We start from the raw sequence: 57,671 nt of genomic DNA, 5'->3' as shown, positions 1-57,671 counted from the left end.
AATAAAATCGTTATAGTGAGTTAGGCTTCAATAATCGATTTACAACTGTGGAGTATGCGATGGCTAAATTACCAATGGGTCTTTTGAAAAAAGTTTTTTTTGTTAGTCTTTTCTCTTTATTGTTAAGCTCCTGCGCTGGCCCTACCATTGAACAATACGCGAACGAAAAACCTAATTTAGCGTTATCAGACTACTTCAATGGCAAAGTCAAAGGCTACGGTATCTTTACAGACCGGAGTGGCAAAGTAGTCAAACGCTTTACAGTCGACATTTTATGCGACTGGAAAGACATCAATGGTGTAAAAACCGGTACATTAGATGAATCCTTTCTTTATTCCGATGGCACCACTCAAAAGCGTATTTGGACCATTCAACAAAGCGCTAATAATGCCTTCATTGGCACTGCTGCGGATGTAAAGGGTAGTGCTTTGGGTCAGTCCGCAGGTAATGCCTTAAACTGGTCCTACACCCTATTACTGCCTGTTGAGGGCAAAGAAATTGAAGTGCAGTTTAACGATTGGATGTACTTAATTGATTCAAAGGTGATGCTCAATAAAGCTCAAATGAGTAAATTTGGAATCTATCTTGGCGAAGTTACTTTATCCTTTCAGAAAGAATAAGGCTTCCTTTGTTAAAAACGATTCTTAGTATTGTTGGCTTTCAAATCGTCTGGTTTGCATGTGCCTATGGCGCTGCAAGTGAAATTTGGTACTTGCCTTGTATTGCGGGCTTGCTTTATGTGAGCTGCATTTATATTTGGAGTCAAGATAAAAAAGGACTTACCTTGTTTATTTTGGCTTGCTTACTCCTCGGGTTTTTAGTCGACACGATCTTATTACAGCATTCGTTTGTTGTATTTAAAAACCTCAACTCTTACCCCTTTAATCTTTACCAACCTTGGTGGATGACAATTCTGTGGGCAGCGTTTGCCAGTTCCTTTGGTGCTTCTTTTTCTTGGCTAAAGAAGAAATATCTGTTAGCAGCTGTTCTTGGTGGTATTTTTGGACCCATCGCATATTATTCTGGTTCACAATTCGGCGCAATCGAACCCATAACTAGTCTTGGCTTATTTTTAGTAGGTATATTGTGGTTAATCTCAATGCCCATAATGTTAAAGTTATCATTTCGTTTTAACTCTTTTCATCAACCCGAAACAATACTTCCTCACTGAATACGCTCTGCGTAGGCATTCAATGATTCCGTATTGCTTCCCTAAATTGGAGCTCTTATGTTGAAGAAGCTTTTTGTAGCAACCATTGGTCTTCTCTGTTCTATGCTGTACGTGCAATCTTTTGCCCAAGAGTGGCCTGCCAAGAAAACTGTTCGCCTCATTGCCGTTTTTCCACCTGGGGGCTCTGTGGATGCTGTTGCACGTGTCATTGCTCCTGCCCTACAAGAACAACTGAAGCAAAATGTGATTGTTGAAAATATTGGAGGCGCTTCAGGTGTTATCGGTACAGCTGCTGTGAGTAATGCAGAACCCGATGGTTATACTTTTGGCGTGGTCTTTGACACACACGGTGTCAATCAAGCATTAAAAGAAAAACTACCTTATGACACCAAAAAAGATCTCGCACATGTAACCTTAATTGGTACCTCTCCAATGTTGATTGCTGCTAGTAAAGCATCTGGAATCACTACTTTTAAACAATTAGTCGATGACTCAAAAGCCGGTAAACCATCCAATTACGGCTCTATCGGTACCGGCAGTCTTGGTCACTTAGCCATGGCTAGTCTTGCTCAAAAGTCAAAATTTGAATGGACCCATGTTCCTTATCGCGGCGGTGGTCCAATGATGGCTGATGCTCTAGCTGGTCATGTGCAACTTGCAGTAGGTTCCTTGTATTTAATTAAACCGCATGTTGACTCCAATCGAGTCGTACCTCTTGCGGTCACAAGCCCTAAACGAACACCAGAGTTACCAAACGTACCCACTATTGCTGAAAGTGGCTTCCCAGGCTTTGATGCTCCAGCTTGGTGGGGTGTTATTGCTCCAGCCAAAATACCAAAGGATATTGTACAAAAAATGAATGCTGCGATGGTTGCTGTTTTAAAACGTCCGGACATTGCTAAAAAACTAGACGATCAAGGTATTGATATCGTTGCCGGCGGTCCAGAAGTATTTAACCCCTTCTTAGATAAGCAAATGGATACTTGGGGTAAGTTTATTATCGACAATAAAATCAAAGAAACAAATTAGTCCTACAATTTTTTTAATAAGTCTGAACACCATCCCCGCCCCATGAGGCGGGGATTTTTTTGCCTCCCAAAAAGCATTATCTATCTAACAACACCCTCTGCATTTTCTGAGCTGAAGCCACTTTTAAACTGCGCAGAGACTCTCGGTATCTACACTACCAAAAAAGATTGATGTCTTGCAATGCGCTTGGGTAATTTCTGATTAAACTCTTTTTCGTTCACTCTTTCTAATAGTGAATTTGAAATACTCCATAAATTTATTGATTGTCATGATGAAATTAATTCTCAACAAGCTGTCCTTTTTTTTAAATAAAGCAGATGTTTATCTTACAAACGATTTTTATATAGCAACTTTTTATTAACCAACTTATTGATATTTTTAAAGCATCTCTTTTGTGCTTTAACGGGTAAGACTTTGAAGAATCTGAAATATTTATCAAGGACAGGATCGATTTTCTCGCCTACCAAAAATAGACTGATTTTAATTAGGGATTGATGTTTCCTAGAATGGTTATTCGAACTGAAGTCAGTAATCCAGTTCGTAACAAGTAGTAATTTGTATATCTGTGTCATAGCTCTTGACTGATCCTACTAATCCGATTTGATCAAAGGAGATCTATTGAGGCAGATTATTTTTTTAATTAATTTAAGGAATTTTTAATGCGAATGAATATCAACCATCCATATCCAAATAGCATCGAAAGGAGCAAATTTGTTAAGCAGTTTTTTATTAATGTATCTAGCCGTTTCGACCGTCGAGACAATTATTTCTCATACCAGTTTAGAGAACCAATTTCGTCACTTTGTCAGAGAAAAAATAGATGATCTATCTCACCTCATTAGTTTATTTGCACAAAAGTCAATCCTACTTTTAGAGCGACTTGCCGATATTCTTAAAGAGGATCGATATTATTTTTACTTTGATGGTCAGCAATTTATTCCTTCCCCGGAATTCACTTTTTCAATTAACTCACACTTCATAGAGCGTATTACCCACTCAAATCTTGTCGAACTATTGTCATTAAATTGGCTAGTTTGATTTTTTATTAACTTAGATAGGCGCAAGCCACTGGAGTAATTATGTCTGTAACTTTTTTTAATCGTCTTATCGTTTCACCTGGAAAACAACATCGTGTTATTACTAATTTTATTATTGATGAGTTAGGTCTTGATCCTCATGATATTTGTAAAGTAGGTGACCATCTACGTTTTGAGTTCCTCATCGAGAATCGCTCTGCCATGCAAGAGCTCAGCGAGTTATCAAATAAATTTCCCAGCTATAACTTTGACCTAATTTGGTTTGTTGAAAAATGTACTTATGCAAAAGCGGTTCGGTACAAAAATCAACGTTTTTATCCAAGTTCCTATATTGGCTGGGGAATTCAAGATTATCTGATCAAAGATATCCCCCGCAATCGCGAAATAAACCATGTAGATATAGACTGGTCCAATCTTGAATATGATTTATTATTAGCCTCTGAACGCGGTGGCTTTTTAGAAAATACCAAAATCATTCCAGAACTGCTTCCATCAGATGTGCTTGAGGTTTTAACTTCACAGCACTTTTTACCTAGCTCACCGTCAGCCCAAGCACTCGTCCTATTTTTCCTCAGTGAGGATGGAGCAATCCAAGATATTCCAGGACATTATTTGACTCCTGAAATATATGCCGCTGGATTTCAGATGCAAATGATCCCCTTTGATTTAATACCAGACTCGATTAAATCAGATACATTTTTGGAAGATGCATGCCAAATAAGTGGTAAGGAGATTTACCAAAAAATTGACCCCAAACTATTAACCGAAGATATCTGTCTTGCCTCACTTACAACTGACGCGAATGCTATTTCTTTAAAAGATATCCCGACGGCCCTTCGAACTTTAATCATTTGTGAATTTGCACTGCAACTAGATATTAATCAATTTAGATACATCCCCAAAAAAATTCTAAGCCAGGATTTTTGTAATCAATATCCAGCGGCTTTGCAATTTATCCCCAGCGATTTCAAAACACTCGAGTTATGTAAAGAAGCTCTTAGTCTGAACGAAAGTCTTCTTGCGTTTGTCCCTAAGCATTTTATTAATAAATCTTTAGTGAATAAAGTAATTAAACAATCGAATACACCAAATCCATTTTTGGAGTTTGTGCCAAATGAATTGATTACTGAGCGTTTAATTAAAACTTTTATTAAAAAAAATCCTAGTGAATTTAAATACATTCCAGATGAATTTAAATCCTTCGACATCTGTAAGCGCTTTATTCTTAGGCATATAGAAAACTTACGATTTTCACCAATCGAGCTGATTGATGAGCTTTTAAAACATCGTACTATCAGAAATTCATACCTAAAACATCCACAAACATTAACGTTGCTGCCTAAATCCTTTTTAACTAAAGAGTTAGTTTTTGATGGATTTAAAGCTAATGGCATTCAATTAGATGAAATTCCGAACCATTTCATCTCACAAGATTTGATTATTCTGGCGATACGTCGTTTAAAAAATTTACAAGTAAAAAGTGGTTCTTCTTCGATCAATTACCATTCGATCGCAATCCAAAGTTCTAAACCTAAAATTTGGAATTTTGTCCCTGATAAAGTAAAAGATTATGAATTTTGTAAGATTGCGATTATCAATGCCCATCCCTCAATTGAATCCAATATCCTTATTTCTTTACTGCACAATACCCCACGAGAATTAGATGCATTCAATGAATCAGTCCATTGGTTATATTATTTTATTGAGAACAAGTTAAGTGTTTCCTTCAGGAACCAATATTTACATCGTTTAGAATTTTCAGACTATCTTGAAAAAATGATGGATGGCAGTGATGAAGGTGAGAATGAGTTAAAAACTTTTGTCACTCAACTTATAAAGGAAATCCCTCATACACGAAAACAGTTTGAAGCATACCGTGAAATTAGTGCAGCAGCCTGGTCATTATGGTTGGAGTTATGTGCTAATTTGTATCCCTCAGCGCTGGACTCTATTGAAAATACTGAACAAGTTTCTCAAGTTCCTCAATTTTTACATTACACCAAGCAGGTCAAGATATTGAATTTGTATTTACAACTTGGGGAGCAAGTAACAATTTTGAATGCTCCACCAATACAAGAATCCTTTGAAATATCTGAATCAGCTGGATAAAATGTTTCTTTAATTAAATTCTTGACTTGATTTTTGATTAGTATTTTTCAATGATTGAACCAAGGGAAGTGGTGGCCTGCTCTCCACTTCCTTATGGTTTTTAGGAAATCCTCTTGGTCAATCAACCAACAAGGTATATAAAGCCCAACCTACCGCTCCAATTCCAGTAGTAAACCATTTATTTTTACCTGTTAGTGGTTTTAAGTCTAATAACTGATGAATGGCAGGTCTACTTTTTGAGTTTTTATAAGAGGGCTGATTACTTTGATTTTGAGTGTAAATTTTCAAATAATCACTCACTACCTCATCCAATAAAGCATACAAAGGAAGATTTCTTTCTTTTGCCACATCTTTTAAACGGGATAATAGATGGGCACTAATTTGAGCTGTTGTTCTTCGGGTTGGCATAGGTTTTAACATTTCGTTCCAAAAATATCAATCTACCTAATATTCATCCTACAGAGGTCTGATTATTTGTCAGACTTCTCCTACTTTTTAATTAAACCGTCACCGCACCGCTTTTAAAGAACAAGTGTGGTGGCTATAGACGCTTGAAAATATCCTTAAGGGCTTTACAGGCTGCTTCATTTTTAGTCAAAAATAAATACACAAAAAATTGAATGTGAATTAACTTCAATTACTACGGCTAAATTTACAAATTCATCAAATTATTTTTTTTTAGATTTAAGGTAATTAATGAATAAAGTATTTTTTTTAGTATTTATTCGACCTGATGATCCTCAAAAAACTCTTTATTAATATAGGATATCAAGCAAAGAAGTAATTTCTAATTGAGGAATCCTTCATATTGGATATTGATTTTAGAAGTAAATCATTTTTTACAATTGAGGAAATCCCTTACCTCAAAAATATAACTTCAAAAGTTGAATATAAAATTTATTTATATTGTAATTTCGCAGATATGATGATTAAAAGAACATTAATATCTTATGCCTAATCAATACTACATAAATTTACATACTAAAACTCTTATTGAATCTATTCGGATTTTTCACCAAACTTTTCCAGTCAGTTCATCAGTTTCAAGTATAGAAATACTTATGCATATCATCTTACTCACTTCAAAAGATGAAGTGATCACATTAAAAAAAATCTACAACTCAGTCCCTTACGCAGAAAATACTGTAAGAACTTATTTACGTGAACTTTTTAAGTCTGGTTGGATTACTTTCATTGATGGCCATGATGATAATCGCGTGGTTTGCTTAGAAATCACCCCCAAATTTTATCGAACCTTGATCCAACTCAGTGATTTAACCATGCCAAAGCCAAGTCCATAAATTATTTAACGATAATTTATTATTCAATATTTAAGCGATATTTCACTAAATAACCAGCACAAGATACTGAATTATTCTTTCAAACCCATATAAATAAAGGGTCTTGCAGTGATGCAAGACCCTTTAAGTTGATGGTGCGGCTGGCAGGAATCGAACCCACGACCCCTTGGTTCGTAGCCAAGTACTCTATCCAGCTGAGCTACAGCCGCGTAGCCTGCTATTATGCCATAGATGGAAACAAAAAACTACATTACACCGCTTGGATACGAAAAAATTCGTGAAGAATTACTTCATTTGCTGAATATAGAAAGACCTGAAATTGTAAAAATTGTTCATTGGGCTGCTAGTAATGGGGATCGCTCTGAAAATGGGGATTACCAATACGGGAAAAAACGCCTTAGAGAAATTGACAAAAGAATTCGATTTTTAAATAAACGGCTAGAATTTGCTGAAGTTGTAGATCCCGCTATTCGGGAAAGTACTGATCAAATCTTTTTTGGAGCCACGATTACTTATTGCAATATTGAAGATGGCCAGGAAAAAACCATTCGCATCGTTGGTGTTGATGAAATCAATATCGAAAAAGGCTTAATTAGTTGGATTTCTCCCATCGCTCGGGCAATGATAAAAAAACGGATCGGTGACGAAATCGTTTTAGAAACCCCTGATGGTCAGCAGACTTTAGAGATTCTAGATGTGGTTTACGTAGAGATTATGTACTAATGGCTTTTTGTTCTGGCCACTCGCACCACATCTAAGTTATGCCTTAGAGTACGGATGACTCGGGCTAAATGGACTCGGTCCTTGATTTGTACTCCAAATTTGATGGTTGCTGAAGACTCTGAAAAGCTATCATCCATACTAACGTGATTAATATTGGCATCTGCAGTAGTAATGCTATTAGCGACTTTAGCTAAGACGCCTTTTCGATTAGTCACATCGACTCTGAGAGGCACTTCAAACTCTCGATGGACTTCAGGCGCCCAGTTAATTTCAATCCAATTATCAGGGTCTTTGCGATGCGCTTTTCTAAAATAACTACAGTCATCCGTATGAATATGTAGACCTTCACCTTTACCCAAATAACCAATAATCGTATCCCCTGGAATTGGGTGGCAACAAGTAGAATATGCCACAGACATTCCTTCAGATCCGTCCACTACGAGCACTGGATGATTTTGCTTGGCACTTAGCTCTTTCTCATCCCAGTCTTGCTTGTCTAAGCGTAATTGTTGGTGATTACCGACCTCTTCTTCGACGAATAACTCAATCCGCTTGGCCAGCACTGGTGCAGATCTTCTACCAAGGGCGATATCACTCAAAATTTCGTGACGATTACGGGCACCCGTCCAGTGGAGAATTTTTTCCCAAATTAATGCAGAAATGAGACCAAGATCGACCTCCTGATGTCGCAAACTTTGTAAAAGTAGTCTTTCACCCAATTGAATTGACTCACCAAGGCTCTTCGTCTTTAATGCATGACGAATTGCAGCGCGGGCACGGCCAGTCCTTACAAAAGTCAACCAAGTCGGATTAGGGTGTGAATAAGGGGCAGTAATGACTTCAATGATGTCCCCATTTTTAATTTCCGTACGCAAAGGTAATTGATTTCCATTCACCTTGACAGCTACGCAATTATTGCCTAAATCACTATGCACAGAATATGCAAAATCAAGAGCAGTGGAACCCCTTGGTAATCCTCGAATATGACCTTTGGGGGTAAATACATAAACAGAGTCAGGGAAGAGATCAATCTTCACATGCTCTAAAAACTCTTGAGAGTCGTGACTCGCATCTTCTAAATCAATTAACGATTGAAGCCATTGATGAGCGCGCTTTTGGACTTCAGACATTTCTTCTTTGCCGTCTTTATAAACCCAATGTGCAGCAACACCCGCATTTGCGACTTGGTTCATAATTTTGGTACGGATTTGAAACTCAATTGGCATACCAAAGGGTCCGACCATCGTCGAATGTAGAGACTGATAACCATTCAGTTTTGGAATTGCAATGTAATCCTTAAACTTACCGGGCATGGGCTTAAACATGGCATGCAAAATACCTAGCGCACGATAACATTCATCGTTCGTCGCAACGATTACCCGAAATCCATAAACATCTAAAACATCTTGAAAACTCAAATGCTTTGATTTCATCTTATGATAAATACTGGCAAGACTTTTTTCACGTCCATAAATATCGATTTGAAGACCAGCTTTATCAAACCATTTACGCACATCTTCCAAAATCTTGTTCACGGTCTCTTTACGATTGCCACGTGCCTTTTTAACTGCCTTTTTGAGTACCTCAGAGCGCATTGGCCAAGCATTGTGAAAACTCAATTCCTCAAGTTCTCGGTAAATCATATTTAGCCCCAAGCGATGCGCAATAGGAGCATAAATTTCACTTGTTTCAATTGCTATCCGGTGTCTTTTAGACTGAGACATGAACCCTAAAGTTCGCATATTATGAGTTCTATCAGCGAGTTTAACGAGGATTACTCGGATATCTTTGGCCATCGCCATAAACATCTTACGAAAGCTTTCAGCCTGGGCTTCAGCATGACTTTGAAATTCAAGTTTATCTAATTTGGTTAGGCCGTCTACTAGTTCAGCAACTTTAGGACCGAAGATTTCGATTAACTCTGCATGGGTTCGACCCGTGTCTTCAATCACATCATGAAGTAATGCAGAAACGATGGAATGAACATCTAACTTCCATTCTGCGCAAAGTTCGGCGACCGCTAATGGATGCGTAATATAAGGCTCACCACTTTGACGGTACTGACCTAAATGGGCTTCATCAGAAAAATGAAATGCTTTTTTAACCAGCTTTAACTCAGCAGCAGTCAAATAATTGAGTTTCGCAGTTAAATCCGCGATGCTGATTACTTGAAGTTTGGGGGGTTGAAGGGGTGCAGAAGTCGGTCCAAATAAATGCCTACTAGACTTCTCCAACATTGCAGCAATAATCCCGTTGGAATCAGGGATATTTAGCAATGTATCTTTCATCATAGTGGATGACGGACTTGCCCCCACGAGAGCACTCCTTATAGAGGTACTTTAGAGAGCATATCCCGATCTGTCATACCAGCGGCAATTTCACGCAAGGCGATCACAGTAGGCTTGTCCTTCGATACAACGCGCGGTGTATGACCTTGTGCCAATTGACGAGCACGATAGGTTGCTGCAAGTACCAAATCAAAACGATTTGGAATGCTTTTTAAACAATCTTCAACAGTAATTCTTGCCATGATATGAATCCTAATTCTTAATTGACCCTCATCTTTAAATAGAATAAAGGGTGTGATAACTTACATTCTACTCTAAACAGCGCTAAATTGAGCTAGAACCTTATTAACCTTGAAGTTCACTTACCAAATGAGCGAGCTTACTGACTTGTTGGTGAGTTCTTAACCTGCTTGCACAAACTATATGGCGTAATTCCAAAAGTGCGTTATCAAACACTTCATTGACGACTAAATAATCTGCCTCTTCTAAATGACTAAGCTCTGCATGGGCTGCAGCTAATCTCTTCTCGATCGTTTTCTCATCATCTTGACCCCGTCTACGTAAACGATCTTCGAGAACTGCAATGGATGGCGGTAATATAAAAACCCAAGTAGCTTGTGGCACGATGCGTTGAATTTGTTGAGCGCCCTGCCAGTCAATTTCAAGAATCACATCTTGACCAAGTTGCATTTTCTCTAAAATCCAGGACTTCGATGTTCCGTAATAATTACCATGTACGAGAGCCCACTCTAGAAAATCGCCACTATCTTTACGTTGTAAAAATTCTGTTTCAGAAATAAAGTAATAACTCTCACCATTTGTCTCACCGGGTCTAGGTTTTCTAGTAGTAAAAGAAATTGACAAAGTCAGGGCAGGATCTGTGGCCATCAAAGCTGCCACTAGGGATGATTTACCTGCACCTGAGGGGGCTACGACCATAATCATACTGCCACTGTAACTCATATTATTCGCTCCTCACTGGATCATTCCAAGTTTTGCACTTGTTCACGAATTTGTTCAACGAGTAATTTTAATTCCATCGAGGCATTACTCGTTTCTTGATGAACTGATTTTGAACCGAGGGTATTACTTTCTCTTTGTAATTCCTGCATCAGGAAGTCTAATTTTTTTCCAACTGGCCCGCCTTTATCCAGAGTATTTCTAACGGCATGGAAATGAGTCTTCAAGCGAGCAATTTCTTCTTCAACATCAATCCGAACGCCGTATAAGACGACTTCTTGACGAATTCGGTCTGATAAGTCTTCGTGATTAAAACTACGTCCTTGTTGGTCGATGCCGTTCAATACCGCCAATACTTTTTCGCATAATTTCTGCTGATAAGTTTGAATGATTTTAGGCAGTAAAGGTTCAATCTCCAGAATCATCGCATCCATCTGATCCACTTTGTTTAAAATTACATTTTTTAAAGCGTTTCCTTCTATCGCCCGGCTTTGCATAAAAAGCTTTAAGACCTCGTCTAGTCCTAACAGCACAACTTCTAATAGCGCGTCCTGATCTAATTCCTCTTGAATCATGACACCAGGCCATAGCAAAACATCTTTAACGGATAAAGGTTTTGAGCCGGGTAATTCTTTTAAAATCAAAGATTCTGTTGCTTTTAAGCTTTGAATGAGTTGGGTATTTAATTTTTGCTCTTGGGATTTACTATTTGTATCTTGCCCAGATGAATCAGCTTCTTTTTGGATATAAATCTTAATTTCAACCTTACCTCGATTGAGTTTTTTACCAATCATCTCTCGAATAGCCTGCTCAGCGAAACGCAGTTCATCCGGCATTCTAAAAGTAATGTCTAAAAAACGAGAATTCACAGACCGCAGTTCAAAATGAACTTGTCCGTGATTCTTGGCTCTCAAAATTAAGGGGTGACGGTAAGCCCCAAATCCCGTCATGCTATTAATCATTGGATTATTGTAAAGTGTTGTGTGTCCAATGGTATTAAAATCAATAAAATTGTGCAAGGCACACTACAATCACTCCTTTTAATTACTGAAATAACCATGACAACTTCAAATAGACCTAGCAAAAGACTGAATAATGAACTACGAAAAGTACAAATCCAGCGTGGCTTTACGAAACATGCTGAAGGTTCAGTATTAATCTCGTTTGGAGATACGCAAGTTTTATGCACTGCCAGTGTTCTAGAAAAGGTTCCACCTCACCAAAAAGGTAAAGGGGAAGGCTGGGTTACTGCTGAATACGGTATGTTGCCAAGATCAACACACACCCGTAATGATCGGGAAGCGGCTCGTGGCAAACAATCTGGTCGTACTCAAGAAATCCAACGTTTAATTGGTAGATCTTTAAGAAGTGTCTTTGATTTAAAACTATTGGGCGAAAGAACAATCCATATTGACTGTGACGTAATTCAAGCTGACGGTGGCACTAGAACTGCCTCTATTACTGGTGGTTTCGTTGCAGCCAGGGATGCGGTGAATCAACTTCTTGAAAAAGGTCTGATTGCCAAAGACCCTATCCTCGATCATATTGCCGCCATTTCAGTTGGTATCTATCAAGGAGTGCCTGTCACCGATTTAGATTACGCCGAGGATTCAGCCTGTGATACAGATATGAATATCGTCATGACGGGTAAAGGTGGTATTGTTGAAATTCAAGGTACTGCAGAGGGATATCCTTTCTCACAAGCAGAACTCTTACAACTTTTAGAGTTAGGCTCAAACAGTATTGGACGTTTAGTAGAAATTCAAAAGGAAGCCTTCAATACGAAGTAACTTATGCAAACAGAACTAGACAAGCATTTGATGACCCAATTTTTAGGGTCAGATCAATTAGTTTTAGCAAGTAATAATCAAGGCAAAGTTACTGAGTTTTCTCGACTTTTAAATCCATTAGGACTTACGGTTCTTCCCCAAGGTGATTTACAAATCCCCCCTGCTGAGGAACCTTTTGCGACTTTTTTCGAAAATGCACTGACCAAAGCAAGGCACGCAAGCCTTGCTAGTGGATTGCCAGCATTAGCTGATGACTCGGGTATTTGTGTAACAGCGTTAAATGATGCGCCCGGCATTTTCTCAGCCAGGTATGCTGGAATTGGGGCAACTGATCAAGAAAATAACCAATTATTAATTCAGAATTTACAAGGCGTGACGAACCGAAATGCGCATTATGTTTGTGCACTTGTACTGGTTAGAAATCCAAATGACCCTGAACCAATTATTGTGAGTGCGCAGTGGCGTGGAGAGGTCATCGATGAAGCGCGTGGCACAGGTGGTTTTGGCTACGACTGTCACTTTTATCTCCCTCCGTTTGAAAAAACAGCAGCAGAGATTTCACTCGAATTAAAAAATATCATGAGCCATCGTGCCTTAGCAACTGAACTGCTTATTCAAGCTCTGATTGATCGATCAACTTCATGAATCTCATTCCTGAACAACCTGTCGTTTGGCTAAAAAAAGCACAGACTAAGTCCTCAGTTACTCAGCTAACCTCCCTGCCCCCTTTGGCGATCTACATTCATTTTCCTTGGTGTGAAAAAAAATGTCCTTATTGCGACTTTAATTCCCATAATGCGCCGGCACAAGATCAGTTTGCTGAGGCGCAAAAACTTTATATTGAAGCTTTAATTTTAGATTTAGAAAATTCCTTACCTCTCGTATGGGGCCGAAGAATTCGTTCCATCTTCATTGGTGGGGGGACTCCGAGTCTTATTTCTGGACCCAACCTTGATTATCTGCTAGCGGCTATCAGAGCGCGCATTCCCATGGATGCAGATATCGAAATTACTTTAGAAGCGAACCCAGGTTCCGTTGAGTCCGCTAATTTTGCTTCTTACGCTGCTAGTGGTGTCAATCGTATTTCCCTAGGTATTCAGAGTTTTAATGATGAACATTTGAGTCGTCTAGGCAGAATTCATCGGGCTGAAGAGGCCAGAGAAGCGATTAAGCTTGCGAAACACTATTTTCCAAAAGTGAATATCGATTTAATGTACGCTCTGCCAGGGCAAACTCCTTCGCAAGCACTATCTGATTTACAAGAAGCCTTGAGTTATGACACAGGGCATCTTTCCTTGTACCACTTAACGATTGAACCCAATACCTATTTTGCAAAATTCCCGCCCACGATTCCGGATGAAGATACCGCTTACGATATGCAAGACCAACTTCTGGAAGAATTAAATAAGGGTGGCTATGCTCGCTATGAAATTTCAGCTTTTGCCAAACCGAATGCCCGCTGTCAACATAATGTGAATTATTGGGCTTTCGGCGATTACTTAGGGATCGGGGCTGGAGCCCATGGCAAAATTTCTTCTGCGAATCAGATTTTAAGAACTGTCAAAGAGCGGCACCCAGAAACCTATTTAAAAAATATTTACTCCCCCAGTAAAGCCCTGATTGAAGAGAGGGTCGTGCAAGGGTCAGAACTACCTTTTGAATTTATGCTCAATGCACTGCGCTTAATTGATGGTGTACCAAGTCATTATTTTGCCGATCGAACTGGAGTTGAAATCACGCAAATTTTGCCCCAGATGAATCTGGCTATCGAAAAAGGCTTATTAGAAAACAACCTTCAACAGTTGCAAGCGACAGCCTTAGGCTTACAATTTTTAAATGATTTACAAGAAATTTTTTTAGATGAACCGGATCTTGGCGATTAACTGCGAAGAGGTGAAGAAATGATTGCAATTCTCGGCGCAGGAGCAGTTGGCTGTTATTACGGTGGCCTTATCGCAGCTAGCGGCCAGGAAGTGGTGCTGATAACTAAAGCTCAGCGGGCCAAAATCATCAAAGAGCAAGGCTTACGGATTAAGTGGCCTACCTATACACAACATATTCAAATAAATGTAAGGGATGAGTCTCAAGTCATTCAAAATGCTAAAGTAGTTTTTATCTGCGTTAAAGCAAATCAAACTAAGGTGGTCGCAAAACAAATTCAACCTTATTTAGCAAAGAACACCATCGTTCTGAGCATGCAAAATGGCTTACAAAATGCTGCTAGGCTTTCTGAGATTTTAGGTCGCCCTATCGATGTTGCGATGATTTACGCAGCCCTGTCTATGAGTGCTGAAAATGAAGTGTCTTACCAAGGGGGTGGCAAGCTCGTTCTGGGCAGGCCAATTGACTCAGATAATACAGATCATGACTTAAATCAATTAGCTGGAATTTTTCAACGGGCTTCTTGTCAGGTCAGTATTTCATCCAATATTAATCATGACTTATGGAGTAAGTGGATTATTAATTGTGCTTTTAACGCCCTCTCCGCAATAGGCAAAATTAATTATCAAGACCTAGTCCAGCAAGCTAATATCCCCGAGATGATCGATGCAATCGTGCAAGAGTGTTTTGCGCTCGCTAAAGCGGAAAAAGTCTCCTTAGATGAGCAATTTATCCTCAATCAAATTCAAAATGTAGCGATTCAGTGGCCTCTACAAAAATCCTCTATGGCGCAAGATTTAATGGCAAAACGGCCCACTGAAATTGCCGAGCTGAACGGCTTAGCGCAAGAAAAAGGGGCTTTACTCAATGTGCCAACGCCATTGAATACTTTGCTAACTACCCTAGTTAAAATGCAAGAGCGACTTTACTGAAAGTGCTGATCTAAAAAGGCACCTAAATCATCAATTGCTTTACTGGCCTCGGGCATCATGCCAGCGAGTAATTGCCAGACATGCCACATCTTCGGCCACACCTGAATTTGCGCTTCTAGTCCAGCCTCAAGGGCGCGACGATGGAGCACCAAAGCATCATCTAACAGGGCTTCATAATCTCCCACTTGAATCAGCATGGGTGGCAGGTTTTTTAAATTCGCAAACTGCGCAGAGATTAACGGGTCTGTCAGTGGATGTTCCCCTGCATAGGTTTTAGCAGCATTGATTAAGCGCTGAGGATCCGCAAAAAAGGGATCGAAAGCACGCTTGGTTTGATGCGATGCATTACTGCTGGTTAAATCCGTCCAAGGCGATAACAAACCCAACGATACTGGCATGACATCGTTAGCATCTCTTAGGACGAGAGAAGCGCCAATGGCTAAGCCTGCACCAGCGGAGTCGCCTGCCAAGGCAATCGGTCGATCCACAAATTCGTGTTGAATATGCCGGTAAAGTCCAACGGTGTCATAGAGGGCAGCAGGATAAGGTCTTTCGGGGGCTAAAGGGTAGTCAAACACAAATACATCAGCACCACTAGCCTTTGCTAAATGCGTGCCAATAGCTCGGTGAGATAATGCTGAGCCCAGTGCATAAACACCGCCGTGTAAATAGATGATAATGCCGCGATTTTTATGCTGAAGGGGTTGAATATAGTCCCCTGCATGAATACCAAAGTTCCTTCTCTCAAGAGTCGTCTCTTTTGCAAAATTACCCCGGTCCAAAGCGAGTTGATCATAAGCTAAACGACGCTGCTCAAAACTCAAAGACTTCATTTGAGCAAGTAGACGCTTAACCTGATAGTAGTAATACCTGGATCGTAAACTCTGCATAATTTAAAACTTTCTAAGATTTTGGCTTTAATTTTTTTCTACAACCTTCGACATCCTATCCAAGGCTTCTTTTAACAGCGCTTGATTGGTGCCGAAATTTAATCGAAAAAAATCATTCGAACCAAATTGCTGACCCGGAGAAATGGCAACCCCTGCGCTCAAAAAATCTTGGTTCAATTGTTTATTATTTAATAGGGTAGCATCAATCCACGCTAAATATGTCGCATCTAAATGAGCCATCTGTAAACCTGAATGAGAATCAACCCAATTTTTTACGATTTGTCGATTTTGACGAAGATAATTTAAAAGCTCGACATGCCAAGCCTCACCGCCTTGCATTGCAGCTAAACTTACCTCAAAAGCGAGGGCATTAGGTCCTGGTACTAAGGTATGTAAATCTTTAGCAAATTGATTTCTTAAATTTGCATTCGGAATCACCGCCCAACCTAAACCAATACCCGGAAAATTAAACGTTTTATTGAGTGACATCAGACTCATCGTCAACTGATGAGGATCAACCTCTTTACCAATCGGAATATGTTGCAGATCTGGATCAAGAATTAAATCAGCGTGGATTTCATCAGAACAGATGATCAGCTGATGTTCTTGCGCTAAGGCATTAATTTGTGCAATTTCAGTAGTGCTCAATACGGTGCCGCCAGGATTATGAGGGTTGCACAACATCAATAGACGCGTATTGGGTAAGATCAATTTTCTCATAGCGTCTAAATCGATCACCCAGCGATTATTCTGCAACCTATAGGAGTAAGTGCTATAAGCATTCTGAGAGCCCTCTAGAGCCATGTGAAAGTGATGATATGCAGGAGATGGTATTAATGCGTGCTCACTAGGTTTCAATAGATTTCTAGCGGTCATATGCAGGCCACTAACTACACTAGGAATAAAAACTAACCAGTCTTTCTCAATCGCGTATTGATACCTTTTTAACAAATAGTCTTGGATCGCCTCTTTGAATTCTTCCGAGGCATGTGTATACCCATAAATAGGGTGTTGTATTCTTCGCTCAAGGGCTTCGGTGATGCAATCAGCCACAGCAAAATCCATATCTGCTACCCATAAAGGAATCACATCTTTGGCATACTTATCCCACCTTACTGAGTTGGTATTTTGGCGAGAAATAACTTGATCAAAACGATTCATCTTCCTAGTTCTTCAAAAAAAAACCTGCAAGGACTCCCTGCAGGCTCATAGTTAAAATTACAAGCAGATTGTAATTAATGCTTTTTATATTGAGTAGCACCAAATAACATTTCCTTAGCTTTATCGTCATGCGTGGGGGCTCTTAAGCTTTGCAAAACTTCTACTCCACGCATCACTGCAGGACGCTCACTAATCTGCGTAAACCACTTATATAAATGTGGATAATCCGTAATCTCAACGCCTTGATTTTTCCAAGAGCGCAACCATGGGAAAATGGCGATGTCAGCGATAGAGTATTCCTTACCAGCAATAAAAGGATTTTGTGATAACTGCTTTTCAATCACCCCATAAATACGTTTAGATTCATTTGTATAACGATTGATCGCATATTCAATTTTTTCAGGGGCATAAATTCTAAAATGGTGAGTTTGGCCTAGCATCGGACCAACACCCCCCATTTGGAACATTAACCATTCCAATACCTTAAAACGATCATGATCATTTTTAGGCATGAATTTCCCTGTTTTCGCGGCCAAGTACATCAAAATAGCACCAGACTCAAACAAGCTAATGGGTTGATTACCAGGACCAGCATTATCAACCATTGCAGGTATTTTATTATTAGGGCTAATCTTTAGAAACTCAGGCGTAAACTGCGCACCCTTACCAATATCGATTGCATGCACATCCCAGTCACGACCCAGTTGTAGACCACACTCTTCAAGCATGATATGAACCTTATGGCCGTTCGGGGTCGCCCATGAGTAAAGCTGAATCGGCGCAGGTTGTTTGTTAGTATCAGTCATAATCATTCACAATCTAAAAGTTACGTGCGGGTTATCGCAGTAAGGAAATTTCCTTAAGCGTTTGCTATTGGGTTACTCAGGATACCAATCTTTTCAATCTCAATTTCACAAACGTCTCCCTCTTTCATGAAGATAGGAGGCTTTCTGGCATATCCAACTCCTGCTGGCGTTCCAGTGATAATCACATCACCTGGCTCAAGCGTCATGACTTCAGAGAGAATCACTAAAACTTGAGAGACAGAGAATAAAAAGTCAGCGGTATTACCGTCTTGTAAAACTTGTCCGTTTAAGCGAGCTTGGATTTTTAAACCATCTCCACCAGCTGGCAATTCATCTTTCGTTACCAACCATGGACCAAAACTACCAGTCTTATCAAAGTTTTTACCTAAAGTCCACTGAGTTCCCTTACGTTGAAAGTCCCTAACAGAACCGTCGTTATAGCAAGAATAGCCAGCAACACAATCCAAAGCATTATCGGCAGTTAAGTGACGTGCTGTTTTGCCAATAATGACTGCTAGTTCAGCTTCATAATCAAAGCGCTCTGAAGACTGCTTCGGCACTAGCATTGGTTGCTGATGGGCAACTTGGGATGAGTTCACACGAATGAAAAAGCTTGGGTGATCTGGAGTAGCGTGACCACCTTCTTTTGCGTGATCCGCATAATTAAGACCAACGCAGATAATCTTGCTTGGATTCGCAATTAGAATATCGTACTTTAAACCCGCAATGGATGCTACAGCTGACGCTGGAGCATTCTTCAAAATTTCTGCTAACTTTACTTCCCAGTCGGCTTGAGATAGTAAATCAACCATATTATTGGCGTGCGCATAACCTGCTAACTCTAGATCGATATATTCTTGTTCGTTCTTCAACAGTCCTAAAGTGGCTTTACCTGCTTTTTCAAATGTAAAAATTCTCATGTTGCTCTCTTAAAAAAAGACTCTTTAGTTCCTAAAGAGTCTGTGCGTCAAAATAATATTACTTAATCTGCTTAAACTGAATATGCTTTTTAAGCTTCGTCGATTACTGGGTTACTTAAAATGCCCATACCTTCTACTTCGACTTCGCATACATCTCCAGCCTTCATAAATACTGGCGGCTTTCTGGCAAAACCAACGCCAGCAGGAGTACCAGTAATAATCATGTCGCCAGGGTGTAATTCCATCCCCTCAGAACAAGCAACTACTAAAGTAGCTACGTCAAAAATCATATCGCGCGTATTAGCTTTTTGCATTACTTGCCCATTTAAACGCGTAGTAATGTCCAAACCAACTACACCTAAAGGCAATTCATCAGCAGTAATAAACTCTGGACCGAAACCGCCACTGCGATCGAAATTCTTACCCCACATCCATTGGCTTGAACGGAATTGGAAATCACGAATTGAGCCATCATTAAATAAGCTATAGCCTGCTACGTGATCAAGGGCATTCTCCTTAGAAATATACTTACCACCTTTACCAATAATGGCAACAATCTCGCCCTCATAATCAAACTCGATAGAAGCTTTTGGACGCTCGATGGCAACACCATGTGCCACCCATGAAGTAGGATAGCGATGGAATAAAACGGGTTGTGTTGGCGGTGTGAAATTTCCTTCATGGGCATGGTCAACGTAATTCAGACCAATAGCAAATGCTTTATGCGGATGATGTAATGGCGCCATTAACTGAACGCTAGATAAAGGCAGACGAGTTGTCGCTTTTTCTAATGCAGCTTTAGCAGAAGCCATACCAGCAGCGCCGAGACGTAATAATTCATCTAAAGTTCCAGGTAAACCTAATTTGGTTAAATTAATTACTTCATCACCAACTCTAGCGCCAAGTGCAGGATGACCATCAGGGGTCTTAAAGCGTACAAATCTCATCGTTTTTCCTTAAAAAAATTAAAAAATCTAAAAATGAAGCAACTAATTACTTAAGCTTTCTTTAATAAAGCTAGAGCATTACGGTATTTTATCTGCTCAAGCAACTCTTTACTAAAGCCTTGCTGATTCAATGCCTCAACTTGAGTAGCAATGGGGACATAAGGGTAGTCGCTACCATACGTTATTTGGGTGGGCGGAATCAATTTTAACAATGCGGCCATGCTAGATGGATGTGTTGCATTCGCGGTATCGTAATAAAGTCTCTTTAACTCCGCTTCAATCCCGTTGGGTGCAAATTTTGCAGTCGATTCCTTATTTCCGTGAAAATAATTAATTCGTCCCGCAAGCATCGGAATCGTTCCACCAGCATGCGAAAACAACCACTTAATATCCCTAAACTTGAGTAAAGAACCTGTTAAGAGTAAATTCACTACAGCTCTAGTCGTATCATGCGGCACTTCAATGACGGATCCATAAGTACCAGTATCAAGCCTGCCGCAACAGGTTGCAGTCAAAGGATGAAAATAGACGACGGCTTTGCGTCGATTCAACTCTTCAAAAATAGGTGCAAAGGAAGGATGACCTGGCCACTTATCACCATAATTCGTTTGAATACCAACCCCGTCTGCCTTGAGCACGTCAAATGCGTAATTAATTTCCCGTAATGAACTTTCTACATCGACCATCGGAATAGCAGCAAAGAGTCCAAAGCGACCAGGATATTTCTTTACCATCCCAGCACCGTATTCATTCACTTCTCTGACGATATCGATGATGCGGGGCAATTCGAAATTAAACCAAACACCAGGTGTAGAAGCTAGGGATAAAATCGATTTTTTTACCCCACCAGCGTCCATGGCTTCAACTGCTTTGTCTTGCGTCCAAGCCACTTGAGTGGGGAAGTGAGGAATATTGTATTTATCATCCCAGTCCAACCATGCTTTTTGATAGGATGGTGAATAAAAGTGATGGTGGGTATCAATTACTTCTGAATCAGCAGCAAATGCTGAATTTAGATTGAATGCACCAGCTCCGCCAATCACCGCTCCGGCACCCAAACCACCCAATTGTTGAATAAAACTTCTGCGGCTTGATTGACCCTCTTGACCATTATGTAACTTTAATCCATTACAACCGCAACTGAATTGCCGGCATTGCTGAGACGTATTTATCATGAGTTAACCCTTGGTTATAAGCTAGGTGGAAAACCAACTTTTTGCGGCCACAAATTTTCAAATGGATAAACACTCACCGTCGCGTATACCCCAGCTTTTGTAAACGGCTCGTTACGAATCCATTCATTGGCAGCGGCGCGATCCGGAAAATCAATCACTAGCAAGCTGCCTACCATCTCTTGATCATCATCCGACTTCAACGGTCCGGCAAAAGCAACCTTATCGGCCATTTTTGCTAAATAATCTTTATGGATTGGGCGCAGCTCTAGTCGCATCGCGGTTGCATTGGGTTTGTCAATTAAATGAAACGCAAAAATCATTACTATCTCCTTAGGATTTTTTCTTATCTTTAAATAATTTTTAAGATGATTAATTAGTTGGTGTACGATTCGTTACAAACTCTTGACCACTAGCTTCGTAATTTAAACCAAAGTCTGGTTTCACATCGGGTCCCCAAGCATATAAAGAGTCATCTGGTGGATGATTTGCTGCGGGCCAATCGATGGTGTGGGGGACAAAATCAATATCAAAACTGTATTCACAAAAGCCGCCCCATGGATCTTGAATATAGCGGAAATAATTAGAGCCTAATACGTGACGCCCCACTCCCCAACCTTCTTTAAAGCCAGCAGCTGCCATTTGCATGGAACCTAAGCCGACTTCATCAATTGAATCAACAGCCCAACTAGCATGATGAAAGCCATAATCGTCCGATTTTAAGAACGCCAATAAATGGTGATCACTGCCATGTGGAGAGTGTACAAAAGCGATTAAATCGTCACCGGCAGAATCCGACATTCTTAGCCCTAAGACGTCCTCATAAAAAGCTAAGGAAGCTTTCACTGATTTAGTGAATAACAGAACATGCGATAAATATCTAGGATGAACCTTTTGAACCTTCGATTTATTGGGTGATCTACCAGCACCATTCGATTCGGGCGCAAAGACTCTATTTGGAGGCATTGATGGAGAGGATTTTTCGCAGACCTTTATTTGAATTGGAAAACCATCTGGCGCATTTATCCACAATCCCTCGGAACTAGATGGATCCATTGAAGCTATTGTTGGGATACCTTTAGCCTTAAAGTGATTCTTGAATGCTTCAAAATCCTCGGCATAAACGCCCATAGTTAGCCATTGCAAACGTTTTTTTGGCCCTAAAATCACACGTCCATAGCGGTGCGCACTACTATAGGTATATAGTCCTAGTGCATCTCCCTCACGCTCAACGCGAAGTCCGAACAAAGAATAAAACTCTTCGGCAACTTCTAAATTAGGTACTGCAATCACAAACTCATCGACTGAATGGACGGCTAAGACTCCAAGTCTTTTTGTTTGTGCCATCGTTAAAGGCTTATTCATTCCTATTCCCCTTTATATTTAATCTATATTTTCTCTATTTTAGTAGTTGTTATACTTTACTCCAAAATAAATGCTATTCTCGAATAAAGTAAAAAAAACCGCTATTTGCTTAGCGGTTTTCAAAAGCTCAATTTTCGTTTTAAATCAATCCACAAAACGGTCGGGTACGTACATTTCTGCTGGAATCGGTCCGCGAATATAATCCGGGTTATGCACTCGCTCTGGCAACTCTATATGTGGATGATCTACTTCGCCATAGGGAATTTGCGACAAGAGGTGGCTAATACAATTAATACGCGCTTTTTTCTTGTCATTGGCTGCAACAATCCACCAAGGTGATGACGGAGTGTGCGTTTTTTCAAGCATTGTTTCTTTGGCTTTCGTATAAATTTCCCATCTCGCGCGAGACTCTAAATCCATTGGTGAAAGTTTCCATTGTTTGAGCGGATCATTAATTCTCATAGTGAATCTAAGATATTGCTCATCATCAGAGATAGAGAACCAATATTTAATCAAAATAATTCCAGAACGAATCAACATGTTTTCAAACTCTGGAACGTCGTTAAAAAATTGGTCGTATTGCTCGTCAGAACAAAATCCCATTACTTTTTCAACACCAGCACGGTTGTACCAGCTACGGTCAAATAGAACGATTTCACCACCAGCAGGTAAATGGGATACATAACGCTGAAAATACCATTGTGTTCTCTCACGCTCATTGGGTGCTGGCAATGCAGCCACTCTACAAACACGTGGATTTAATCGTTGGGTAATACGTTTGATTGCCCCACCTTTACCAGCAGAGTCACGTCCCTCAAAAAGAACCACTACTTTTAATTTTTTGTGGACAACCCAGTCTTGTAGCTTTACCAATTCTCCTTGAAGTCTCAATAATTCTTTAAAATACATGAGCCTTTTATCACGGGAATCACCACCCTCAGAATTCCCAAGCCGATCATCATCTAATTCCATTTCAAGCTCTTCATCAAGACTATCGAGCATTTCTTCATGCATGCGTAAAGTGAAATCAGAATTTGTCATAGCATTCCTTCGGTTAATTGATTTTTTCAGTTTCTCAATTATTTATTACATTTTGGTGAATCTTAACGAAAAAACCCTCCCACAAGACATTTCTCAAGTCTCGGCCAATTGGATTTTGTTATGATGAAATCAATAAAAAAACAATACAGTTTTTTAAAGTTGCTTGGTCAATATAAATAACTACTCATCTTTGTAAAAAGGAATATGTATGTCAAATCTTAAAACAGTTTTAGTCACAGGATCAACAAGCGGTATTGGCGAGGGAATCGCTAAACACTTTGCTGCTTTAGGTCACAATATTATTTTAAATGGCTTTGGCGATACGAATACGATTGAACAACTGCGCAGCGATATTGCTAAACAATTTGGGGTAAAAGTACGTTATTACGGCGCTGATATGTCAAAAGTTGCTGAAATTGAGGGGATGATTCAGCAGGTGGAAGCAGAATTTGGATCAATCGATATATTAGTGAACAATGCTGGGATTCAACAAGTTTCCCCTGTTGAAAACTTTCCAGTAGAAAAGTGGGACGCTATTTTGGCCATCAATTTATCAGCTAGTTTTCATACGATTCGGTGCTCGCTCCCTAAAATGAAAGAAAAAGGCTGGGGAAGAATTCTCAATATTGCATCAGCGCATGCTTTAGTTGCCTCCCCTTACAAATCAGCATATGTCGCAGCAAAACACGGTATAGCTGGTCTAACTAAAACTGTTGCTCTCGAAACTGCTACGTTTGGCATTACGATGAATGCTATCTGCCCAGGCTATGTTTGGACGCCCCTTGTCCAAAAGCAAATTCCTGAAACCGCTAAAACGCGAGGTATCACTGAAGATCAAGTCATTAACGATGTGATGCTACTTGCACAACCCACCAAAAAATTTGTTACGATTGAACAAGTTGCTGCCTTAGCAGGATTTCTAGCTTCTGACATTGCCGCTTCTATTACTGGCTCGATAATTCCTATCGACGGTGGTTGGACAGCACAATAGAATGTGTAAAAATTAATTTAAGCTTTTGGGGTTTACTTATTAGACTTATTAGAGAGTTCAAATGGGGGAAATTCAGCTCCCTTTTTTTTAATAAAAACTGATGTAAATGCTTAAATGTCTAACTTGGAGAAATAAGAATTTAAACAAAATGGTTAAAAATGCATTGAAATTAAAAAATTTGCGTAAAACAACGTTTTTTTGTTCGAAATAAGTATTAATATTAGTACTAATACTAATAAACATTCTTATTTATTTAATTAAAATGACTTATAGATAGTATTTTTTATTTGTTGGAATGGATACTATTTGTAATTAATTTTTTTAACCAATGTTTTTTTGAGAAACCAAGATCAACCAAAAATTTTATGGCTTTTTTTGGAATCATTTGTTTTAAAATATTATAATTATCTATATACTTAAACATTATAAGAATGTACCAAACGCAGGGTTCGGTACTTACTTGAAAGTTTTACTTATATAGCTGTGAATTAAATGCTAACTGAAGAAAACATATATGCAAAATATAAGTGAACAACGTCGAGACCTAGAATTACGTAATTCCGTAGATACCTACTTGGAATGGATTAAAACTCACTTTAAAGAAAGTTTATATTCTTCTGGAACTTGGGATGATCAAAAGGTTAGTCAATACTGTGATGGTGTTGCTATCTCGAGTAGAGACAAGTTTCTACAGGTGGTTGTTGGTAAGAATAAAACTCATATTTTCATTGCGAAAAGTAACAGTAATAGCAATGGAAAAGTATTAAAGCGTGGTGACCTTATCAAGAAAACCTTGCTAGGCAGTCCTAATCCAAAAGTTGTCATCGGCAATATTCTAGAAGATAAATACGCTTTTAACTAAAAAACCAATACTAAAAGACTCGCGAAAATAAAATCCTATAAGTCAAGTCTTTATCAATTTGGATCTTCTATAAATTTCTTTCAATTTTGAATCTTAATTTCTGAGTTTTTGACATCACTTGTTCGTTTTCTGTGAACTAACTCTGATATACCTTCTAAATACATCTCGGTAAGTTCGTCCCCAAAAATTATAAAACTCTTGACACTATGATGCGTCTGGTTGAGCGCTCGGCTTTGCTAATTGGAATTCAGGTAACTGTAAACAGTGCTGATTGATTTTTGAAATAATAGGCCAAGTTGAGAGATCTACGTTAAAGCGCATAGCAGTTTCAACCTGCGCAATCAAATAAACATCCGCAATCGTCGGTGAATCGCCACAGCAAAAATCACCATAATAAGCATGTCTACTTAATTGCGACTCAAACGCGTTGAATCCATCAATAATCCAAGTTTGACACCACTCATTAATGGCTTTCTCGTCTTGACCCATTTCTTTGCGAAGTCGCTCTAATACTCTGCGATTACTTAGAGGATGCATATCACAGGCAATAATTGCTGCTAAGGTTCTGACATAGATCCTTTGTTTACTATCCGCTGGAATTAAGGCTGGCGTTGGATAGGTTTCTTCTAACCATTCAATAATTGCAGGTGTTTGAGTTAAAACTTCATCACCCACGATTAAAGCCGGTACAAAGCCTTGAGGATTAATTTTCCTAAACTCTTCACTAAAGTGCGCTTCTTTACGAAGATCAACCGGTAAATATTGCGTTTCTAAACCTTTTAAGTTCAATGCGATTCTTAAACGGTGAGAAGTTCCACTTCTAAAAAAACTATATAGCTGCATACCTTGCTTTCAATATTTATTTACTACGATTTTCAAATACACCAAGTTTTTTGTGCAATGGAGTTTCATCGGCGATAAAAATGAAACAAGGATCAGTACTGGAAGTATTCTTAATCTGAACCGGTGTATAACCTGGGGCGCAGCAAGTATCGGCCTTAATTAATTGAAAAGATTGCTCTGAGATAGTGATTTCAGAGGATCCTTCAATCATATGAAACACCATGGCTGGTGATCTCACTGGCAAAGAAACTTGTTGTCCTGGACGAACCATCATGGCATAGAAACCTAGAATATTTTCAGCATCAAGACCTGTTTCAGGATTGATGTAAGTAACTTGCAAGAAATCCATTTCTGGAAAATCTTCACCCATCGTCACTAAGGTTTGTCGCACATCCGCCCATGGGTAGCGATACATAGCGTAGGGTTTGTTTGAACGATCAAACATGGGAGTAGGCACGACCCCGCCAAAACGGTACTTTGAGCCATCCGAATTTTTGGTCAGCTCTTGCTTACCACTTTCTTCATGATAAGAAGCTTCAATGTAGTAAACAATCGGGAGATCCAATACATCTAACCAAATGACAGGGTCTGTGCCATCGTGACCGTGTTCGTGCCACATACCTGTTGGTGTCAAAATTAAATCACCACGGCTCATTGGACACTTTTCACCTTCAACAGTTGTATATGCGCCCTCACCTTCCACAATCATCCGAATAGCGTTGGGCGTATGCCGATGAGCTGGCGCCCACTCACCAGGCAACAGTAATTGCATCCCTAAATAGATGGCCGAACTAGCCTGCATTTTCTCTAAAGTATGCCCAGGGTTAGCCAAGACTAAAACTCTGCGCTCCGCTTTTTCGATCGGCGTTAATTCACCAGCCTCAATTAATAACGGTTTTATATTGGCATATCGCCAAACCGTCGCTTGCGTCCTAGGAGATGGCTTATGAGGAGGCATGACACCTCTTAAACTTGGCCATAACGGTACTAAATTTTGTTCTGTCAACGCATCACGATACTCTTGCGGTAAATCTTCTAATTTGCCTAAGTCTCTCAAACTTTTCTCCTAAAAGAATTAATTCTTCACTAAACAGTTGTCCACTTTCCAACCATATAACCAATCACATGCGTGATAAAATTCCTGCTGCGTACGACCAGCCCATAATGAATTTCTCACCAGGCGCTCTACTCCACTAGCATGGTAAATTCTACCCATTTCTCTAGACATTAAAACAATCCTTGCAGTTCTCGTTATTCGAGAGCGTTGATAGAGGTCAAAGGTTTTTGCGAAATCCAAATTATTCAAGGTATCACAAACTTTAAGTGCTTCACCTAGAGTAACAGCGTCCTCAATCGCCATACAAGCACCTTGCGCAAGATATTGCAGGGTGGCATGGGCAGCGTCTCCTAATAAAGTCACGTTACCAAAGGTCCATTGACCAATCGGATCACGATCTGCTGTAGCCCACCGCTTCCAAGACTTCGGTAGTTCAATCAACTGACGCGCTTTAGGGCTAATGTCCTGAAAGTAAGTTTCGACCTCTGCATAACTACCTTCCGTCACACTCCACACTTCAGTATTACGGCTATGAAAAGTCACAACCACGTTAAACTGCTCACCTCCTCGCAGGGGGTAATGGACTAAGTGACAGTTAGGACCAACCCAAATACTGGCAGAATTCCATGCTAAATCAGCTGGAAAATCCTTCTTATCGACCACTGCTCGGTAAACAACGTGACCTGAAACTCTTGGCTGATCGCCTACATATTGTTCCCTTATTGCTGATTTAACACCATCAGCACCAATGGCTGCTAAGCCTTCGTAGCGATTTCCTTGTGAATCAATTACAGTGACGCCGTGCTCATTTTGCTCTACACGCGCAACGGTTATAGAAGTTTTAACCTCAATTCGGTCAGTCTCTAAGGCCCCTTCCAACAGGGATAAATGCACATCGGCACGATGACAAACAGCATAAGGGTTACCAAAATAATCAATGAACTCTTGGCCCGTTTTGATTTCGCCGACGAGTGACTCATCCACGGCATCATACATCAGCATATTGTCGGTATAAACCGCCCTTGCACGTCCTCGCTCGCCCACTCCTAATGCGTCTAAAGCTGCAAAGGCGTTAGGACCAAATTGAACCCCAGCACCAATTTCTCCAAGCTGTGCCGCCTGCTCAAGCACTAACACTGCAAAACCTTGCTTAGTCAAGGCAAGTGCTGCAGCAAGTCCTCCGATACCACCTCCACAAACAATCACCGGTTTTGATAATGCATTTGCCATCTCAATGTTTTCCTTAAAAATGAGGTAGTTTTGAATTCAACAATTTTAGTCTAATCGAAGGCTTTGCACACGACGATGAAGTATTGTTATTCTAAAGATGAAGAAAAGGATAGATCAGAACGAATACCTTCCAATCTATCCTATTCAAAAAGGCTTAGCTTTGATGCGCTACTTGACGGTTTTTTCGAATGATTTGTAAAGCAATCACAAGCACAAAGCCAACGATCCCAATAATGTCTGCTTCGATGGAGGGATAGGCTAAAGCCACTCCAGACAGTATCAGAACCCAACGCTCAAAAAAGTTATCTTTAACAATAAACCAGCCTTGTAAACCGCCAGCTAAAGCAATCACACCAACCACCGCCGTGGCAAAAGATTCAAAAATAAGGAGCCAATTGGCACTTGCTAAGGCTGTGGTTGAGCCCATTAACAATAAACTCACGCCAGACTTATCGAGCACAAACATAAAGGGGACCAAAATTGCAGGGGCCACGTACTTCCAGGTTTGCAAGGTGGTTTTGTAGGGATCGCCCTTACAAATAGCCGCTGCCGCAAAAGGCGATAAAGCGGTTGGCGGCGAAACCTCAGATAGTACCGCGTAGTAAAAGATAAACATGTGGGCAGCAAATGCAGGTACCCCTAAATTAATCAGGGCAGGGGCTGCAATCACGGCACAAATAATATAAGAGGCAGTTACTGGCACAGCTAAGCCAACAATCCAAACAATCAAGGCGGTAAAGATCGTAGTTAACAATAAAGAGCCGCCAGAATATTGAATGACAATACTACTAAATTTCAGACCCAAGCCTGTTAAGGTCACCGTACCCACGATTAAACCCGCGCCAGCACAGGTCACCGCAATCGCCAAAACACCCGTAGAGCCACTTGCTAGAGCTTTAACCAAATTAGATTGATAAAGTCCTTTAAAAAACGGTTGCTTCCCTTTGAGAAAGTCCCAAGACAAAATTGCAGTATCAGCGCGGATCATACTAGAAATAGCTGAAGTAACCGTTGCCCAAAAGACCGCCATCACCGGTGAAAACCCAACTAGCATGAATACCACAATAGAAATGAGAGAAAAAAAGTGATACCAATATTTTTTGGTCAAGTTCCAAGCAGTATCAACAGCATCTATTTGTTGTAAATGGAGTGAGTATTTACGAACGTCGATTTCGACCATAACAAAGAGACCTAGATAAAATAGGATCGTTGGAATCGTTGCCATTAACAAAACATCTAAGTAAGATATTTTTAGAAAATCTGCAATGAGGAAGGCTGCGGCGCCGAGTACTGGAGGAGAGATAATTGCACCTAAACCACCCGCAGCAAGTAAGCCACCCGCAGCATTTTTATCGTAGCCGATTTTATTCAACATACTTGCCGCAACTGAGCCAACAGTAACAGTAGTTGCTACGCCAGAACCAGAAGGACCACCCAGCAAAAAAGAAGACATTACAATCGTGCGCCCTACCCCGGAGCTTTTACCACCCATGGCTGCAAATGAGAAATCGATAAAGAATTTTCCAGCCCCTGTGAATTGTAAGAAAGCACCGAAGATAGTAAACAGAATAATCAGTGTTGAAGAAACATCAATCGCGGTACTAAAAATTCCCTCTAAGGTCATATACATATAACCTACCAAACGCGAAATATCGTAGCCTTTATGCGTCCAAGGCGCTGGTAAGTAATTACCAAACAGGGCATAGGCCAAAAAACCTAAAGTAACACTGAGTAAAATCAGCCCGTTGGTGCGTCTCAGCGCTTCTAAAATCAAAAAGATAAAGCCGAGGCCAACATACAAATCAAGGGGATCTGGACTAGTATTGCGATCCATAAAATCATCGCCACCTATCAACACATAGTAAACAACTCCAATAGAGGCGAATGCCATGATGACATCCCACCACATCAATCTATTTTTAAATTTTGAGGCAATCGGAAAACTTAAGTACACCAAAAATAAAACAATCCCTACGTGAACTGTTCTGAGAACTTGGGTCGGCACAATCGAGTAAGCCGCGTATAAATGAAACAAAGACATACCCACAGCCACGAGGGTGATCAGAATACCAATCCAACCCCTGTAATCATTGGCATCACCTTCTTCTTGTTTAATAAAAGAGTCCAGTTGTGCTTGCGTTAAGTCATCAATTTCGGATTGGCTAGAGTTTGGTGTCGTCATAGTAATATTTTTAAAACCTATTGAAGGAATGCTGAATCAAGAAAGAAATCATGCGACTTAATCGACCTTTACGCCTTTTTCTTTAAAGTATTGCAAAGCACCTGGATGAAAAGGCACCACGGCAGCATTCGATTTTTGTGCTTCGAGCTTAATATTTTTGTACTCTGCATGCACATTAATTAACTCAGGCAATTTGTCGAAAACTGTTTTTACAATGTTGTAAGCATCTTTATCTGACATCGTTGCATTCACAAACAAGATGTTTGCGACAGAAGCGATTTGGTTATCTTTTTGCATGCCTGAGTACATCGTTTTAGGAATGACGTCTTTGAAATAAATGTTGCCGTATTTCTGATTCATTTTGGCGACAGTGTCATCGTGATCAATCATGGCAATTTTCATACCTGGAGAATTAGCGAGATCAGTGACGGCGGCGGTTGGTAAACCACCTACCCAAAAGAAAGCGTCAATTTTGCGATCTTTGATTGCATTGACAGACTCAGCAGCCCCTAAGCGCTCTCTTTTAATATCTTTATCTTTGTCTAAACCTGCGGCTTCTAGTAAGCGAAATGCCATCACTTCGGTGGCACTACCAGGACTGCCGGTACTCACGTGCTTTCCTTTTAGATCTGCCGTAGTTTTAATCCCTGTACTCTCAACACTGACTAGGTGCATACGGTTTGGATAAAGGACTAAAAGAGCACGAATATTTTGTTTCTTATTAACAAATTTACCTTGGCCACTAAAAGCATCTTGAGCCGCGTCTGTCATCCCAAAGCCAATATAAGGCTTACCTGAACCGACTAAATTAATGTTATCAACCGTACCGCCAGTTACCTCTGCAGTTGCTTGCATATTCGGTAAATATTTCGATAAAACAGCGGCGAGTCCACCGCCCATTGGATAATAAACACCGCCAGTACCGCCGGTGGCAATTGAAACATTTTCTGCCTGTACGGCACACGTGAAAACCGTAAGTGCAAGGGTCATTGCTTTGAGTGTTTTAATCATTCTGTATTTCATGTAAGCTCCCAATCAAAAGTATAGGTATGAAGTTGAAATTAAAGTCCTGGCATATCAAATTGAATCGCATCTAAATCTGTAAATAGTTTTTCCTCTACATCCTTGGTTAAGGTCAGAAGTGGTGGGCAGAGTTTTAACCATTCATGATTACCTGAATATCTAGCACAAGCCGCCTTCATCGCTGGAATCATGGGGTATTTAGCAAAAGTTGTTCTGACCACATCTAAACCAGCTTGCAACTCATCAGCATTTGTCTCTTGCCAGTGGGCAGCTAAATGGGCAATTGCTGCTGGATTGACATTGGCGGTAGCAGAAATACAACCAGCCCCACCCCCTCTTAGAGTGCGGAGTAAAAAGCTCTCACTACCAGCGTAGACTCGAAAACCCTTGGGACTCAACGCCTCTAAACAAGCTTTGGTGTATTCCCAATCACCGGAACTATCTTTCATACCAACTACGGTATTAGGATAAGCCGCAACCAGACGCTCTAACAAGCTAACTGGAATGCCGAATTTGACGACGGGCGGAATATTGTAAATGTAGATTTTTAACTGATCACTACCTACCTTCTCAATGATTTGAGAGTAATAAGCAAATAGGCCATCTTCAGCCGGATCTTTATAGTAAAAAGGCGGCAACATGAGTGCGCCAGAACAGCCCAGCTCCAGCGTAGCCTTTGTCATGGTCACTGCGTCATCGACCGCGCAAGCACCTGTGCCGGGCATCATTTGATTGGCTGCCAAGCCGTGACTAACTAGATACTCCAGCGCATTGATTTTTTGCGCAGCAGAAAACGAATTACCCTCTGAGTTAGTACCAAAAACGGCTAAGCCAACATTATTTTTTTGTAACCAGCCACATTGCTTAGCAAACAGTTCTAATGAAATTTCGCCGTCCGCTCGAACTGGGGTTAATACGGGTGAAAGGACTGCAGGTAAAGTACTTGGGTGAAGTGCCACGTCAATCTCCAATTTGATATTTTTTAATAAGATTACACTAGTTTATTTGAACTTTTGAGTTATTTAAGATAAAAGACATTCATTCTTTGAGTTATCTTTTAAATTGAACTTCACAATTAAGAAAGACGATATTTAATTTTCAGGTTTAATATTCGCTTGCTTCACAATTTTGGCCCAATTATTCGTCATACTCACGACTTCACTCGTCCAAGATTGTGAGCTCCCGCCCACTGGAAAAAATCCTAACTCCAACAATCGTTGCTTCATTTCTGGGGATTGCAAGGTCGCATTCAAAGCGTTATTTAATTTTTGTACATTTTCTTTAGGTACGCCTGCCGGTAAAAATATCCCCCAAACAATATTAGCATTTACTTCTGGATATCCTTGTTCAGCAAAAGTTGGTACTTGAGACAAGGCGTCTGATCGTTTGTCACTAGTGATACCTAGTCCTAATATCTGACCTGACTCTACATAAGGCTTTGCTGCCCCAACGGTGGTAAATAAAATACTGACATGACCACCTAAGGTATCTGTCATAGCAGGACCGGCGCCTTTATAGGGCACATGAACTAAATCGATACCGGCTACTACCTTGAGCATTTCGCTCGCCATATGACCGCCAGTGCCAAACCCTGCAGAGGCATAACTGAGCTTTCCGGGAGATGACTTAGCAAGCGCAACAAATTCTTTGAGGTTTTTAAATGGCATCTTCGTTGATGCCAACATGATCGAAGGAGTTGAGACTAATTGAATGACTGGAATAAAATCTTTTTGACTATCGTAAGGTAACTTTTTAAAGAGACTAGGGTTCACTAAAAACGCCATATCCACAATTAAGGCAGTGTAGCCATCAGGGGTACTTTTAGCCACAAAATCAGTACCTAAAATAGTACTGGCCCCAGGCTTATTTTCGACAATAATGGATTGACCTAAATTTTCAGCTAATTTATTCTGCATCGCACGAATAATGATGTCTGATCCACCACCCGGACCATAAGGTACGATGACTTTTACAGGGCGAACTGGGTATGGATTCGAAGCAGATTCTGCGGCGATTACAAATGAACTCAAGCTGCTCGCTAGAACAATTGAACTAAATAGTAATAAAAACCTATATTTCATGTCATCTCCAATTTTTTATTTAAACAAGTATGCTTTAAGTTCGGATTGAAGTCTCTTCAGAGTTTCCCTAAGCAAAGAGTTGGTAAACTCTTTCTCGTTTAGAATGAAATCAAATATTCTTAGAACTCGAGACAACCTCATGCTTAAAAGCTCAATCTTGATCAAATTCCAATTCCTCGCATTACTTTGTTTATTGATCCCATCACTTAGTTATGGAGAGACGAATTATCCGAATCATTCAGTAAAGCTGGTGATACCCTTTGCCACAGGTGGAAGTAATGATATTGTTGGTCGTTTTATCGCCGATCAGCTCTCGAAACGTTTGGGTGAACCCTTTGTTGTGGATAACCGTGGTGGCGCGGGTGGCACGATTGGTGCTGATTCAGTCGCAAAATCAAAGCCAGATGGATACACCTTATTATTAATATCCACTCCACATACCGCCAATACTTCGCTGTATAAAAAACTCCCCTACAACCCAATCAAAGATTTTGCAACCATTGCACGAATTGGTACGGCCCCTCAAGTAATTAGTGTTTACCCAGGCCTACCAGTTAAGACCTTACCCGAACTCATTGCCTATGTGAAAGCTAGGCCAGGTCAGGTGAATTTTGTCTCATCAGGCATTGGTAGCTCCCAACATTTAGTGACTGAGATGTTTGCAAGCCAAGCAGATCTTCAATTGGTTCATGTTCCTTACAAAGGAGCAGGAGCTGCCCTAGCTGATGTGGCAGCAGGCCATGCACAAATTTCGGTAGGAACGGTTTTACAAGGCTTATCTTTGATCAAAGGTGATCGCCTTCGACCTCTTGCAGTGAGCGGTAATAAACGTCAGGCAGTTTTACCCGATGTTCCGACCGCAAGCGAAATGGGTTTAAAAGGTTATGACGCAGATAACTGGTGGGGAATCTTAGCACCTGCAGGAACTCCTCCTGAAGTGATTCAAAAATTATCAGCAACAATGGCAGAGATCTTATCAAAACCTGAAACGATTAAAAAACTTGCTGAAGAAAGCGCTACTGTTGCCTATCTTGGCCCCGATGAATTTGCTAAGTTTATGGAAGTAGAATCGCAAAAATGGGCACAGTTGATTAAAAAATTGAATATCAAACCTGAATAAATCATCTAGAAAATCATGAGCAACCAACACCCCTTACTAAACGCAAAAATTATTCAGATTGAAACGATTCCTTTGCGAGTCAAAATGGAGCGTGTTGCAACCGGCTCTACCTTAAAACTATCCCACCGTTGTACGATACTCACACGGATTCATACCGATGCTGGAGTGATTGGGGAATGTTTTAATGGCAATGATGATGCTCTACAAGCATCGGTGATCAATATGATTAATGAAGAAATGACCCCATTACTCATTGGTCAGTCCGTAGCATCGATTGAAGATATTTGGTCCCTTACCCGCAAATCAACAGAACCTTTTTTACGCGACCGTCGGGTTGCTCTAAGGGCCCAGTCTTGTATTGATAGCGCCTTGCATGATGCTATTGGTAAATTAGTTGGTTTACCTATTAATGTCCTATGGGGCGGCGCAAAAAAAGATATTCGTGTCTTTGCTTTAGGAGGCTATTACCGCGAAAAAAATGACTTGGAAGGACTCGCGCAAGAAGTGGAGGACCTCAAAGCATTTGGTATCTATGGTCTTAAATTAAAGCTAGGCGGTAAATCTCCTAGTGAAGATGCCAAGCGCGCTGAAGTCGTTCGAAAAGCAGCTGGAGACGATTTTATTTTAGGTTGTGATGCGAATCAAGGTTGGACCCTACAGCAGGCGCTTGAATTTACAAACATCACAAAAGATTTAAATTTGGATTGGCTTGAAGAGCCTTGTAAGTGGGATAACGACAGAGCTGAGTTACCTCTAGTACGCTCTATTTCGGGCGTGCCCATTACCGCTGGTCAAAGTGAGTTAACGCGTTTTGGTTGTCGTGATTTAATGCAAGCAAAAGCTATCGATATTTGTAATTTTGATGGGAGTTGGGGTGGTGGCCCGACGGAGTGGCGTCGGGTGGCGATGTTAGCTAACTCCTTTGGCGTAAAAGTTATGCAGCATCTAGAACCACAGTTTGGCTTGATGATGTCTGCTGGCGTCTCCAATGGTTTTTATGGGGAAGTGATGTTGCCCTGGCGCGATCCATTTTTCTATCGCTTGATTGCAAACCAGCCTGATCACCCTTTTAAAGATGGTATTTATACCTTACCGACAGAACCTGGTTGGGGAATGGTCATTGATGAGGATTATTTGCAATCCGTGAGAATCGATTAATTTTCTAAAAATGCTTTGTGAAGCGAGCTTGCATAAAATTAGCGTGGAGGGAGTCTTTTGCGAGTGGCATCCACGTATATTGGAGCGTTAAAACTCCGCCAATAGACGGAAATGGTACAACAACTGAGGGGGTTAATGCAGTATAGGATGTCTGCTGGCCCCCATCAATCGGTACCGTAGTTCCTAACAATGCGCTAGTACCGCCAGGGTTCTGAGTTGTGCTCGTCGTAGTAACGGGTCCGGTATAAGTATCTGCAGTAATTTGATTTAACTGCGTTATATTAAGACCGAAGTTAGCCAATTCCGGCACCTTATAAGAGCCAAATAACTCAAACGCCACAAAGTCACCACTTTTGTAACTCGTGTTGCTATTGGAAGTGTTATATCCATAAGAGGTCCGCCCCGCAAAAGTCCAATTATTTTCTTGATAAAAAGCGGCCACACTTGGCAAGAAAGTGAAATAACCAAAGCCCACGTTGAGAGGAGAGTTTTGATCAAAAGAGCCCGTTGGCGCAATGATCGTTAATCCTGCAAGATATTTTGTGTTATGTCCATTAAAGTAAGACCATGTCCCAATCAGATTGGTATCGCCAATACCTTGAGTGTTCGCAGTTTTACTGGCAGCAACACTTGCAGCTTGAGATTTAAATGAGCTAATCATTTGATTAATGGTTGGTGCACTTGCAGGGTTTGCACTAGCGTAGGCTTGTAATTGACTAATTTGGGTTGGATCTACAGTAGCGCTAATTTGACGGCTGATGGTGACATAAGGAACGCTCACGGCTCCAATAAACTTGCCACCCCAATAATTTTCTGAGGTAACGTAACCACCGATGAAATTAACTTGCCTTTGGGTCTGACTAAAAGTTTGATTCACATTAAGAGTTTTTGAACCTGTGGCATTTTGATACAGTGTCGAAAAAGCAGGCGGACTGTTCACATAAAGACTTTGATTTGCCGCATTATTTCCATTTGCGTCATTAATCTGATCCATACTAATCAACGAACCACTAATCGTGCCAAAAAATCCTGGACGATCTTCTAAAATGATGGCAGTTTCTCCGGTTATTAATCCAGTAGGAGAATAGTGAGTGCGAAAACCTTCCTCAGCGGCTGCGTTAAAGATCGTGAAAAGAGAAATTAGGCCTATAACAAGGCGAGATGCCTTCAATTGGTGTTTTTTTATTTGAATTAGCAGAAAATGAATTTGATTCTAAACAGTAATGCAAGTTTAAAAGAATGAAACCCCAAAATAATGCTCTATTATGGTGCATATTTGATCTGAGAGCAATTGTCTTATTTGCTTATTTTCAAGCCTTAATGAGGTGTCAAGTTCTAAGGGTTGGTAACACTTAAACCTGTTAGCATCAAAGCCATTTGTCGCAGGGATGGTAGCAATGTAAACATCCATTGTGACTTTCGCTATCTGAGAGGACCGAGCGCGCGAACACAATAATTGTCAAAGGCAGGTTCAATCGAAACGCATCGGTTCGCTTGGTGTGCTGTCACATTCGATATTAATATTAAAACCGCCTACATCATGGCTAATTTTTGCAAGATAAGTCCCTAGTTTAATTCGGTTCTCTGGTAGAACCGCGACTTCGAGGATAGCTCGGATTTCAGCCTCAGTACTTCTACCGTGCATAGCTGCACGGACCTGTAAGGCATGGTAAAGCTCATCAGACAGGTTATGGACAGTGAGAGATGCCATCTTTTTCACCTCTAAAATTTGATCTCAATAATAGCTTTTTAGACCATGATCATCACTTGGAACTGAAAGTTTAATCAAAATGATTCATTAAACTTTATGTGGTTGGAATGGAGTAATTAATCGTGTTTGATAAATAAAGGTCCATCCCCCGAAACGGGGGACAAAGGTATTTATTAAACTAGTTTTTTCGACGAACTTTTTTAATAGAGGTAATACCAATGTCCCATCTAGATTCTATCCTAGGTCTGCCTGATCTTTCCATCGAACAAGTAAAACGCGGTCAAATTGTTGAAGTTTGGTGTAAACCAAAGGTCCGACCAGCTTGTATTTATTGTCAACATGACTTTGTTCGGATTAAATCTACCCATCATCGCTTGTTAAAACACACCCGCCAAGGGAACCAACTTATGATCCTACATTTAGCGCTTCCAAAGTACCATTGCCCCAACTGTAATCGCTATTTTCGACATCACTTACGAGGTATTCGTCCTCGCTTACGAGCTACTGAATCCTATCGACTTGAAGTCTTTGAAGCCCATGATGGTGGGGTCAGTCAGCGTAAGCTGACTGTCACCCACAAGATTGGAAGTGCGACGGTAGAACGCTGGTATCAACCGCAGATTAAGAACCGAGTAGCCGAGTTATCCTCCCGTCATTGCCCTAGAATATTAGGGATTGATGAACACTTCTTTAGTCGCAAAAAAGGCTTTGCGACTACTTTCGTGGATCTTAAAAATCATAAGGTGTTTGATGTGGTACTGGGTCGCTCAGAAGCCAGCCTACGCCGATATCTAAGCCATTTAACTGGTCGAGATCGAGTGAAGTTTGTGGTCATGGATCTCTCGGAAACTTATCGCAAAATTGTCCAACAATACTTCCCGAATGCCAAAATTGTGGCTGACCGGTTCCATGTCATTCGCCTCGTCAATCAACATTTTTTACAGGTCTGGAACCAGCAAGACCCCTTGGGACGTAAAAATCGTGGACTACTCAGTCTCATGCGCAGGCACCATTGGAATTTAACACCTGAGCAGCAACAAAACCTGTCTCAGTATCTAGAGAAGTTCCCGATCCTCCAGGCTCTTTATCAAGCCAAGCAGAAGCTCAACTCATTCCTTCTTCTTAAAAAAGTACCAGCAAAAAAAGCGAAGAAATATATTCCAGAATTTCTACAATTACTCGATCAATTTGAAGAAAGTCCAGCCAAAATCATTGCACAGACGATTCGTTCTTGGTTAGAACCAATTATTCGAATGTGGCGGTTTTCAAAATCCAACGGAATTACGGAAGGTTTCCATACTAAAATGGAAATGATTTCTAGAAGAGCTTTTGGTTTTAGGAATTTCCAAAACTACCGACTCAGAGTCTTGGCTCTGTGCGGTTGGAATGGAGTAATTAATCGTGTTTGTTAAATGCTCATCCCCCGATTACGGTTAAGAGCCCTAAATTTGATGGCGGAAGCTGTGAGATTCGAACTCACGGAGGACGTTAATCCTCGTCAGTTTTCAAGACTGATGCATTCAACCGCTCTGCCAAGCTTCCCGCGTAGAATAATCATTAAGTAAATTGATGATTGGTTTGCACTACACAATTCTATTATAGCGATAAAAAGAAATAAATTGTTTTAAATTAGTAAATACACTGACTACTCCCCATAGCTAAAGCAAGGGGGTTCTTTAAAACCTTCTTGTTTTAGCTTAGAGGCTCCTACTACTAGCGTATCTAGTCCGATACGGAGAATGTTCTTGCTGGCATTGATGTCTCTATCGTGGATCACTCCACAACAGTCGCAAGTCCATTGTCTTATTCCAAGTCCTGCGATACCTTTCGGCCTCGACGGTGGTTTTTCACCACACGAAGAACAGGTTTGGGTGGTATTGCTCTCATTAACCTCTAAAAAGACAACACCGGCCTCATGGCACTTGTATTCCAACATTGTCTTAAATTGACTCCAGCCAGCATCATACACAGACTTAGCCATCTTGGTTTTAATGAGTTTGCTACTTGGGATATTTCCTACAAAGATCGCACCATACTTATTGGCTAAAAGCCGTGAGAACTGGTGTTGATCATTGCTGCGACGATTTTTGATCTTGGCGCTAATCGTTTTGGCGAGCTTATTTTTGTTGGCTCTTTGAGCCACGGCTAATTTCTTTTCCAACTCTCGATAACGCTGCGAAACCATTTGAATCCCATCGCTAGTGACGGCGGTGGTCTTTAAACCTAAGTCAATGCCAACGGCACGAGGGCTGCTATTGTTTGTGCAAATTTGTACCTCAACAGTTAAATTAACATACCAACGTCCACGAGCATCTTGACTAAAAGATCCACACTTAATGACTTTGTCTTGAAGATCATAAGACTTAAAAATGCTAATCGGCTTCTTTTGAAAAAAGATTTGACCGTTGCGATAATGAATTGAGTCCTTCTTAAATGGTATCCAACCGAGAGAGCGCTTGCTACCGCCACTCTTACGCCAGGCTAAGCGGCGCTTCTTAAACTGCTTACGGCGAGTGCAGTATTCAGAACTAATCGCTTGAACCGTTGATGCGGGAATATTTAATCCCTCTTTAGTAGCACCAGCGGTGTACCTGTCCATCGTGTAGCTGGAAATAAACTGCCCAGTGCGCTCAGTGTGCTTAGAAGATAGTTCATTGCAATAGTTCCAAACAAGGTTCACATCTTTCGACAGGTTATTAAGGAGCGTGCAATGTTTGTCTTTTACCCGTTCACGCAGTACTCGAATATTAGTTTGTTGCGTCTTCTTCATGCTGTTATTTTATACAGTTGCCAATGATTTTTCAAGTGTTGCAGCTTATATCCTCATAGATAAATCAAGGGGCTTTACGCTGCTTTTGGTAAATATTTACTACATTTTGTTTTGCAACTGCACCAATTAATCTTTACAATTCAACTACTAGCAACATTCAATTGTTAGAATAAACCTCATGATTAATACTGAAAATAATTTTAATTCCCCCCTTTATGTAGATACCCTTTATCAAGGTATCAACAGTTTTCAATGGCAAGAGTTATTTGATATCGTTGAAAAAAAAGGCTTTTCTGCAAAAAGGCATGCTCTTTTTACTGGCCAGAAAATCAACCAATCTGAAAACCGCGCAGTTCTGCATACCGCTTTACGTAATTTAAGTGGTAGTCCAGTTTTAGTTGACGATCAAGATATCATGCCAGCAATACAGTCTGTCTGGCGTCAAATTGAACAGTGTTGTAATAAATTTGTCGGCATTACTGACATCATTCATATTGGTATTGGTGGTTCAGATTTCGGACCTAGATTGGTTTGCGATGCATTGTGGACGGATGATTCCTTGACTAAAACACCAGTTAATGTTCATTTTTTATCGAATATTGATAGTGCTGACTTAGCAAGAACCCTTGCTCGTGCCAAACCCCAAAGTACCAGAGTCATTATTGTTTCCAAGACCTTTACGACCCTTGAAACAATGCAAAATGCCCAGTCAGTCATCAAATGGTTGACTGAGGCTAAACTTACTAAAACGCAAATTTCAAACCTACTTTATGCCGTAACAGCCAATACGAGCGAAGCCCTAACCTTTGGAGTTAAGGATGAAAATATATTGCCCTTTTGGGATTGGGTTGGTGGTAGGTTTTCCGTCTGGTCAGCTGTAGGACTACCAATCGCTTTAAAGTTCGGATTTGAGGCCTTCAAAAAGTTCTTGGCTGGTGCCCATGCGATGGATCAGCATTTTTTAAATGCTCCCATTGAACAAAATCAACCAATAGCTTTAGCACTCACTTTATTTCGTAATCAACTGAAGCGTGGTTCTAAAGCACAGGCTATTATTCCTTACGCACAGTCTCTCAATTTATTTCCGACTTGGCTTCAACAATTAGAGATGGAAAGTAATGGCAAGACCCACGGCCTAGATCAAAAACCAGTTGAAATTAGCTCAGTTTGCATTTTTGGCTCAGCAGGAACGAATTCTCAACACTCTTACTTTCAGATGTTGCACCAAGGGACTCAAGTAGTACCCGTTGATTTTATTGCTGTGAAAGCACCTCTCAGTGATTTACCTTGTGCGCAAGAACACCACCGTCAATTAATTGCTAATTGCTTGGCTCAGTCTCAGGCTCTAGCCAAAGGCTTTCAGCATCCAACGGATCAAAACCAAAGTTATTCTGGTCATCGACCGAATACTTTGATTTGGCTGGACAAATTAGATGCCTACAACTTAGGTGCCTTAATGGCTTTATATGAGCACCGTACTTTCTGTCTTGGTGTTTTATACGGCGTGAACTCCTTTGATCAGCCTGGAGTTGAGTTGGGTAAAAAACTAGCCAAACCCATTGATCAGGCTCTCGCTAATCCTGCAGATGCAGAACTTCTTGAAGTATTTGACGACATTACTAAATCCCGTATTCAGTGGTTTAATCAACCATAACTCATTAATCTATTTTTAGGAAATTTATGCTCCCACTCTCACCTTCGATTTTTAAAGCCTACGATATCAGGGGCATTATCGATAAAACATTAGATCGTAACGTTGCGATGCAAATCGGCCAAGCCTTTGGCTCTTGCATGGTGGAAATGGGAGAAACAACCGTTGTTGTCGGTCGAGATGGTCGCTTATCAGGCTCAGATCTGATGTCAGGCTTAACAGAAGGACTAATGTCCGTTGGCTTGAGAGTCATTGATTTAGGTGTTGTCGCCACACCCATGGTTTACTTTGGAACTAATGTACCGATTCGTGGAGTCCAAGCAAAATCAGGAATTATGATTACAGGTAGTCATAATCCGCCAGACTATAACGGCTTTAAAATGGTTCTAGGTGGTCAAGCGATTTACGGTGAACAAATTAAAGCACTTTATCAACGAATTGTTGATCAGAAAATTGCAGCAAAAGCTTCTGGTAGTAGAGAAGATTATGATATTTTCCCGACTTATTTGGAAAGAATTACCAGTGATGTAAAACTCAAGCGTCCAATGAAAATTGTGGTTGATTGCGGTAATGGAGTTGGTGGAGATTTTGCTGGTAAATTATTCCGTGCCTTAGGGTGTGAGGTGACTGAATTATTTTGTGAAGTAGATGGCAACTTCCCGAATCATCATCCAGATCCAGCCCATTTAGAAAATTTGCAAGATTTAATGGTTGAATTAACCAAATCGGATGCTGAACTTGGTTTAGCTTTTGACGGCGATGCTGATCGTTTAGGTGTGGTTACAAAAGATGGCTCTGTCATCTTCCCAGATCGTCAAATGATGCTTTTTGCGAAAGATGTTTTATCTCGCAATCCTGGTGCAGAGATTATCTATGATGTGAAATGTACTCGAAATTTAGGTCTTTGGGTGGAGCAACTCGGCGGCAAACCAACGATGTGGAAAACGGGACATTCTCTGGTTAAGGCGAAGCTAAAAGAAACGGGCGCTCCACTAGCCGGGGAAATGAGCGGTCATATCTTCTTTAAAGATCGTTGGTACGGTTTTGATGATGGTCTATACACTGGTGCGCGCTTACTAGAAATCTTATCTCAAGAAGAAGATCCGAATGCTACGTTAAATAACTTACCTAATGCGATTTGTACACCAGAGTTGCAGATTCCTTGTGCGGAAGGTGAACCGTTTACTTTATTAGAAACCATCAAGGCAAATGCTAAATTTGAAGGTGCTTTGACGATTAATACGATTGACGGTGTACGGGTTGAATATGCGGACGGCTTTGGCTTAGCGAGACCCTCTAACACTACCCCGGTAGTTGTTATGCGCTTTGAAGCAGATACAGAAGTTGCGATTGCACGCATTCAAGCGGATTTTAAAAAGGCGGTGCTTGCAGCTAAACCAGATGCGAAATTACCGTTCTAAAATAAATCGAAGTTGTGAAGTCGTGAGAAAATAAGATTTGATCGATTTTCCTATATAAAATCAAAGTTCTTATGACTTCAATTTCAACCTTGCAACCTGTTAGCTACGATTTTTCACTTCCTAGCGTTGATGGTCCAACTTGTATTTCTAGTGCTTGGGCCAAGACCCCTGCACCCCTGAGTGCAGCTGATAAAGCCATTACTAAAGAAAAAATAAAGCGTCTTTTAAAAGAACAAAACGCGGTAATCGTTGCGCACTATTATGTGGATGGTGATATTCAGGATTTAGCACTTGAGACCGGTGGGTGTGTCGCTGATTCACTTGAAATGGCTCGGTTTGGTAAAGATCATCCTGCGCAAAAATTAATCGTAGCGGGGGTTCGCTTTATGGGTGAGACTTCTAAGATCTTGTCTCCCCAAAAACATGTTTACATGCCAGATCTCGATGCCACCTGCTCACTAGACCTAGGCTGTCCCACCGATGCATTTAACCAATTTTGTGACGCCCACCCTGACAGAACGGTCGTCGTCTATGCTAATACTAGTGCTGCAGTAAAGGCTAGAGCGGACTGGATGGTTACTAGCTCTTGTGCTCTTGCAATTGTTTATGAGCTAAAAAAACAAAATAAGAAAATCTTATGGGCACCGGATCGTCATCTTGGTAAGTATATTCAAGAACAAACTGGCGCAGATATGATCCTTTGGGACGGTGCGTGCATCGTGCACGACGAATTCAAGGCAGAAGAGCTGCAGTTATTAAAAGAACTACACCCACATGCGCAGGTCTTGGTTCACCCTGAATCCCCCGCTGGTGTTGTTGCCATCGCGGATGTAGTCGGTTCAACTGCTGCCATGCTTAAAGCAGTGGTTGAAGGAACTGCGACTGAATATATTGTGGCGACAGACCAGGGTATTTTGCACAGAATGCGTCAGCTAGCTCCTAATAAAGTCCTTATCGAAGCTCCAACAGCAGGTCAAAGTGCAACTTGCAAAAGTTGTGCCAATTGCCCTTGGATGGCAATGAATGGTCTAGCTAATTTATTGAGCTGCTTAGAAAATGGTGCTGGTGAAATCACCGTTGAAGAAGCTATCCGTGTAAAAGCGCAAGCTTGTATTGAACGGATGCTGGACTTCACAAAAAACAATCCTGAGTTGCTAGCTCGCGCTCAACATGGTTTCGTCAAGAACATCGGCGCTGCTTAATTTCATTATTTTTTAAAGATCAATTATGTTTTCTTATAACGAAACTCTCGAACAAGCCATTGAGCGAAATGTACATGACGCTCTATTAGAAGATGTAGGGGTCTGTGATTGGACCGCCATGCTAGCACCGAGCAATGAAACCGTCAAAGCACACGTTATCGTTAAACAAGAAAACGCCGTTCTATGTGGCAGACCTTGGTTTGACCGGTGTATTTTAAAACTAGATCCTCAGGCAAAAATTGAATGGAACTTTGCCGAAGGTGAGGTCATGCCGAATCAAGCCGTGGTCTGTTCTATCACGAGCAATGGCCGATCAATCCTCTCCGCAGAACGCCCAGCCCTGAATTTCTTGCAAACCCTATCTTATACAGCGACGGTGACGCATTCTTACATGCAAGCTATCGCTGACATTCATGTAAATCCCAAGGGATGCAAGATGTTAGATACTAGAAAAACCTTACCTGGTTTACGTCAAGCACAAAAATACGCAGTCAGAATTGGCGGCGGGCAAAATCACCGTATGGCGCTTTGGGACGGTATCTTAATTAAAGAAAATCACATTATGGCGGCGGGTAGTATTACTGCTGCTGTTAAAGCAGCCATGGCCTTAAACGCAAAGGTAAGTATTCAAATCGAAGTTGAATCCATCGCAGAAATGGAAGAAGCCCTTGCAGCTGGAGCACACAGTATATTGATTGATGATTTTAGCTTGGAGCAAATGCAACAAGCCGTCAACATTAATCAAGGACGCGCGCTCTTAGAAGTTTCTGGTGGAGTGGATATAGAGCAATTAAGAAAAATTGCCATGACAGGAGTTGACCGAATTTCGAGTGGGAAACTAACCAAAAATGTGGAAGCAATTGATTACTCAATGCGAGTATTAGCTCGCATTGAGAGTAATAACTAAATCTCTTCCGCTACTTTAATACCATCTTTTTTCCGAATCGGAGTTAGGATCGTTGGGTAAGATACTGCAAAGGTATCAGGATAATCTCTGGTGTAATGCAAGCCACGACTTTCTTTTCTAGAAAGTGCTGAACGAACGATTAGTTCAGCACAAACCAACAAGTTTCGAAGTTCAATTAAATCTCGGTTGACCTTAAAGTTAGAGTAATACTCATTCACTTCGGTCTCTAAAAAGTTGATACGATGTAAAGCACGCTCAAGTCTTCGAGTCGTTCTAACGATGCCGACATAATTCCACATCAAAGACCTTAACTCATCCCAGTTATGCGAAATCACCACCATTTCGTCAGCATCCTCTACTTGACTGTCATCCCACTGCTTCACTTGAGGAATAGTCGATTCAGGCTCCTCTAAGATTTTTTTAGCGGTGGATTTGCCGATCACGACACACTCCAATAAAGAGTTACTCGCCAGTCGATTGGCGCCGTGTAGTCCAGTGCAAGTAGCCTCACCAACTGAATACAAGTGCGGCAAATCTGTTTGGCCATTCAAATCAGTCACCACGCCGCCACAGGTATAGTGAGCGGCCGGCACAACTGGGATTCCTTGTTTAGTAATGTCGATGCCAACTGACAAACATTTGGCATAAATCGTTGGGAAGTGCTCTTTAATGAATTCCGCCCCTAAATGGGTAGCATCTAATAAAACATACTCTAAGCCGTGTTTTTTTATTTCAAAATCGATGGCTCGAGCCACAATATCTCTTGGTGCTAGCTCCATTCTTTCATCATGATCAGCCATAAAACGCGTGCCATCCGGCAGCTTTAATTGACCGCCCTCACCTCGCATCGCTTCAGTAATCAGAAAGCTTCTTTCTTCTGGGTGATATAAACAGGTCGGATGAAATTGCATAAATTCCATATTGCCGACACGACACCCAGCTCGCCAGGCCATCGCAATACCGTCTCCAGTAGAAGTATCGGGATTGGTCGTATATTTATAGACTTTGCCGACGCCGCCAGTCGCCAATACGACCGCATCAGCAATTAAAGTCTTCACCTTATTTTCTTTAATATCTAATGCATAAACCCCAAGACATTGGTCTTTCTGAATCGATTTTTTGTAATCTTTGTTCGGCTTTTGAACTAGGTGACGATTCGTAATTAAATCGATTGCAATCCAGTGTTCTAGCAGATCAATATTAGGATGCGCTTTCACTTTTTCCAGTAATACGTCATGAATAGCCTTACCCGTAGCATCCGCGACGTGAGCAATCCGACGATGGGTGTGCCCACCCTCTCTGGTTAAATGCAAACCTAATGGACCTTCTGGATCAGGCGTAAACTCAACCCCCTGCTCAACTAACCACTCAACTGCATCTGAGCTATTTTCAGCGATATACCGAGCTGTTGATTCCGAAACGATTCCGGCACCAGCTTCCAGAGTGTCGCCAATGTGAGATTCAAAGCTATCTTTTTTATCCAGCACACCAACAATACCACCCTGCGCCCAAGCAGTAGCTGCCTCAGTTAGCTGACGTTTAGCTAAAATCGCAATTTTTTTGTGAGCAGCAACTTCTAATGCAACAGTTAAACCAGCCAAACCTGCGCCGACCACGATTAAATCATAATGATCATTATGTTGGTTCTCTGGCACCTGATTTTTATCTTTCAAACTCTTCACCCTAAGTGGTTCAGCAAAATAACTATAAATAATTTAACAACATTTTAATTTGTTACTAAATTTCATGAGAACTCTAGGATAAACCATTCCTGCAAGAAGGATTTTTGATTGCATCAAAGTTATAGCTTAACTGCTGAAATTTGTACCATATTAGGTGATTCTTTCCCTAAAAAGACATTCGCCTAGGCTTTATGGACTTTTAAGCAAGTTTTCGAGCAACTACGCCGACAAGACTCGACATACCAGCATGCCCTGTTCCCTCGCTAATGGTAGCCACATAAGTTTTAAGTTCTAAAAATTCAAAATGAGGCAATAAATCCCTCATTAAAGACTCGTCGTATAAGTGATCTAATTCACCTGGACCACCTGTTTTGTAGAGTAGTTGATCTTTGCCATATCCTTGGATGATTAATAAACCACCAACTTTTAGAGTTTGAATCATCTTTTGAAAGAGTTTTAAACGCTTCTCAGGATTCGCAAACTGGAAAAAAATTCCTACAACATAGTCGTACTTCTTAGCTTCCCACGAAAAATCCTGCCAGGATGAACAGGTGAAGTTAACGCTTACTTGATTTTTTTGAGCGAGGTTGTTTGCCTTTTGAATTGCTGCTTTAGAAAAATCAAAGGCATCTACCTCTAAGCCTAATTTCGCCAACCAAACGCTGTTTCGTCCTTCACCATCTGCAATCGATAGAGCATGACCATTTTGGAAATATTCTTTTTGATCTTTCAAAAATTGATTCGGCTCCTCACCGAATAAATAGTTGTCAGTCGAAAATCTCGATTCCCAACGCTCTAAAGGATTGGTAAATTCAGCCATCGTTACTTGATTCCCAAAAATGTAGGTACTTTTTTAGTTTTTTTCAATATTGACTTTTGAAGGAAAAGAGGATGAAGCGTACCGAACTACTAAATTTGCTAGTGCTAGCACTAATATTGTTCCACCTAAAATCATTACTTCAATTGTTGCCTCATGTTTTACGTTGACAATATCAATAATTAATCTGGTGACTGCAGTGATAGCGAGATAGATTAAAAAACGCACTGGCATATGATTTGTTTTAAAGTAAATGCCGACCATCGCCCCAATTTCTAAATAAATAAAGAGTAATAATAGGTCTTCAATCGAAGCGTGTGACTTCTTAAGCATCTCAAGGGCGGCGTAAGAAGCTGACCAAACAGTCGCAATCCCAATCACAAATAAAGCAATATGGTGAAAGACTGAAACTAAGACGTTGCCAAATATTTTGACCCAATAATCTAGCTTACGCTCAAATTTCTTGACAGAGGTGGAAGTTGTTTTTTCTAAATCGTTGTCCATGTTATATTCCGAGATAGTCGATTACTCAATCATAATTGAAAATTAGGTTAAGATTCAACTATTCGGAGAAGTGGCAGAGTGGTCGAATGTACTTGACTCGAAATCAAGCAAGGGTGTAAATCCTTCGTGGGTTCAAATCCCACCTTCTCCGCCATTTTTTCTCATCCCTATATCCAGGTGGGGGTATTTATAAAACACTCTTGATTTCTCTCATTCAGTTCATTCAGCCACCATTTTAAGTGGGTGAATTTGAGAATTAACGGCCAATGGCCTACTAGATTATCTTTGATAGGGATATCCTTTTAAATGAGCTTTGTGATCAGATTGTTTGACCACTCTCCTCAAGGGTTAAATCAAGAAATTCTACGAGTTTGTGATAATCAATCTCATTAATTTCTCGGTTTTTTACTCGAAAAAATTTTGCTCCCTCCAATGTGGCTAAAGCTCGACTTAATGACTCAACGGTAATACCTAAATAGCTTTTTAAATCCCCCCTGTTCATAGGTAGATGGAGATAGTTCTGCTCGGATTTAAATCTTCCCTCCTTTTGGAGTAACTCAAGAATAAAGTAAACTAGTTTTTCTTCAACAGAGTGAGATCCAAGTGAAAAAAGATGTTCCTGGGCTCTATTTAATTCATTACTCAAGGCGCGTTCAATAGACTTTTGAATCATTGGCTCTTTTTGAATTAATGACTGCAAACGAACATAGTTAAGACTACAAATAACACCATCAGTAAGTGCATACGCATCTAAATGATGCCTGCCATCGGCAATGCCATCTAATCCAACCAGATCGCCATTAGATGCAAATCGCGTTACTTGATGCTGACCATTGGATAAACTAAATTCAAGCTTTAGGAAACCAGTACTGACGTTATAAATAGATTGAATTGGATCACCCTGATGAAAAATTGCATCTCCAACTTTTACTTTAAATTGATGGGTATATTCAGTCGTTAATCTTTCTCTGCGATCAATGTCAAGATTACTATTTAAGCAAGCTGATTTGCTGATGCACTTTACACAGGAGCTAGTGCTAGACTGAGCTCTGAATCCTTCAACAAATTGTGGGGTATCGCGCTGAAACGTTCTCATATGAATAATCTCCATGAACCTAATAAATTTCTTAGATAAAAGTTGATTGATATTAATCAATCTTTTCGAACTTGAATGTACGATAACGAACCAGCAAGTAATTAACGTTTAGGCTTAACTTGCTTAAACCTAGAAAACAAAAATATGTCTTTTCAAGGTAAAGTAGGCTTAAGGGATAATAGGGTTTCCCTATATAGAATAGGGCTAAATAATGATTTTGGGAGTAGTACAATGTTTTAAATATATTAAAAAAATTTATAAATGAAATCTTTATCTGTAGCATCACTATTTTTTACTTATGCCTTACTTCATGGCTTTTTGGGGCTGCTCTTAGTTGCCTTTTTAAGAAAAAACAAAAATACTTCTCTAAAGTTTCTAGCTTATGCTTGTTTCGTCCAAGCCGCTCTTTACTCCACCCTAGTTCTTAGGCCCGTTATCCCAGAATGGATTGGAATAACCGTGCCTAATTTCCTCTCAGTTGCTCAAATATATTTATTATTCAAAGCGATCAATACCCAAGCTTTAAATAAGACCAACCTCAAAGCTTTGTTTTTAGTTTTAGCTGCATTGTATGCAGGCGCTACCAGTATTCTTAGTGACTCACCTTTCAAGGAGTTCACCCCTTTACTAGTAGGCGCTTTTTTAGGGGCTGGGAATTTATTCATCGCCAAAGAACTGAAACTAATTCAAAAAAATAGCTCAAGTTTATTTATTAAAATTCCTTTTATCTTAAGCGTATTAATTGCGGTTCTTTGGGTAGCAAGAGGGCTAGTAAGTTACAAGTTAGAAATAGTTTTAGCGCAGGACCAAAATATTTTTAATATTGTATTTTTTGCAGTAATCCTTATGTTTGTTTTTATTCGTAAGATCTCTTGGGTTGGGTTTTATCTTGATAATTCAATTCATTACCAAAAACGTCTAGAAAAATATAATAGCGATTTACTGGCGCTAGTTGAAGAAGTAAACGAAGTTGAAGGTGTTGCTCAAAGTTTAGAAAATGGTATGCTCAATGTATTAAACCAGCTTGCAAAAGAGCGTGACAACGAAACAGGAAACCATATCCTACGAACACAGCTTTTTGTCAGACTTATTGCAAGTCATTTAGACGATATTGGGAAGTCTGAAGTCAATTACACTAAAGAAACTCTTAATATTCTTTTTAAAGCAGCTCCGCTGCATGATATCGGTAAGGTGGGTATTCCAGATGCAGTCTTATTAAAACCAGGCAAATTAAATCCCGCTGAGTGGGAAATCATGAAAACGCATGCCGTAATTGGGGAGCGGATCCTATCTTCAATGAATGTTGATGGTGAAATAAATTCAAAAATCATCAAAGTAGCTATTGAAATAGCTGGTTCACACCATGAAAACTGGGACGGCACTGGGTACCCAAGGGGCTTAAGTGGTAAAGATATTCCTCAATCAGCTAGAATCATGGCCTTAGCCGATGTTTATGATGCTTTGCTCTCCTCAAGACCCTATAAAAAAGCGTGGACCTATAAAGCAACATCTGAGTACATCAATTCTTTGAGAGGAACTAAATTTGATCCCGACATCGTCGATGCCTTTAATTATTTAGAAGCTCAGTTTAGATTGATACGTAGACAGTTTAAGGAGGACTAGTCAATTACAAACAGTTCTACGTCAACCTAAATCCTAGAGTGCTTTTGGGGACTGCCCCCGATAATCCTCTATCTAGGTGCAAAAACACTCAAAACCTATGGCAAACCCTTAGATGGAAAGTTTGGAGTAATATATTTTCATTGTTTTTAAAATAAAAATATATCTGGGGCCAATCATTATGCGCATTTTTGTTGCTGTCATTTTTCTAATGTTTTTTTCTGGCTTTAGTCACTGTCAAAACCTGAAAGTGGTCGAAAAAAATGCTGCTCCTACTATCGAATTAAAGTCCTTGATGTTATGGTTGATTGACCCTGCAGCTGATGCAATTTGGGATTCGGTATCAACCATTATTGATAGAAATGGCACTACGAATATTGCCCCTAAAAATGATGAAGAGTGGGAATCACTTCGCCAACAAGCGGCAGTTTTAACTGAGGCAGGTAATCTGTTGATGATGCCCAATCGAGTCCAACCTGGCAAAATTTGGGCCCTCGCTGCGAAAAAATTAAATACCTCTGGTTTTTTAGCGCTTCAAGCTACCTTAAATAAAGATCCCGATTTACTTTTCAAGGCTGGCGAAGAAATTTATAAATCATGTGCTGGATGTCATCAGGCTTATGCGAATTTCGAAAAATCGTCAAGCTTTACTCCAGCGGGTGCTAAGGTCATAAATCAGGCAAGTAATTCCAGTAATATTTACCAAATAGCAAACAAATATTAATACATGATCAATCCCTTTATAAAACAGCTTTCTTTAAGTATTGAGCAGACTTATTTAAGTCAGTCACTACAAGGTGTGGAATGGATTGTTGCGGTAGTCCAAACCGTCCACATCCTAGCTTTGTGTACTTTAATGACAGCCATGATGATTAGTAACTTCAAAGCACTAGGGATTTTGCATCGGAATCATGTTTTATATCCTCTAGCTAGTGCTCTTAAAGGGCCAGCACATATCGCTCTGTTGGTTTTATTTTTAAGTGGCTTAGTCATGATTATTGGTGAACCAGCTAGAGCATTATTAAATCCGATATTTCAACTAAAAATGCTGCTACTTATTGCTGCTGTTATTTGCTCGATCTATTTATCAGTTGCACAAAAAAGAATTGCTAACCATTCTTTTAGTAAAAACAATTTGCATTTTTTTGAAAAATTAATCGCTTTGATTTCCATCGGACTTTGGCTTGCCATATTATTCGCAGGCCGCTGGATAGCCTATACCTAATATGATATCTACTTCCCAAATCGGTAATATCCTTCAAGACTTACCTATCGCTATATTGATTAGTGAGAACGAGTTTTTATTTCCTTGGATTGAATCTTTTCACGTACTTGCTATTACGATGGTGATTGGCTCTATTTTTTTGGTGGATTTCAGACTAACGGGAATTGCATTTAGGAACTTTGAATTTAGTACCTTCTCCAAAGCATTAATTCGTATTACCTGGCTTGGTTTTAGTCTTGCGGTTATTACTGGATCTTTATTGTTTATTTCTAATGCTTCGACTTATCTGAATAACACAGCCTTTCAATTAAAATTTTTATTTTTAGGATTGGCGGGCGTGAACATGCTTATATTTCAATTCATCTCGTCCAAGGAGATGAATGTCTGGGGACATCCTAACTATAGAGTTCCACCTATCGCCAAACTAGCAGGAATTTGTTCTTTATGTTTTTGGTTAATTGTGGTTGCATGTGGAAGATGGATTGGTTTTACTTTGTAAAAAGTTTGTTATTTAAAGCAGTTTTTTTAGAACCTAGAATGGTCAATACTAAGGAGATCATTGACATGAAAAAAAGTTTCAAAATTATTTTGAGCTTCAGCTTAATTCTTAGCGAAACGCTAGGCATGACAAGCTCTTTCGCTCAAACCAAACCGAAGGCACCTGTTGTCATCAACCCAGCACCTACTGCAAAAGACTGGGCTGATATTGCAAAACTTCCTGATTGGAGTGGTGTTTGGAATCCTAATATTAGTGATCAAGATAAAAAAGCGATTACTGAAATGCCGCCATGGCAAGAGAGACAGGCAAAAATCATTGCTTTCCAAATTGCGGAAGAAAAAGCAGGAAGACCTACTCCTCTGTTTACCAACTGTTTACCTGAAGCTATGCCATCGTGGATGTTAATCACTCACAATGCCATGGAAATATTATTTACACCAGGCAGAGTTACCATGTTGGGTGAATCTGATGGTAATCGTCTACGTAGAATTTATACTGACGGTCGTGAACATCCAAAAGAACCAGATCCATCTTATCACGGTCATTCCATTGGTCATTGGGAAGGTGATACCCTGGTGGTCGAAACAACGGATATTATTCCTGAATCCCTTTTAGCAATTAGCGAAGCCGCTGGAGTACCTAACAACGGCGACATGGTCGTTAAAGAACGAATCTATCTAAAAGATAAAGATTTATTAGTAGATGAGCTAGAAATTGTTGCTCCAAAAATATTAACGAAACCTTGGAAAACAACTCGCTTTTTCTTTAGGCAAAGAAATCGTAAATTTGATATCGTAGAAGGTGTTTGTTTAGAAGGATATTTTGTACCAAAAGTCGATAAAAATGGCGATCATCTTTTCGAAGCAATTAAACATGATGTTGGCGGAAACCGCTTAGTAAATTAAGGAGAATATTTTATGAAATCAATCAAAATAATTATTGGCAGTACATTGGCTGCAGGTGCAGCTCTTGCGACCTTTGCAGCATTTGCGCATCACTCTACTACCATGTTTGACCACGCCAAGACCTTGCAAATTACTGGTGTAGTGGAGCAAATGCACTGGACCAACCCCCACGTAGCGGTCATTATCAAGGGTAAAGAAGCAGGAAGTGCTGAGGAAACAACTTGGCTCATGGAAATGACAAGTCCAGGTAACCTTATTCGCGCGGGTGGATGGTCGCGTAACGCCGTTAAACCTGGTGATAAAGTCGTTGTAGACTTCAGTCCACTGCGTGATGGTAGAAAAGGTGGGGCTCTCAAAAAATTAGTGAAGACGGATACTGGTGATGTTTTCACAGCGAATATTCGTGCTCAAGAAGCCGCAAATTTAGAGTAAGAATTAAGGTATTTTCCTCAACCGATAGTAAGCAATTTGATTGCAAACTATCGGTTGATTTATTTGTACTAGCTTGAGTAAAAAACTGTTTGAGGGAAAACGCTTATTTTCTTTTTTGATTGAATTAGGAATAATACTTTTATTCAATTATTCCTTTGGCACCGATGTGCTTGCTTATGAAATTCCCACTTAATTTATTTAATAATAGACAACCAACACCTCTTCAAAAAGCTTTTTCATCCTCGATTCGATTTATTATCAAATCAACTTTAGTTGGATTTATTGTTGTCATTTTATTCAAAGTAATCATGACTAATTTTGAGTAAATTATCCATTATTGGATGCGAAATGAGTGATTTCAAAGCTATCGGCACAGCACTTTTTGACGAAACATCATTTTCATCATGTCCAGTACATGTTTCAGCTTTAATCGATTTCCGTTACGTCTAAAGATCGGTTACTCAAATTTAGTAAATATCATCTTTTGCATCAATCGGCAAAGAAATTGGTTTCTTTAATCTAGCCGATAAATCAAATGCTTTGGTCATCATTAAATTGAAATGGGCTTCTTGGGCTGTGGCAGCAGGCGTTGGAATATTCAAAGCAACACGGTTAAGCCAAGACTCAGTCTCTTCACGCATTGGCCCCCTTAACTCTCCCAAAGCCATATCGCCTGGGGGATAACTCCCCATAAAATCTACCCGTCTTGATTGATCGGGTGCATAGCCCTCACTCTGAGATTTGCTGGTAGCTAATACAATATCCCGGTGCGTATCATCAATCGTAAGAACTCCTTCAGTTCCAACAATTCCTACATCTAAGCTATATACTGCGCCAGGCCAAACCACTGGTAAGGCCCAAGAGATCGTTGCTTGATAAATCGTACCGTCAGAATAAGTAATGACACCGCTCGTCGCATCGATCCCTTTCCAGTCTGGCCCTAAGGCCTTATCAATCGACCGAGCATAGATCTCAACAGGTGTTTTTCCTTGCATCATCCACATCACAATATCGAGTGCATGTGTTCCGGAAATCACCATTGGTGAAATGCGTTCAGGATGATCCGTACGCTTATAGTTATCAATCGCCACCAGTCTATTCATAAAAGCTCTGGAAGTCACTAGCGTAACATCACCGAGTTGACCAGAAGAAACTTTTTCTTTAGCCGCTAACCAACGCCGACGAAAACGTTGGGTATAGCCGACGATGGCATCGACACCAGCCTTTTCAATGGCCGCAAGCACACGGGCTGAATCGGCGAGATCCGTCGCTAGTGGCTTTTCAATCAATAGGGAATGGCCACGCTCAGCAGCTTTTAAAATCGGATCGACGTGCAAGTGCTCGTCTGTAGCAATAATGGTTGCATTGACTTCAGGGCGATTCAATAGTTCTTCGTAAGAGTCTGTGACAAAATCAGCTTTAATTTTTTCAGCAACAAATTTCGCTCTCTCAGGATTTTTTTCAGCAATCCCAATCCACCCAACTTGTGCATGACGTGCTGCGACTTCACCACGAAATAAACCAACCCTACCTGCTCCAACAATTGCTAAACCAATATTTTTTGCTTGCCGATCACGCATCTCTCACCCTGCCATTCAATAGATTGAAGAACTTACCCCAAAAACCATCAAAAAGAATGGTTTAACCGTTTGCTGCTTTTAGCATTTCAGTTGGTAGTGGTAAATAAACAGGTTCTCCAGTTTCGGCAGATAAGTCAGCAGCCATATACACTTCCATGACCTGACGAGCCTGCTCACCGGTCACAAGCACATCGCGATCCATCGCTACAGCTTCAATAAAATGGACTGTTTCATAGGCCATTGGACCTGCATAAATATGATCAACTTGTTCACCTGGCATGGTTGACATGGGTAATTGCATACCATTTTTCATGGTATTCAAAACCACATCTTTGTGACTGTCATCTACCATTAAGGCGCCATCGGATCCGACAAATTCAATCCAGGTAGATGAAAAATTAGGATATCCAGGAGGCAAACTCCATCCGCCGCCAACCACAAAAGATAGTCCGCTATCCATCGTTACCATAATCCACTGTGTATCTGGAATATCACCACCAGTACTCTCACGCATCGCACCATAATTGACTTGAGAATACACTTTAACTGGTTTAGCTGGCTCTAAGCACCAAAACACGAAATCTAAATCGTGCGTTGACTCCATCGCAGCAGGTGAAAGTTTGACACGACCAGCGATTTTCTTACCTAGACTACGCGTAATATGACGGCTGACTAAAATACTGACGGGCTTACCAATCGTACCGTCATTAATTGCCTTTTTAACGTAGGCATACTTTGGATTAAAACGTTGTGAATACCCAATCGTGAACTTGAGATTTTTTTTCTTCGCTAAGGCAATCAACTCATCCGCTTGTTCGAGTTCAATTGCAATTGGTTTTTCTAAAAAGACGTGCTTACCAGCATTCAAGGCATCTCTTGCCATCGGGAAATGGGTTGTTTCTGGCGTCGCAGAAATAATGACAGCGTCAATGCTATCAATTTTTAATAAATCTTGATAATTAGTAGTAGCTGTTTTAGCTCCGACAAGTTGGGCCATTTCATGTAAACGGATTTCATTCGTCTCAGCGATATGAATCTCATTTACTAAGGGATTTCTACGGGCAGTTTCTGTTCTAATACCGCCACACCAGCCAGTACCAATCACACCAATGTTAATTTGCTTCATTTTTTGTCTCCTAAAAAATTAATCTTTATTTAATTTTTGTTAGCTAATTTGCTAACTGATATTTTCATATACTTTACAACAAATTTTCAGCTATTTGGAACTTTTTCAAGGCTTTAAAAGCTCTAACCCTCCAAGATAAGGCCTTAAAGCCTCGGGAATCTTCATACTGCCGTCGGCTTGTTGGTGATTCTCCATCAACGCTACTAGGCATCTACCAATCGCTAACCCTGAACCATTTAAGGTATTAATTAATTGAGGTTTCGCTTGACCAACTTTAAAACGGGCTTGCATCCGACGCGCTTGAAAATCGCCCATTGTCGAACAAGAGCTAATTTCACGATAGGTATTTTGAGAAGGTATCCAAGCTTCTAAATCATAGGTCTTGGCACTTCCAAATCCCATATCCCCAGTACAAAGTAAGACTTTTCGATAGGGGATTTCTAGTTTTTCTAA

58 protein-coding genes and 3 tRNA genes (2 of these 61 only partly in view) are annotated in these 57,671 nt (G+C 40.4%); 28 read left to right on the top strand and 33 right to left on the bottom strand.

All coding sequences use genetic code 11. From position 1 onward, the window contains the following. The 6 genes from AOC35_RS01395 to AOC35_RS01365 all read left to right on the top strand — a co-directional run. Positions 1-2 carry a 2-nt sliver of an FAD-binding domain-containing protein gene (locus tag AOC35_RS01395; RefSeq protein WP_159077427.1) on the top strand. Its footprint begins 1,198 nt before the window's first position, so a 2-nt sliver of its 1,200-nt coding sequence is all that appears in the window; its start codon lies beyond the left edge, outside the window; the stop codon is cut by the window's left edge — 2 of its three bases fall inside, at positions 1-2. A 57-nt stretch (positions 3-59) separates the two neighbouring features. Then, on the top strand, positions 60-620 hold the full coding sequence (locus AOC35_RS01390) for a DUF3833 domain-containing protein (protein WP_245898392.1): 561 nt from the start codon (positions 60-62) through the stop codon (positions 618-620). Between the two features lie 8 nt (positions 621-628). Then, positions 629-1,171, top strand: a complete 543-nt coding sequence (locus tag AOC35_RS01385; protein WP_159077426.1) for a DUF2878 domain-containing protein — start codon at positions 629-631, stop codon at positions 1,169-1,171. Between the two features lie 57 nt (positions 1,172-1,228). After that, the gene (locus AOC35_RS01380) at positions 1,229-2,200 is read left to right on the top strand and encodes a tripartite tricarboxylate transporter substrate binding protein (protein ID WP_108645420.1); all 972 of its coding nucleotides are present in this window, start codon (positions 1,229-1,231) and stop codon (positions 2,198-2,200) included. A 711-nt stretch (positions 2,201-2,911) separates the two neighbouring features. Continuing rightward, positions 2,912-3,238 carry a hypothetical protein gene (locus AOC35_RS01370; RefSeq protein ID WP_159077425.1) on the top strand — a complete coding sequence of 109 codons (327 nt, stop codon included), beginning with the start codon at positions 2,912-2,914 and terminating at the stop codon, positions 3,236-3,238. A 41-nt stretch (positions 3,239-3,279) separates the two neighbouring features. After that, positions 3,280-5,346, top strand: a complete 2,067-nt coding sequence (locus AOC35_RS01365) for a DUF4116 domain-containing protein (RefSeq protein WP_108645417.1) — start codon at positions 3,280-3,282, stop codon at positions 5,344-5,346. A 117-nt stretch (positions 5,347-5,463) separates the two neighbouring features. On the opposite strand, the gene AOC35_RS01360 is transcribed toward AOC35_RS01365, so the two are convergent. After that, complete coding sequence (locus AOC35_RS01360; protein ID WP_108645416.1) at positions 5,464-5,766, bottom strand: hypothetical protein; 303 nt, start codon at positions 5,764-5,766, stop codon at positions 5,464-5,466. A gap of 641 nt (positions 5,767-6,407) precedes the next feature. On the opposite strand from AOC35_RS01360, the gene AOC35_RS01355 reads away from it, so the two are divergent. Continuing rightward, positions 6,408-6,647, top strand: a complete 240-nt coding sequence (locus AOC35_RS01355) for a helix-turn-helix domain-containing protein (protein WP_108645415.1) — start codon at positions 6,408-6,410, stop codon at positions 6,645-6,647. Between the two features lie 132 nt (positions 6,648-6,779). Here the strand turns inward: AOC35_RS01355 and AOC35_RS01350 are convergent. After that, positions 6,780-6,856 (bottom strand) — tRNA-Arg (locus AOC35_RS01350). A 22-nt stretch (positions 6,857-6,878) separates the two neighbouring features. On the opposite strand from AOC35_RS01350, the gene greB reads away from it, so the two are divergent. Beyond that, positions 6,879-7,370, top strand: coding sequence for a transcription elongation factor GreB (greB, locus tag AOC35_RS01345; protein WP_108645414.1), 492 nt, complete (start codon positions 6,879-6,881; stop codon positions 7,368-7,370). Here the strand turns inward: greB and AOC35_RS01340 are convergent. The 4 genes from AOC35_RS01340 to AOC35_RS01325 all read right to left on the bottom strand — a co-directional run bounded on the left by AOC35_RS01340 (position 7,367) and on the right by AOC35_RS01325 (position 11,580). Further along, entirely contained in the window at positions 7,367-9,661 is a 2,295-nt protein-coding gene (locus AOC35_RS01340) for a RelA/SpoT family protein (RefSeq protein ID WP_108645413.1), read from the bottom strand. The genes greB and AOC35_RS01340 overlap by 4 nt on opposite strands. Before the next feature lie 35 nt (positions 9,662-9,696). Next, positions 9,697-9,900, bottom strand: coding sequence for a DNA-directed RNA polymerase subunit omega (rpoZ, locus tag AOC35_RS01335; protein ID WP_108645412.1), 204 nt, complete (start codon positions 9,898-9,900; stop codon positions 9,697-9,699). 103 nt (positions 9,901-10,003) lie between these two features. Beyond that, positions 10,004-10,621, bottom strand: coding sequence for a guanylate kinase (gene gmk, locus AOC35_RS01330; RefSeq protein WP_108645411.1), 618 nt, complete (start codon positions 10,619-10,621; stop codon positions 10,004-10,006). Between the two features lie 20 nt (positions 10,622-10,641). Next, complete coding sequence (locus AOC35_RS01325; protein WP_159077424.1) at positions 10,642-11,580, bottom strand: YicC/YloC family endoribonuclease; 939 nt, start codon at positions 11,578-11,580, stop codon at positions 10,642-10,644. A 96-nt stretch (positions 11,581-11,676) separates the two neighbouring features. Here AOC35_RS01325 and rph point away from each other — a divergent pair, with 96 nt between their 5' ends. Genes rph through AOC35_RS01305 form a run of 4 tightly spaced genes read left to right on the top strand, consistent with a single transcriptional unit; the run spans position 11,677 to position 15,221 of the window. Next, a complete protein-coding gene (gene rph / locus AOC35_RS01320) occupies positions 11,677-12,408 on the top strand; it encodes a ribonuclease PH (RefSeq protein WP_108645409.1) in 732 nt (243 codons plus the stop codon). Between the two features lie 3 nt (positions 12,409-12,411). After that, positions 12,412-13,053, top strand: coding sequence for an RdgB/HAM1 family non-canonical purine NTP pyrophosphatase (rdgB, locus tag AOC35_RS01315; protein WP_245898391.1), 642 nt, complete (start codon positions 12,412-12,414; stop codon positions 13,051-13,053). Further along, the gene (gene hemW / locus AOC35_RS01310) at positions 13,050-14,291 is read left to right on the top strand and encodes a radical SAM family heme chaperone HemW (protein ID WP_108645408.1); all 1,242 of its coding nucleotides are present in this window, start codon (positions 13,050-13,052) and stop codon (positions 14,289-14,291) included. The genes rdgB and hemW overlap by 4 nt, the downstream gene beginning before the upstream one ends. An 18-nt stretch (positions 14,292-14,309) precedes the next feature. Continuing rightward, positions 14,310-15,221: a ketopantoate reductase family protein gene (locus AOC35_RS01305; RefSeq protein WP_108645407.1), complete on the top strand. Its 912-nt coding sequence runs from the start codon at positions 14,310-14,312 to the stop codon at positions 15,219-15,221. Here the strand turns inward: AOC35_RS01305 and AOC35_RS01300 are convergent. The 9 genes from AOC35_RS01300 to ppk2 all read right to left on the bottom strand — a co-directional run bounded on the left by AOC35_RS01300 (position 15,215) and on the right by ppk2 (position 23,523). Then, positions 15,215-16,111, bottom strand: a complete 897-nt coding sequence (locus AOC35_RS01300) for an alpha/beta hydrolase (RefSeq protein WP_108645406.1) — start codon at positions 16,109-16,111, stop codon at positions 15,215-15,217. The two genes, AOC35_RS01305 and AOC35_RS01300, sit on opposite strands and share 7 nt — an antisense overlap. 27 nt (positions 16,112-16,138) lie before the next feature. Next, positions 16,139-17,272, bottom strand: a complete 1,134-nt coding sequence (locus AOC35_RS01295) for a MalY/PatB family protein (RefSeq protein ID WP_108645405.1) — start codon at positions 17,270-17,272, stop codon at positions 16,139-16,141. Positions 17,273-17,346: 74 nt separating this feature from the next. Next, complete coding sequence (locus AOC35_RS01290) at positions 17,347-18,078, bottom strand: glutathione binding-like protein (protein WP_108645404.1); 732 nt, start codon at positions 18,076-18,078, stop codon at positions 17,347-17,349. 53 nt (positions 18,079-18,131) lie between these two features. Continuing rightward, positions 18,132-18,998: a fumarylacetoacetate hydrolase family protein gene (locus AOC35_RS01285; protein WP_108645403.1), complete on the bottom strand. Its 867-nt coding sequence runs from the start codon at positions 18,996-18,998 to the stop codon at positions 18,132-18,134. An 89-nt stretch (positions 18,999-19,087) separates the two neighbouring features. Continuing rightward, positions 19,088-19,945, bottom strand: coding sequence for a fumarylacetoacetate hydrolase family protein (locus AOC35_RS01280; RefSeq protein ID WP_108645402.1), 858 nt, complete (start codon positions 19,943-19,945; stop codon positions 19,088-19,090). 50 nt (positions 19,946-19,995) lie between these two features. Further along, positions 19,996-21,120: an amidohydrolase family protein gene (locus tag AOC35_RS01275; RefSeq protein WP_108645401.1), complete on the bottom strand. Its 1,125-nt coding sequence runs from the start codon at positions 21,118-21,120 to the stop codon at positions 19,996-19,998. 14 nt (positions 21,121-21,134) lie between these two features. Then, positions 21,135-21,440: a YciI family protein gene (locus AOC35_RS01270; RefSeq protein ID WP_108645400.1), complete on the bottom strand. Its 306-nt coding sequence runs from the start codon at positions 21,438-21,440 to the stop codon at positions 21,135-21,137. A 49-nt stretch (positions 21,441-21,489) separates the two neighbouring features. After that, on the bottom strand, positions 21,490-22,482 hold the full coding sequence (locus AOC35_RS01265) for a VOC family protein (protein WP_245898390.1): 993 nt from the start codon (positions 22,480-22,482) through the stop codon (positions 21,490-21,492). A gap of 144 nt (positions 22,483-22,626) precedes the next feature. After that, positions 22,627-23,523 carry a polyphosphate kinase 2 gene (gene ppk2 / locus AOC35_RS01260; RefSeq protein ID WP_108645399.1) on the bottom strand — a complete coding sequence of 299 codons (897 nt, stop codon included), beginning with the start codon at positions 23,521-23,523 and terminating at the stop codon, positions 22,627-22,629. Positions 23,524-23,731: 208 nt separating this feature from the next. Here ppk2 and AOC35_RS01255 point away from each other — a divergent pair, with 208 nt between their 5' ends. Together AOC35_RS01255 and AOC35_RS01250 are read left to right on the top strand one after the other, a co-directional pair. Further along, the gene (locus AOC35_RS01255; protein WP_108645398.1) at positions 23,732-24,514 is read left to right on the top strand and encodes a 3-hydroxybutyrate dehydrogenase; all 783 of its coding nucleotides are present in this window, start codon (positions 23,732-23,734) and stop codon (positions 24,512-24,514) included. Between the two features lie 514 nt (positions 24,515-25,028). Continuing rightward, on the top strand, positions 25,029-25,376 hold the full coding sequence (locus AOC35_RS01250) for a hypothetical protein (protein WP_108645397.1): 348 nt from the start codon (positions 25,029-25,031) through the stop codon (positions 25,374-25,376). Positions 25,377-25,580: 204 nt separating this feature from the next. On the opposite strand, the gene maiA is transcribed toward AOC35_RS01250, so the two are convergent. The 7 genes from maiA to AOC35_RS01215 all read right to left on the bottom strand — a co-directional run bounded on the left by maiA (position 25,581) and on the right by AOC35_RS01215 (position 33,792). After that, positions 25,581-26,219, bottom strand: coding sequence for a maleylacetoacetate isomerase (maiA, locus tag AOC35_RS01245; RefSeq protein ID WP_108645396.1), 639 nt, complete (start codon positions 26,217-26,219; stop codon positions 25,581-25,583). Positions 26,220-26,235: 16 nt separating this feature from the next. Further along, a complete protein-coding gene (locus AOC35_RS01240; RefSeq protein WP_108645395.1) occupies positions 26,236-27,276 on the bottom strand; it encodes a cupin domain-containing protein in 1,041 nt (346 codons plus the stop codon). Between the two features lie 18 nt (positions 27,277-27,294). Then, a complete protein-coding gene (locus tag AOC35_RS01235) occupies positions 27,295-28,506 on the bottom strand; it encodes a 3-hydroxybenzoate 6-monooxygenase (protein ID WP_108645394.1) in 1,212 nt (403 codons plus the stop codon). A 154-nt stretch (positions 28,507-28,660) separates the two neighbouring features. Then, the gene (locus AOC35_RS01230) at positions 28,661-30,688 is read right to left on the bottom strand and encodes a TRAP transporter permease (protein ID WP_108645393.1); all 2,028 of its coding nucleotides are present in this window, start codon (positions 30,686-30,688) and stop codon (positions 28,661-28,663) included. Between the two features lie 57 nt (positions 30,689-30,745). Continuing rightward, entirely contained in the window at positions 30,746-31,711 is a 966-nt protein-coding gene (locus tag AOC35_RS01225) for a TAXI family TRAP transporter solute-binding subunit (RefSeq protein ID WP_108645392.1), read from the bottom strand. A 38-nt stretch (positions 31,712-31,749) separates the two neighbouring features. Further along, a complete protein-coding gene (locus AOC35_RS01220) occupies positions 31,750-32,670 on the bottom strand; it encodes a dihydrodipicolinate synthase family protein (RefSeq protein WP_245898389.1) in 921 nt (306 codons plus the stop codon). A gap of 132 nt (positions 32,671-32,802) precedes the next feature. Beyond that, the gene (locus AOC35_RS01215) at positions 32,803-33,792 is read right to left on the bottom strand and encodes a tripartite tricarboxylate transporter substrate binding protein (RefSeq protein ID WP_108645391.1); all 990 of its coding nucleotides are present in this window, start codon (positions 33,790-33,792) and stop codon (positions 32,803-32,805) included. 139 nt (positions 33,793-33,931) lie between these two features. Here AOC35_RS01215 and AOC35_RS01210 point away from each other — a divergent pair, with 139 nt between their 5' ends. Together AOC35_RS01210 and AOC35_RS01205 are read left to right on the top strand one after the other, a co-directional pair. Next, the gene (locus tag AOC35_RS01210; protein WP_159077423.1) at positions 33,932-34,912 is read left to right on the top strand and encodes a Bug family tripartite tricarboxylate transporter substrate binding protein; all 981 of its coding nucleotides are present in this window, start codon (positions 33,932-33,934) and stop codon (positions 34,910-34,912) included. Between the two features lie 15 nt (positions 34,913-34,927). Then, positions 34,928-36,070: a mandelate racemase/muconate lactonizing enzyme family protein gene (locus AOC35_RS01205; protein WP_108645389.1), complete on the top strand. Its 1,143-nt coding sequence runs from the start codon at positions 34,928-34,930 to the stop codon at positions 36,068-36,070. Between the two features lie 4 nt (positions 36,071-36,074). On the opposite strand, the gene AOC35_RS01200 is transcribed toward AOC35_RS01205, so the two are convergent. Together AOC35_RS01200 and AOC35_RS01195 are read right to left on the bottom strand one after the other, a co-directional pair. Continuing rightward, entirely contained in the window at positions 36,075-37,241 is a 1,167-nt protein-coding gene (locus AOC35_RS01200) for a transporter (RefSeq protein WP_108645388.1), read from the bottom strand. A gap of 300 nt (positions 37,242-37,541) precedes the next feature. Continuing rightward, positions 37,542-37,781 carry a FitA-like ribbon-helix-helix domain-containing protein gene (locus AOC35_RS01195; RefSeq protein WP_108645387.1) on the bottom strand — a complete coding sequence of 80 codons (240 nt, stop codon included), beginning with the start codon at positions 37,779-37,781 and terminating at the stop codon, positions 37,542-37,544. A 218-nt stretch (positions 37,782-37,999) separates the two neighbouring features. Between AOC35_RS01195 and AOC35_RS01190 the strand changes: the two genes are divergently transcribed. After that, a complete protein-coding gene (locus AOC35_RS01190; protein WP_108645386.1) occupies positions 38,000-39,193 on the top strand; it encodes an ISL3 family transposase in 1,194 nt (397 codons plus the stop codon). Between the two features lie 40 nt (positions 39,194-39,233). Here AOC35_RS01190 and AOC35_RS01185 read toward each other — a convergent pair. Next, positions 39,234-39,323, bottom strand: a tRNA-Ser gene (locus AOC35_RS01185). 103 nt (positions 39,324-39,426) lie between these two features. Continuing rightward, the gene (locus tag AOC35_RS01180) at positions 39,427-40,551 is read right to left on the bottom strand and encodes an RNA-guided endonuclease InsQ/TnpB family protein (protein ID WP_108645385.1); all 1,125 of its coding nucleotides are present in this window, start codon (positions 40,549-40,551) and stop codon (positions 39,427-39,429) included. A gap of 178 nt (positions 40,552-40,729) precedes the next feature. Between AOC35_RS01180 and pgi the strand changes: the two genes are divergently transcribed. The 4 genes from pgi to nadC all read left to right on the top strand — a co-directional run bounded on the left by pgi (position 40,730) and on the right by nadC (position 45,732). Further along, a complete protein-coding gene (gene pgi, locus AOC35_RS01175; RefSeq protein WP_108645384.1) occupies positions 40,730-42,205 on the top strand; it encodes a glucose-6-phosphate isomerase in 1,476 nt (491 codons plus the stop codon). 26 nt (positions 42,206-42,231) lie between these two features. Further along, entirely contained in the window at positions 42,232-43,623 is a 1,392-nt protein-coding gene (locus tag AOC35_RS01170) for a phosphomannomutase/phosphoglucomutase (protein WP_108645383.1), read from the top strand. Positions 43,624-43,694: 71 nt separating this feature from the next. Then, entirely contained in the window at positions 43,695-44,825 is a 1,131-nt protein-coding gene (gene nadA / locus AOC35_RS01165) for a quinolinate synthase NadA (protein WP_108645382.1), read from the top strand. Positions 44,826-44,850: 25 nt separating this feature from the next. After that, complete coding sequence (gene nadC, locus AOC35_RS01160) at positions 44,851-45,732, top strand: carboxylating nicotinate-nucleotide diphosphorylase (RefSeq protein WP_108645381.1); 882 nt, start codon at positions 44,851-44,853, stop codon at positions 45,730-45,732. Here nadC and nadB read toward each other — a convergent pair. The 3 genes from nadB to AOC35_RS01145 form a co-directional block, all read right to left on the bottom strand. Then, positions 45,729-47,405: an L-aspartate oxidase gene (gene nadB / locus AOC35_RS01155; RefSeq protein ID WP_245898388.1), complete on the bottom strand. Its 1,677-nt coding sequence runs from the start codon at positions 47,403-47,405 to the stop codon at positions 45,729-45,731. The genes nadC and nadB overlap by 4 nt on opposite strands. A 208-nt stretch (positions 47,406-47,613) precedes the next feature. Continuing rightward, positions 47,614-48,234 (bottom strand): class I SAM-dependent methyltransferase, encoded by a 621-nt coding sequence (locus AOC35_RS01150; protein ID WP_108645380.1) that lies wholly within the window; start codon positions 48,232-48,234, stop codon positions 47,614-47,616. A gap of 33 nt (positions 48,235-48,267) precedes the next feature. Then, on the bottom strand, positions 48,268-48,735 hold the full coding sequence (locus tag AOC35_RS01145) for a phosphate-starvation-inducible protein PsiE (protein WP_108645379.1): 468 nt from the start codon (positions 48,733-48,735) through the stop codon (positions 48,268-48,270). A 64-nt stretch (positions 48,736-48,799) separates the two neighbouring features. Here AOC35_RS01145 and AOC35_RS01140 point away from each other — a divergent pair. Then, a tRNA-Ser gene (locus AOC35_RS01140) sits at positions 48,800-48,889 on the top strand. Between the two features lie 165 nt (positions 48,890-49,054). On the opposite strand, the gene AOC35_RS01135 is transcribed toward AOC35_RS01140, so the two are convergent. Next, the gene (locus AOC35_RS01135) at positions 49,055-49,831 is read right to left on the bottom strand and encodes a Crp/Fnr family transcriptional regulator (RefSeq protein WP_159077422.1); all 777 of its coding nucleotides are present in this window, start codon (positions 49,829-49,831) and stop codon (positions 49,055-49,057) included. A 261-nt stretch (positions 49,832-50,092) separates the two neighbouring features. On the opposite strand from AOC35_RS01135, the gene AOC35_RS01130 reads away from it, so the two are divergent. The 6 genes from AOC35_RS01130 to AOC35_RS01105 all read left to right on the top strand — a co-directional run bounded on the left by AOC35_RS01130 (position 50,093) and on the right by AOC35_RS01105 (position 54,512). Continuing rightward, positions 50,093-51,454 carry an HD-GYP domain-containing protein gene (locus AOC35_RS01130; RefSeq protein ID WP_108645377.1) on the top strand — a complete coding sequence of 454 codons (1,362 nt, stop codon included), beginning with the start codon at positions 50,093-50,095 and terminating at the stop codon, positions 51,452-51,454. A 178-nt stretch (positions 51,455-51,632) separates the two neighbouring features. Beyond that, entirely contained in the window at positions 51,633-52,175 is a 543-nt protein-coding gene (locus AOC35_RS01125) for a hypothetical protein (protein WP_108645376.1), read from the top strand. A 3-nt stretch (positions 52,176-52,178) separates the two neighbouring features. Next, complete coding sequence (locus tag AOC35_RS01120; protein WP_108645375.1) at positions 52,179-52,676, top strand: DUF6644 family protein; 498 nt, start codon at positions 52,179-52,181, stop codon at positions 52,674-52,676. 1 nt (position 52,677) lies between these two features. Then, positions 52,678-53,175 carry a DUF6644 family protein gene (locus AOC35_RS01115; protein WP_108645374.1) on the top strand — a complete coding sequence of 166 codons (498 nt, stop codon included), beginning with the start codon at positions 52,678-52,680 and terminating at the stop codon, positions 53,173-53,175. 65 nt (positions 53,176-53,240) lie between these two features. After that, a complete protein-coding gene (locus AOC35_RS01110) occupies positions 53,241-54,080 on the top strand; it encodes a hypothetical protein (protein WP_159077421.1) in 840 nt (279 codons plus the stop codon). Positions 54,081-54,092: 12 nt separating this feature from the next. Continuing rightward, positions 54,093-54,512, top strand: coding sequence for a DUF6152 family protein (locus tag AOC35_RS01105; RefSeq protein ID WP_108645372.1), 420 nt, complete (start codon positions 54,093-54,095; stop codon positions 54,510-54,512). 467 nt (positions 54,513-54,979) lie between these two features. On the opposite strand, the gene AOC35_RS01100 is transcribed toward AOC35_RS01105, so the two are convergent. The 3 genes from AOC35_RS01100 to serS form a co-directional block, all read right to left on the bottom strand. Next, positions 54,980-56,092, bottom strand: a complete 1,113-nt coding sequence (locus tag AOC35_RS01100) for a Gfo/Idh/MocA family protein (protein WP_108645371.1) — start codon at positions 56,090-56,092, stop codon at positions 54,980-54,982. A 61-nt stretch (positions 56,093-56,153) separates the two neighbouring features. After that, the gene (locus tag AOC35_RS01095; RefSeq protein ID WP_108645370.1) at positions 56,154-57,218 is read right to left on the bottom strand and encodes a Gfo/Idh/MocA family protein; all 1,065 of its coding nucleotides are present in this window, start codon (positions 57,216-57,218) and stop codon (positions 56,154-56,156) included. A 105-nt stretch (positions 57,219-57,323) separates the two neighbouring features. Continuing rightward, positions 57,324-57,671, bottom strand: partial view of a serine--tRNA ligase gene (gene serS / locus AOC35_RS01090; RefSeq protein WP_108645369.1) — the end only. It continues 966 nt past the right edge of the window; 348 of the gene's 1,314 nt are visible here — the last part of the coding sequence; its start codon lies off the right edge, out of view; it ends in the stop codon at positions 57,324-57,326.

Source organism: Polynucleobacter rarus, from assembly GCF_003072505.1.
Classification (GTDB): domain Bacteria; phylum Pseudomonadota; class Gammaproteobacteria; order Burkholderiales; family Burkholderiaceae; genus Polynucleobacter; species Polynucleobacter rarus.
Note: the sequence above shows the minus strand (reverse complement) of the source record. Positions and strands in the feature narration are given on the sequence as shown.

Coding starts and splice junctions, on each gene's coding strand:
- AOC35_RS01305 (WP_108645407.1), top strand. CDS start 14,310: ATGATTGCAATTCTCGGCGCAGGAGCAGTTGGCTGTTATTACGGTGGC.
- AOC35_RS01360 (WP_108645416.1), bottom strand. CDS start 5,766: ATGTTAAAACCTATGCCAACCCGAAGAACAACAGCTCAAATTAGTGCC.
- AOC35_RS01265 (WP_245898390.1), bottom strand. CDS start 22,482: ATGAATAAGCCTTTAACGATGGCACAAACAAAAAGACTTGGAGTCTTA.
- AOC35_RS01255 (WP_108645398.1), top strand. CDS start 23,732: ATGTCAAATCTTAAAACAGTTTTAGTCACAGGATCAACAAGCGGTATT.
- AOC35_RS01095 (WP_108645370.1), bottom strand. CDS start 57,218: ATGAAGCAAATTAACATTGGTGTGATTGGTACTGGCTGGTGTGGCGGT.
- AOC35_RS01295 (WP_108645405.1), bottom strand. CDS start 17,272: ATGAATCGTTTTGATCAAGTTATTTCTCGCCAAAATACCAACTCAGTA.
- AOC35_RS01365 (WP_108645417.1), top strand. CDS start 3,280: ATGTCTGTAACTTTTTTTAATCGTCTTATCGTTTCACCTGGAAAACAA.
- AOC35_RS01340 (WP_108645413.1), bottom strand. CDS start 9,661: ATGATGAAAGATACATTGCTAAATATCCCTGATTCCAACGGGATTATT.
- AOC35_RS01355 (WP_108645415.1), top strand. CDS start 6,408: ATGCATATCATCTTACTCACTTCAAAAGATGAAGTGATCACATTAAAA.
- nadA (WP_108645382.1), top strand. CDS start 43,695: ATGACTTCAATTTCAACCTTGCAACCTGTTAGCTACGATTTTTCACTT.
- AOC35_RS01145 (WP_108645379.1), bottom strand. CDS start 48,735: ATGGACAACGATTTAGAAAAAACAACTTCCACCTCTGTCAAGAAATTT.
- AOC35_RS01285 (WP_108645403.1), bottom strand. CDS start 18,998: ATGAGAATTTTTACATTTGAAAAAGCAGGTAAAGCCACTTTAGGACTG.
- AOC35_RS01115 (WP_108645374.1), top strand. CDS start 52,678: ATGATATCTACTTCCCAAATCGGTAATATCCTTCAAGACTTACCTATC.
- AOC35_RS01270 (WP_108645400.1), bottom strand. CDS start 21,440: ATGATTTTTGCGTTTCATTTAATTGACAAACCCAATGCAACCGCGATG.
- AOC35_RS01290 (WP_108645404.1), bottom strand. CDS start 18,078: ATGACTGATACTAACAAACAACCTGCGCCGATTCAGCTTTACTCATGG.
- AOC35_RS01225 (WP_108645392.1), bottom strand. CDS start 31,711: ATGAAATACAGAATGATTAAAACACTCAAAGCAATGACCCTTGCACTT.
- AOC35_RS01180 (WP_108645385.1), bottom strand. CDS start 40,551: ATGAAGAAGACGCAACAAACTAATATTCGAGTACTGCGTGAACGGGTA.
- AOC35_RS01205 (WP_108645389.1), top strand. CDS start 34,928: ATGAGCAACCAACACCCCTTACTAAACGCAAAAATTATTCAGATTGAA.
- AOC35_RS01325 (WP_159077424.1), bottom strand. CDS start 11,580: ATGATTAATAGCATGACGGGATTTGGGGCTTACCGTCACCCCTTAATT.
- pgi (WP_108645384.1), top strand. CDS start 40,730: ATGATTAATACTGAAAATAATTTTAATTCCCCCCTTTATGTAGATACC.
- AOC35_RS01210 (WP_159077423.1), top strand. CDS start 33,932: ATGCTTAAAAGCTCAATCTTGATCAAATTCCAATTCCTCGCATTACTT.
- AOC35_RS01195 (WP_108645387.1), bottom strand. CDS start 37,781: ATGGCATCTCTCACTGTCCATAACCTGTCTGATGAGCTTTACCATGCC.
- greB (WP_108645414.1), top strand. CDS start 6,879: ATGGAAACAAAAAACTACATTACACCGCTTGGATACGAAAAAATTCGT.
- rdgB (WP_245898391.1), top strand. CDS start 12,412: ATGCAAACAGAACTAGACAAGCATTTGATGACCCAATTTTTAGGGTCA.
- ppk2 (WP_108645399.1), bottom strand. CDS start 23,523: ATGACAAATTCTGATTTCACTTTACGCATGCATGAAGAAATGCTCGAT.
- AOC35_RS01130 (WP_108645377.1), top strand. CDS start 50,093: ATGAAATCTTTATCTGTAGCATCACTATTTTTTACTTATGCCTTACTT.
- AOC35_RS01230 (WP_108645393.1), bottom strand. CDS start 30,688: ATGACGACACCAAACTCTAGCCAATCCGAAATTGATGACTTAACGCAA.
- maiA (WP_108645396.1), bottom strand. CDS start 26,219: ATGCAGCTATATAGTTTTTTTAGAAGTGGAACTTCTCACCGTTTAAGA.
- AOC35_RS01100 (WP_108645371.1), bottom strand. CDS start 56,092: ATGCGTGATCGGCAAGCAAAAAATATTGGTTTAGCAATTGTTGGAGCA.
- AOC35_RS01280 (WP_108645402.1), bottom strand. CDS start 19,945: ATGAGATTTGTACGCTTTAAGACCCCTGATGGTCATCCTGCACTTGGC.
- AOC35_RS01390 (WP_245898392.1), top strand. CDS start 60: ATGGCTAAATTACCAATGGGTCTTTTGAAAAAAGTTTTTTTTGTTAGT.
- gmk (WP_108645411.1), bottom strand. CDS start 10,621: ATGAGTTACAGTGGCAGTATGATTATGGTCGTAGCCCCCTCAGGTGCA.
- AOC35_RS01250 (WP_108645397.1), top strand. CDS start 25,029: ATGCAAAATATAAGTGAACAACGTCGAGACCTAGAATTACGTAATTCC.
- AOC35_RS01235 (WP_108645394.1), bottom strand. CDS start 28,506: ATGGCAAATGCATTATCAAAACCGGTGATTGTTTGTGGAGGTGGTATC.
- AOC35_RS01190 (WP_108645386.1), top strand. CDS start 38,000: ATGTCCCATCTAGATTCTATCCTAGGTCTGCCTGATCTTTCCATCGAA.
- rpoZ (WP_108645412.1), bottom strand. CDS start 9,900: ATGGCAAGAATTACTGTTGAAGATTGTTTAAAAAGCATTCCAAATCGT.
- rph (WP_108645409.1), top strand. CDS start 11,677: ATGACAACTTCAAATAGACCTAGCAAAAGACTGAATAATGAACTACGA.
- nadC (WP_108645381.1), top strand. CDS start 44,851: ATGTTTTCTTATAACGAAACTCTCGAACAAGCCATTGAGCGAAATGTA.
- AOC35_RS01135 (WP_159077422.1), bottom strand. CDS start 49,831: ATGAGAACGTTTCAGCGCGATACCCCACAATTTGTTGAAGGATTCAGA.
- AOC35_RS01125 (WP_108645376.1), top strand. CDS start 51,633: ATGCGCATTTTTGTTGCTGTCATTTTTCTAATGTTTTTTTCTGGCTTT.
- AOC35_RS01275 (WP_108645401.1), bottom strand. CDS start 21,120: ATGATAAATACGTCTCAGCAATGCCGGCAATTCAGTTGCGGTTGTAAT.
- AOC35_RS01215 (WP_108645391.1), bottom strand. CDS start 33,792: ATGAAATATAGGTTTTTATTACTATTTAGTTCAATTGTTCTAGCGAGC.
- AOC35_RS01170 (WP_108645383.1), top strand. CDS start 42,232: ATGCTCCCACTCTCACCTTCGATTTTTAAAGCCTACGATATCAGGGGC.
- AOC35_RS01150 (WP_108645380.1), bottom strand. CDS start 48,234: ATGGCTGAATTTACCAATCCTTTAGAGCGTTGGGAATCGAGATTTTCG.
- AOC35_RS01105 (WP_108645372.1), top strand. CDS start 54,093: ATGAAATCAATCAAAATAATTATTGGCAGTACATTGGCTGCAGGTGCA.
- AOC35_RS01120 (WP_108645375.1), top strand. CDS start 52,179: ATGATCAATCCCTTTATAAAACAGCTTTCTTTAAGTATTGAGCAGACT.
- hemW (WP_108645408.1), top strand. CDS start 13,050: ATGAATCTCATTCCTGAACAACCTGTCGTTTGGCTAAAAAAAGCACAG.
- AOC35_RS01380 (WP_108645420.1), top strand. CDS start 1,229: ATGTTGAAGAAGCTTTTTGTAGCAACCATTGGTCTTCTCTGTTCTATG.
- AOC35_RS01300 (WP_108645406.1), bottom strand. CDS start 16,111: ATGCAGAGTTTACGATCCAGGTATTACTACTATCAGGTTAAGCGTCTA.
- AOC35_RS01110 (WP_159077421.1), top strand. CDS start 53,241: ATGAAAAAAAGTTTCAAAATTATTTTGAGCTTCAGCTTAATTCTTAGC.